50 protein-coding genes and 2 tRNA genes (1 of these 52 running past the window's edge) are annotated in these 57,671 nt (G+C 59.4%); 33 read left to right on the top strand and 19 right to left on the bottom strand.

Annotated features, from left to right (window positions below):
- The 3 genes in view from carB to HX839_RS25525 are tightly spaced (at most 28 nt apart) and all read left to right on the top strand, a layout consistent with a single transcriptional unit that may run on beyond the window.
- A protein-coding gene (gene carB, locus HX839_RS25535; RefSeq protein WP_003212212.1) for a carbamoyl-phosphate synthase large subunit crosses the window boundary here: on the top strand, positions 1–1,839 show its 3' portion. It extends 1,383 nt beyond the left edge of the window; 1,839 of the gene's 3,222 nt are visible here — the last part of the coding sequence; the start codon falls outside the window, past its left edge; it ends in the stop codon at positions 1,837–1,839.
- Complete coding sequence (gene greA / locus HX839_RS25530; protein WP_003212209.1) at positions 1,836–2,312, top strand: transcription elongation factor GreA; 477 nt, start codon at positions 1,836–1,838, stop codon at positions 2,310–2,312. Before carB ends, greA begins: the two co-directional genes overlap by 4 nt.
- 28 nt (positions 2,313–2,340) lie before the next feature.
- The gene (locus tag HX839_RS25525; protein ID WP_003212207.1) at positions 2,341–2,745 is read left to right on the top strand and encodes a hypothetical protein; all 405 of its coding nucleotides are present in this window, start codon (positions 2,341–2,343) and stop codon (positions 2,743–2,745) included.
- A gap of 8 nt (positions 2,746–2,753) precedes the next feature.
- Here HX839_RS25525 and yhbY read toward each other — a convergent pair whose 3' ends face one another.
- The gene (gene yhbY, locus HX839_RS25520) at positions 2,754–3,062 is read right to left on the bottom strand and encodes a ribosome assembly RNA-binding protein YhbY (protein WP_003212205.1); all 309 of its coding nucleotides are present in this window, start codon (positions 3,060–3,062) and stop codon (positions 2,754–2,756) included.
- A gap of 105 nt (positions 3,063–3,167) precedes the next feature.
- Between yhbY and rlmE the strand changes: the two genes are divergently transcribed.
- The 16 genes from rlmE (at position 3,168) to HX839_RS25440 (ending at position 19,438) form a co-directional block, all read left to right on the top strand.
- Entirely contained in the window at positions 3,168–3,818 is a 651-nt protein-coding gene (gene rlmE, locus HX839_RS25515) for a 23S rRNA (uridine(2552)-2'-O)-methyltransferase RlmE (RefSeq protein WP_003212203.1), read from the top strand.
- A gap of 200 nt (positions 3,819–4,018) precedes the next feature.
- Positions 4,019–5,929 carry an ATP-dependent zinc metalloprotease FtsH gene (ftsH, locus tag HX839_RS25510; RefSeq protein WP_008436840.1) on the top strand — a complete coding sequence of 637 codons (1,911 nt, stop codon included), beginning with the start codon at positions 4,019–4,021 and terminating at the stop codon, positions 5,927–5,929.
- 8 nt (positions 5,930–5,937) lie between these two features.
- Positions 5,938–6,789: a dihydropteroate synthase gene (gene folP / locus HX839_RS25505; protein WP_177067881.1), complete on the top strand. Its 852-nt coding sequence runs from the start codon at positions 5,938–5,940 to the stop codon at positions 6,787–6,789.
- Between the two features lie 16 nt (positions 6,790–6,805).
- On the top strand, positions 6,806–8,143 hold the full coding sequence (gene glmM, locus HX839_RS25500) for a phosphoglucosamine mutase (RefSeq protein WP_177019338.1): 1,338 nt from the start codon (positions 6,806–6,808) through the stop codon (positions 8,141–8,143).
- Between the two features lie 66 nt (positions 8,144–8,209).
- On the top strand, positions 8,210–8,965 hold the full coding sequence (gene tpiA / locus HX839_RS25495) for a triose-phosphate isomerase (RefSeq protein WP_008436843.1): 756 nt from the start codon (positions 8,210–8,212) through the stop codon (positions 8,963–8,965).
- Between the two features lie 4 nt (positions 8,966–8,969).
- Positions 8,970–9,353 carry a preprotein translocase subunit SecG gene (secG, locus tag HX839_RS25490; RefSeq protein ID WP_026078118.1) on the top strand — a complete coding sequence of 128 codons (384 nt, stop codon included), beginning with the start codon at positions 8,970–8,972 and terminating at the stop codon, positions 9,351–9,353.
- Between the two features lie 21 nt (positions 9,354–9,374).
- Positions 9,375–9,460: transfer RNA gene (locus HX839_RS25485), tRNA-Leu, on the top strand.
- Positions 9,461–9,556: 96 nt separating this feature from the next.
- A tRNA-Met gene (locus HX839_RS25480) sits at positions 9,557–9,633 on the top strand.
- 140 nt (positions 9,634–9,773) lie between these two features.
- A complete protein-coding gene (gene rimP / locus HX839_RS25475; RefSeq protein WP_003235029.1) occupies positions 9,774–10,232 on the top strand; it encodes a ribosome maturation factor RimP in 459 nt (152 codons plus the stop codon).
- Between the two features lie 47 nt (positions 10,233–10,279).
- On the top strand, positions 10,280–11,761 hold the full coding sequence (gene nusA, locus HX839_RS25470; protein ID WP_003212187.1) for a transcription termination factor NusA: 1,482 nt from the start codon (positions 10,280–10,282) through the stop codon (positions 11,759–11,761).
- Between the two features lie 27 nt (positions 11,762–11,788).
- On the top strand, positions 11,789–14,311 hold the full coding sequence (gene infB / locus HX839_RS25465; RefSeq protein WP_003212186.1) for a translation initiation factor IF-2: 2,523 nt from the start codon (positions 11,789–11,791) through the stop codon (positions 14,309–14,311).
- A gap of 159 nt (positions 14,312–14,470) precedes the next feature.
- The gene (rbfA, locus tag HX839_RS25460; RefSeq protein ID WP_003212184.1) at positions 14,471–14,872 is read left to right on the top strand and encodes a 30S ribosome-binding factor RbfA; all 402 of its coding nucleotides are present in this window, start codon (positions 14,471–14,473) and stop codon (positions 14,870–14,872) included.
- A gap of 3 nt (positions 14,873–14,875) precedes the next feature.
- A complete protein-coding gene (gene truB / locus HX839_RS25455) occupies positions 14,876–15,793 on the top strand; it encodes a tRNA pseudouridine(55) synthase TruB (protein WP_003212182.1) in 918 nt (305 codons plus the stop codon).
- A gap of 159 nt (positions 15,794–15,952) precedes the next feature.
- A complete protein-coding gene (gene rpsO / locus HX839_RS25450; RefSeq protein ID WP_003177875.1) occupies positions 15,953–16,222 on the top strand; it encodes a 30S ribosomal protein S15 in 270 nt (89 codons plus the stop codon).
- 194 nt (positions 16,223–16,416) lie between these two features.
- Positions 16,417–18,522, top strand: a complete 2,106-nt coding sequence (gene pnp / locus HX839_RS25445) for a polyribonucleotide nucleotidyltransferase (RefSeq protein ID WP_003212180.1) — start codon at positions 16,417–16,419, stop codon at positions 18,520–18,522.
- Between the two features lie 295 nt (positions 18,523–18,817).
- Positions 18,818–19,438: a BON domain-containing protein gene (locus HX839_RS25440; RefSeq protein ID WP_003212178.1), complete on the top strand. Its 621-nt coding sequence runs from the start codon at positions 18,818–18,820 to the stop codon at positions 19,436–19,438.
- A gap of 330 nt (positions 19,439–19,768) precedes the next feature.
- On the opposite strand, the gene HX839_RS25435 is transcribed toward HX839_RS25440, so the two are convergent.
- From HX839_RS25435 to dksA, 14 genes are all read right to left on the bottom strand, one after another.
- Positions 19,769–22,708: a DUF748 domain-containing protein gene (locus HX839_RS25435; protein ID WP_177067880.1), complete on the bottom strand. Its 2,940-nt coding sequence runs from the start codon at positions 22,706–22,708 to the stop codon at positions 19,769–19,771.
- A 108-nt stretch (positions 22,709–22,816) separates the two neighbouring features.
- Entirely contained in the window at positions 22,817–23,833 is a 1,017-nt protein-coding gene (locus HX839_RS25430) for a class I SAM-dependent rRNA methyltransferase (RefSeq protein WP_087693397.1), read from the bottom strand.
- A gap of 43 nt (positions 23,834–23,876) precedes the next feature.
- A complete protein-coding gene (locus tag HX839_RS25425; RefSeq protein WP_102604509.1) occupies positions 23,877–24,752 on the bottom strand; it encodes an oxygenase MpaB family protein in 876 nt (291 codons plus the stop codon).
- A gap of 6 nt (positions 24,753–24,758) precedes the next feature.
- A complete protein-coding gene (acs, locus tag HX839_RS25420; protein WP_177067879.1) occupies positions 24,759–26,696 on the bottom strand; it encodes an acetate--CoA ligase in 1,938 nt (645 codons plus the stop codon).
- A gap of 184 nt (positions 26,697–26,880) precedes the next feature.
- Positions 26,881–28,545, bottom strand: a complete 1,665-nt coding sequence (gene pgi, locus HX839_RS25415) for a glucose-6-phosphate isomerase (RefSeq protein ID WP_003212168.1) — start codon at positions 28,543–28,545, stop codon at positions 26,881–26,883.
- A 225-nt stretch (positions 28,546–28,770) separates the two neighbouring features.
- Complete coding sequence (panC, locus tag HX839_RS25410; protein WP_003212166.1) at positions 28,771–29,622, bottom strand: pantoate--beta-alanine ligase; 852 nt, start codon at positions 29,620–29,622, stop codon at positions 28,771–28,773.
- Complete coding sequence (gene panB, locus HX839_RS25405) at positions 29,619–30,419, bottom strand: 3-methyl-2-oxobutanoate hydroxymethyltransferase (RefSeq protein ID WP_008436874.1); 801 nt, start codon at positions 30,417–30,419, stop codon at positions 29,619–29,621. The genes panC and panB overlap by 4 nt, the downstream gene beginning before the upstream one ends.
- Before the next feature lie 350 nt (positions 30,420–30,769).
- Entirely contained in the window at positions 30,770–31,258 is a 489-nt protein-coding gene (folK, locus tag HX839_RS25400) for a 2-amino-4-hydroxy-6-hydroxymethyldihydropteridine diphosphokinase (RefSeq protein ID WP_003212163.1), read from the bottom strand.
- Between the two features lie 4 nt (positions 31,259–31,262).
- Positions 31,263–32,669, bottom strand: a complete 1,407-nt coding sequence (locus tag HX839_RS25395; protein ID WP_003212161.1) for a polynucleotide adenylyltransferase PcnB — start codon at positions 32,667–32,669, stop codon at positions 31,263–31,265.
- Between the two features lie 711 nt (positions 32,670–33,380).
- On the bottom strand, positions 33,381–34,820 hold the full coding sequence (locus HX839_RS25390) for a sigma-54 dependent transcriptional regulator (protein WP_003212159.1): 1,440 nt from the start codon (positions 34,818–34,820) through the stop codon (positions 33,381–33,383).
- 22 nt (positions 34,821–34,842) lie between these two features.
- Positions 34,843–37,797 (bottom strand): sensor histidine kinase, encoded by a 2,955-nt coding sequence (locus tag HX839_RS25385; RefSeq protein ID WP_177067878.1) that lies wholly within the window; start codon positions 37,795–37,797, stop codon positions 34,843–34,845.
- On the bottom strand, positions 37,781–37,957 hold the full coding sequence (locus HX839_RS25380) for a hypothetical protein (protein WP_003176118.1): 177 nt from the start codon (positions 37,955–37,957) through the stop codon (positions 37,781–37,783). The genes HX839_RS25385 and HX839_RS25380 overlap by 17 nt, the downstream gene beginning before the upstream one ends.
- A gap of 62 nt (positions 37,958–38,019) precedes the next feature.
- Positions 38,020–38,907: a tRNA glutamyl-Q(34) synthetase GluQRS gene (gene gluQRS / locus HX839_RS25375; RefSeq protein ID WP_003212155.1), complete on the bottom strand. Its 888-nt coding sequence runs from the start codon at positions 38,905–38,907 to the stop codon at positions 38,020–38,022.
- A gap of 84 nt (positions 38,908–38,991) precedes the next feature.
- Positions 38,992–39,426, bottom strand: a complete 435-nt coding sequence (gene dksA / locus HX839_RS25370; RefSeq protein ID WP_003212154.1) for an RNA polymerase-binding protein DksA — start codon at positions 39,424–39,426, stop codon at positions 38,992–38,994.
- Between the two features lie 321 nt (positions 39,427–39,747).
- Between dksA and HX839_RS25365 the strand changes: the two genes are divergently transcribed.
- Both HX839_RS25365 and sfsA read left to right on the top strand, forming a co-directional pair.
- Positions 39,748–40,920 carry a pyridoxal phosphate-dependent aminotransferase gene (locus HX839_RS25365; RefSeq protein WP_177067877.1) on the top strand — a complete coding sequence of 391 codons (1,173 nt, stop codon included), beginning with the start codon at positions 39,748–39,750 and terminating at the stop codon, positions 40,918–40,920.
- A complete protein-coding gene (gene sfsA, locus HX839_RS25360; RefSeq protein ID WP_003212151.1) occupies positions 40,920–41,633 on the top strand; it encodes a DNA/RNA nuclease SfsA in 714 nt (237 codons plus the stop codon). Before HX839_RS25365 ends, sfsA begins: the two co-directional genes overlap by 1 nt.
- Here the strand turns inward: sfsA and HX839_RS25355 are convergent.
- Positions 41,630–41,947, bottom strand: a complete 318-nt coding sequence (locus HX839_RS25355; protein ID WP_003212149.1) for a Rieske (2Fe-2S) protein — start codon at positions 41,945–41,947, stop codon at positions 41,630–41,632. The two genes, sfsA and HX839_RS25355, sit on opposite strands and share 4 nt — an antisense overlap.
- Before the next feature lie 207 nt (positions 41,948–42,154).
- On the opposite strand from HX839_RS25355, the gene HX839_RS25350 reads away from it, so the two are divergent.
- From HX839_RS25350 to HX839_RS25340, 3 genes are read left to right on the top strand one after another with little or no spacing between them, the layout of a single operon-like run.
- Positions 42,155–43,033, top strand: a complete 879-nt coding sequence (locus HX839_RS25350) for a hemin ABC transporter substrate-binding protein (protein ID WP_087693394.1) — start codon at positions 42,155–42,157, stop codon at positions 43,031–43,033.
- Positions 43,030–44,067, top strand: a complete 1,038-nt coding sequence (locus HX839_RS25345) for an iron ABC transporter permease (protein ID WP_003212144.1) — start codon at positions 43,030–43,032, stop codon at positions 44,065–44,067. The genes HX839_RS25350 and HX839_RS25345 overlap by 4 nt, the downstream gene beginning before the upstream one ends.
- Positions 44,067–44,834: a heme ABC transporter ATP-binding protein gene (locus HX839_RS25340; RefSeq protein WP_087693392.1), complete on the top strand. Its 768-nt coding sequence runs from the start codon at positions 44,067–44,069 to the stop codon at positions 44,832–44,834. The genes HX839_RS25345 and HX839_RS25340 overlap by 1 nt, the downstream gene beginning before the upstream one ends.
- Positions 44,835–45,083: 249 nt before the next feature.
- On the opposite strand, the gene HX839_RS25335 is transcribed toward HX839_RS25340, so the two are convergent.
- From HX839_RS25335 to HX839_RS25325, 3 genes are all read right to left on the bottom strand, one after another.
- The gene (locus HX839_RS25335; RefSeq protein WP_003212140.1) at positions 45,084–45,356 is read right to left on the bottom strand and encodes a TfoX/Sxy family protein; all 273 of its coding nucleotides are present in this window, start codon (positions 45,354–45,356) and stop codon (positions 45,084–45,086) included.
- Between the two features lie 200 nt (positions 45,357–45,556).
- On the bottom strand, positions 45,557–45,901 hold the full coding sequence (locus HX839_RS25330) for a pentapeptide repeat-containing protein (protein WP_008436884.1): 345 nt from the start codon (positions 45,899–45,901) through the stop codon (positions 45,557–45,559).
- Positions 45,902–45,995: 94 nt separating this feature from the next.
- Positions 45,996–47,552: a bifunctional aminoglycoside phosphotransferase/ATP-binding protein gene (locus HX839_RS25325; RefSeq protein WP_003212136.1), complete on the bottom strand. Its 1,557-nt coding sequence runs from the start codon at positions 47,550–47,552 to the stop codon at positions 45,996–45,998.
- Positions 47,553–47,670: 118 nt separating this feature from the next.
- Here HX839_RS25325 and mrcB point away from each other — a divergent pair, with 118 nt between their 5' ends.
- The 9 genes from mrcB (at position 47,671) to msrQ (ending at position 57,497) form a co-directional block, all read left to right on the top strand.
- Positions 47,671–49,995 carry a penicillin-binding protein 1B gene (gene mrcB / locus HX839_RS25320; RefSeq protein WP_102604517.1) on the top strand — a complete coding sequence of 775 codons (2,325 nt, stop codon included), beginning with the start codon at positions 47,671–47,673 and terminating at the stop codon, positions 49,993–49,995.
- Between the two features lie 16 nt (positions 49,996–50,011).
- Positions 50,012–50,752, top strand: a complete 741-nt coding sequence (locus HX839_RS25315) for a M48 family metallopeptidase (protein ID WP_008436887.1) — start codon at positions 50,012–50,014, stop codon at positions 50,750–50,752.
- Positions 50,752–51,081: a YqcC family protein gene (locus tag HX839_RS25310; RefSeq protein WP_003212129.1), complete on the top strand. Its 330-nt coding sequence runs from the start codon at positions 50,752–50,754 to the stop codon at positions 51,079–51,081. The genes HX839_RS25315 and HX839_RS25310 overlap by 1 nt, the downstream gene beginning before the upstream one ends.
- A gap of 431 nt (positions 51,082–51,512) precedes the next feature.
- On the top strand, positions 51,513–53,237 hold the full coding sequence (locus HX839_RS25305) for an acetolactate synthase 3 large subunit (protein WP_008436892.1): 1,725 nt from the start codon (positions 51,513–51,515) through the stop codon (positions 53,235–53,237).
- Between the two features lie 2 nt (positions 53,238–53,239).
- Positions 53,240–53,731 (top strand): acetolactate synthase small subunit, encoded by a 492-nt coding sequence (gene ilvN, locus HX839_RS25300; protein ID WP_003176102.1) that lies wholly within the window; start codon positions 53,240–53,242, stop codon positions 53,729–53,731.
- Between the two features lie 50 nt (positions 53,732–53,781).
- Positions 53,782–54,798 (top strand): ketol-acid reductoisomerase, encoded by a 1,017-nt coding sequence (gene ilvC / locus HX839_RS25295; RefSeq protein WP_003212125.1) that lies wholly within the window; start codon positions 53,782–53,784, stop codon positions 54,796–54,798.
- 144 nt (positions 54,799–54,942) lie between these two features.
- Positions 54,943–55,800 (top strand): CDP-diacylglycerol--serine O-phosphatidyltransferase, encoded by an 858-nt coding sequence (gene pssA, locus HX839_RS25290; protein WP_003212123.1) that lies wholly within the window; start codon positions 54,943–54,945, stop codon positions 55,798–55,800.
- 63 nt (positions 55,801–55,863) lie between these two features.
- Positions 55,864–56,877 (top strand): protein-methionine-sulfoxide reductase catalytic subunit MsrP, encoded by a 1,014-nt coding sequence (msrP, locus tag HX839_RS25285; RefSeq protein ID WP_177067876.1) that lies wholly within the window; start codon positions 55,864–55,866, stop codon positions 56,875–56,877.
- Positions 56,877–57,497 (top strand): protein-methionine-sulfoxide reductase heme-binding subunit MsrQ, encoded by a 621-nt coding sequence (gene msrQ / locus HX839_RS25280; protein ID WP_177067875.1) that lies wholly within the window; start codon positions 56,877–56,879, stop codon positions 57,495–57,497. Before msrP ends, msrQ begins: the two co-directional genes overlap by 1 nt.
- Positions 57,498–57,671: the final 174 nt, after the last annotated feature.

Genomic DNA, 57,671 nt, shown 5'->3' with positions numbered 1-57,671 from the left:
TTCCTGGTGCAGATCGAAGATCTGATCAAGGAAGAAGAGAAGGTCAAGACCCTCGGTCTGTCCTCCATCGACCGCGACCTGATGTTCCGCCTCAAGCGCAAAGGTTTCTCCGACATGCGTCTGGCCAAGCTGCTGGGCGTGACCGAGAAGAACCTGCGCACCCATCGCCACAAGCTGGACATCTTCCCGGTCTACAAGCGCGTTGATACCTGTGCGGCCGAGTTCGCCACCGACACTGCATACATGTACTCCACCTACGAGGAAGAGTGCGAAGCCGCGCCGTCGGGCCGCGACAAGATCATGATCCTGGGCGGCGGTCCAAACCGTATCGGCCAAGGCATCGAGTTCGATTATTGCTGCGTACACGCCGCTCTCGCCCTGCGCGAAGACGGGTACGAGACCATCATGGTCAACTGCAACCCGGAAACTGTTTCTACTGACTACGACACTTCCGACCGTCTGTACTTCGAGCCGGTAACGCTGGAAGACGTACTGGAAATCTGCCGTGTCGAGAAGCCAAAAGGCGTGATCGTCCAGTACGGCGGCCAAACCCCGTTGAAACTGGCGCGCGCACTTGAAGCTGCTGGCGTGCCGATCATCGGTACCAGCCCTGACGCTATCGACCGCGCCGAAGACCGTGAGCGCTTCCAGCAGATGGTTGAGCGCCTGAACCTGCGTCAGCCGCCAAACGCCACTGTGCGCAGCGAAGACGAAGCGATCCGCGCGGCCAGCAAGATTGGTTACCCGCTGGTGGTGCGTCCGTCCTACGTACTGGGCGGCCGGGCGATGGAAATCGTCTACGAAGAAGACGAACTCAAGCGTTACCTGCGTGATGCGGTGAAAGTGTCCAACGACAGCCCGGTGCTGCTGGACCACTTCCTCAACTGCGCCATCGAGATGGACGTGGATGCGGTCTGCGACGGCACCGACGTGGTGATCGGCGCGATCATGCAGCACATCGAACAGGCTGGCGTTCACTCCGGTGACTCCGCTTGCTCGCTGCCGCCATACTCGCTGCCTGCACACATCCAGGACGAGATGCGCGAACAGGTCAAGAAAATGGCCCTGGAGCTGGGCGTGGTCGGCCTGATGAACGTACAGTTGGCGCTGCAAGGCGAAGACATCTACGTCATCGAAGTCAACCCGCGCGCCTCGCGTACCGTGCCGTTTGTTTCCAAGTGCATCGGTGTTTCCCTGGCAATGATTGCTGCCCGTGTGATGGCCGGTAAGACCTTGAAGGAAATCGGCTTCACCAAGGAAATCATTCCGAACTTCTACAGTGTGAAAGAGGCGGTGTTCCCATTCGCCAAATTCCCTGGTGTGGACCCGATCCTGGGCCCGGAGATGAAGTCCACCGGTGAAGTGATGGGCGTGGGCGATACCTTCGGTGAAGCATTCGCCAAAGCCCAGATGGGCGCCAGCGAAGTGCTGCCTACCGGCGGTACTGCGTTCATCAGCGTGCGCGATGATGACAAGCCGCTGGTTGCAGGTGTGGCCCGTGATCTGATCAACTTGGGCTTCGAAGTCGTGGCCACTGCCGGGACCGCCAAGCTAATCGAGGCTGCCGGCCTGAAAGTGCGTCGCGTGAACAAGGTGACGGAAGGCCGTCCACACGTGGTCGACATGATCAAGAATGACGAAGTCACCCTGATCATCAACACCACCGAAGGTCGCCAGTCGATCGCGGACTCCTACTCCATTCGTCGTAACGCCTTGCAGCACAAGATCTACTGCACCACCACCATTGCTGCTGGCGAAGCTATCTGCGAAGCGCTGAAGTTCGGTCCTGAAAAAACCGTGCGTCGCTTGCAGGATCTACACGCAGGATTGAAGGCATGATCAAATACCCAATGACCGTCCAGGGCGCAAAAGCCCTGGAAGAAGAGCACGCCCACCTGACCAAGGTCGTCCGTCCAAAGCTGAGCCAGGACATCGGTACGGCCCGGGAATTGGGTGACCTGAAGGAAAACGCTGAATACCATGCTGCCCGCGAGCAGCAAGGTATGGTCGAGGCGCGGATCCGTGACATCGAAGGCCGCCTGCAGAATTCGGTGGTTATCGACGTCACGACCATCCCGCATACCGGCAAGGTGATTTTCGGCACCACCGTGGAAATCGCCAACGTCGAGACTGACGAAAGCGTGGTTTACCACATCGTGGGTGAAGACGAGGCCGACTTCAAACTCGGCAAGATCTCCGTCGGTTCGCCGCTGGCCCGCGCCTTGATTGCCAAGGAAGAGGGTGACGTGGTGGCCGTCAAGACGCCAGGTGGCGTGATCGAGTACGAGATTGTCGAAGTTCGTCACATCTGAAAGACGGCGCCCGCTTCGTGCGGGCGCCATGCTTTGGCAGTTTGCCCAGATGCTTTGGGTTGGCGGCCTATGGCTGTTACATATTGGTGTGCTGCCGGCGCTGGGCCTGATTGGCCTGGCACCGTTGCTGATCGATGAGGTCAGCGGATTATTAAGCGCGTTGCTGGTAGGTTTTGCAGCGGCGTGCGTGACGCTTCAGGCGCTGGTGCTGATCAAGGCCGAAGGCTTGGGGAGTCTGTGGCGGGATATTCGCGGGCAACTGCTGTTGATGGCGCTGTATGCGTGCGCAATGTTTTGCGTGGTGCGCATCTTTCTGCCGGAGGCGTTGCGCTGGCAGCTGTTCAGCTATCTTGTGCTAGGGTTTTCCGGGTTGGTGCTGGTTGTACAGCCGGCGCCAGGATGGAGTGGCAGGGCGTGCGAAGCACGCCCGTGACCCTTGTTTCACTTGAAGCGGTGTACGTTCGACAGTTGCTTGTTGGCGCTGAAGTTCTTGCGATACAGCAGCGCCATCTTGCCGATGACCTGAACCAGGTCCGCTTTGCCAGCCTTGCACAGTTCTGCAATAGCTGCCAGGCGCGCCTCGCGATCAAGGATGCTGACCTTGATCTTGATTAGCTCGTGATCGCCCAATGCGCGTTCAAGTTCGGCTAACACACCTTCAGTCAAACCGTTGTCAGCCACAATCAAAACTGGTTTCAGATGGTGGCCAATGGATTTGTACTGTTTCTTCTGCTCTTGAGTGAGCGGCATAATCTGACCCCTGCGTCTGATCTTGTAAAAAGCGGCGGCCAGTTTACCCGAGCGAGTCCGGGACCGCCCAGTTAATCACGACCCGTTTTATTTTCGAGGTGGCCCGTGGCCCGTTCCAAAACTAGCCTTAAGTGGCTGCAAGAGCATTTCAACGACCCTTACGTCAAAATGGCGCAAAAGGATGGCTACCGTTCCCGGGCCAGCTACAAACTGCTGGAGATCCAGGAAAAGGACAAGTTGATCCGTCCTGGCATGAGCGTTATCGACCTGGGTGCCGCCCCGGGTGGCTGGTCCCAGGTGACCAGTCGTCTGATTGGTGGACAAGGTCGTTTGATCGCTTCCGACATCCTGGAAATGGACAGCATCCCTGACGTGACCTTTGTTCACGGCGATTTTACCCAGGATGAAGTGCTGGCACAGATCCTTGAGGCCGTCGGAAATTCGCAGGTAGACCTTGTGATTTCCGATATGGCCCCCAATATGAGTGGATTACCGGCTGTTGATATGCCGCGAGCCATGTTCCTGTGCGAATTGGCACTGGACCTGGCAGGACGGGTACTGCGTCCGGGTGGTGACTTCCTGGTCAAGGTCTTCCAGGGTGAAGGCTTCGACGAGTATCACAAGAACATCCGCAAACTGTTCGACAAGGTACAGACACGCAAGCCTGACTCTTCCCGGGACAGGTCTCGCGAGCAGTATTTGCTGGGTCGCGGCTTCCGTGGCATTGAAGGCGCTGCCAGTGAAGAGCGTTTTTGAGAAATTTGACGGAGGCGATAGGTTTTTTTATATCGCTTTCGTCATGAAGCTTTACGAATATTGTGTAGTCAAAGTTTCACAAAGGGTTACAGACGGCGCCTGCCAGAGTTGTAGGTAATGTAGTAAGTTAGGCCGGTGAATATCATGCGAAGCACGCGCCAGTAGCGGAGCTTGCTTCAGAGGGTAGTTAATTGAACGATATGGCAAAGAATCTGATCCTGTGGTTGATCATCGCGGCTGTCCTCGTGACGGTGATGAACAACTTCTCCAGCCCTAACGAGCCGCAGACCCTCAACTATTCCGACTTCATCCAGCAAGTTAAGGATGGCAAGGTCGAGCGCGTAGCGGTTGATGGCTACGTGATTACCGGCAAGCGCAACGATGGCGACAGCTTCAAGACCATCCGTCCGGCAATCCAGGACAATGGCCTGATCGGCGACCTGGTGGATAACCACGTGGTTGTTGAAGGCAAGCAGCCTGAGCAGCAGAGCATCTGGACCCAGCTCCTGGTGGCCAGCTTCCCGATACTGGTGATTATCGCCGTGTTCATGTTCTTCATGCGCCAGATGCAAGGTGGTGCGGGAGGCAAGGGCGGGCCGATGAGCTTCGGCAAGAGCAAGGCGCGCCTGCTTTCCGAAGATCAGGTGAAAACCACCCTGGCTGACGTTGCGGGCTGCGACGAAGCCAAGGAAGAAGTGGGCGAACTGGTTGAATTCCTGCGCGATCCGGGCAAGTTCCAGCGCCTGGGTGGCCGTATTCCTCGCGGTGTGCTGATGGTTGGCCCGCCAGGTACCGGTAAAACCCTGTTGGCCAAGGCCATTGCCGGCGAAGCCAAAGTACCTTTCTTCACCATTTCCGGTTCCGACTTCGTCGAAATGTTCGTCGGTGTAGGTGCCAGCCGTGTTCGCGATATGTTCGAACAGGCCAAGAAGCACGCTCCGTGCATCATCTTCATCGATGAAATCGACGCCGTTGGTCGCCATCGTGGCGCCGGCATGGGCGGCGGTCATGATGAGCGTGAGCAGACGCTTAACCAGTTGCTGGTTGAGATGGACGGCTTTGAAATGAACGACGGCATCATCGTGATCGCCGCAACCAACCGTCCAGACGTACTCGACCCCGCGTTGCTGCGTCCGGGCCGTTTTGACCGTCAGGTCGTTGTCGGGTTGCCAGACATCCGTGGTCGTGAGCAGATCCTGAAAGTGCACATGCGCAAAGTGCCAATGGGCGACGACGTGGCTCCGGCCGTGATTGCCCGTGGTACTCCAGGCTTCTCCGGTGCCGACCTTGCCAACCTGGTGAATGAGGCGTCGCTGTTTGCCGCCCGTACCGGCAAGCGCATCGTTGAAATGAAGGAGTTCGAGCTGGCGAAAGACAAGATCATGATGGGCGCCGAGCGCAAATCCATGGTCATGTCCGAGAAAGAGAAGCAGAACACCGCTTATCATGAAGCCGGTCACGCCATTGTTGGTCGCGTTGTGCCTGAGCATGACCCGGTCTACAAGGTATCGATCATTCCTCGTGGCCGGGCGCTGGGCGTCACCATGTTCCTGCCGGAAGAGGATCGCTACAGCCTCTCCAAACGTGCCTTGATCAGCCAGATCTGCTCGCTGTATGGCGGCCGGATCGCCGAAGAGATGACCCTGGGCTTCGACGGTGTTACCACCGGTGCCTCCAACGACATCATGCGTGCCAGCCAGATTGCACGGAACATGGTGACCAAGTGGGGTCTGTCGGAGAAACTCGGTCCTTTGATGTATGCCGAGGAAGAAGGCGAAGTATTCCTGGGTCGCGGTGGTGGTGGTCAAGCTGCCAGCTTCTCCGGCGAGACAGCCAAGCTGATCGACTCCGAGGTGCGCAGCATCATTGACCAGTGCTACGGCACGGCCAAGCAGATCCTCACCGACAACCGCGACAAGCTCGACGCCATGGCTGATGCCCTGATGAAGTACGAGACCATTGATGCCGAGCAGATTGACGACATCATGGCTGGTCGTACGCCTCGCGAGCCTCGCGATTGGGAAGGTGGTTCGGGTACTTCGGGCACGCCGCCAGTGGTACAGAACGAACGCCCTGAAGCCCCGATCGGCGGCCCGGCTGCTGACCATTAAGGTTTGAAATGACTTCTGCGTTGTCCTCGACCCGGTTGCCTTGCGGCAGCCGGGTTCTTGATTTGGCCCATACACACGTTATGGGCATTCTTAATGTAACCCCTGATTCCTTTTCCGATGGTGGTCGCTTCAGTCAGCTTGATGCTGCGTTGCGCCATGCGGAAGCGATGGTGGCTGCCGGTGCGACTCTGATTGACGTCGGTGGCGAATCAACCCGGCCCGGCGCGCGCGCAGTTTCTCCCCTGGAGGAGCTGGAGCGGGTTGCTCCGATTGTCGAGCGCATCCATCAAGAGCTGGACGTCATCATCTCTGTCGACACCTCGACCCCAGCCATCATGCGCGAAACTGCGCGGCTGGGTGCAGGGTTGATCAACGATGTGCGCTCTTTGCAGCGCGATGGCGCTCTGGATGCGGCCGCCGCGACGGGGCTGCCGGTTTGTCTGATGCATATGCTTGGCGAGCCGGGCACGATGCAGGACGACCCTCATTACGACAATCTGGTCGGTGAAGTGAAAGGCTTCCTTGCTGAGCGCATGGCTCAATGCGCGGCGGCGGGGATTGCTCCCGAGCGGATAATCCTCGACCCGGGATTTGGCTTTGCCAAGACCTTGCAGCACAATTTAAGCCTGTTCAAGCATATGGAATCCCTGCATGCCCTTGGTCGCCCCTTGTTGGTCGGGGTTTCGCGCAAGAGCATGATAGGTCTGGCGTTGAATCGTCCGGTGGGTGAGCGGCTGCATGGCGGCCTGGCACTTGCGGCACTTGCCGTGGTCAAGGGTGCGCGCATCTTGCGCGTGCATGACGTGGCCGAGACGATAGATGTAGTGCGGATGATCGCAGCGGTTGAATCAGCCGAATAAGAATGATGGAGCACTTATGACTAAAAAGTATTTTGGCACCGATGGCATTCGCGGTCGGGTCGGCGAATTCCCGATTACTCCCGATTTCATGCTCAAGCTGGGCTGGGCCGCCGGCATGGCGTTCCGCAGCATGGGGGCCTGCCGTATCCTGGTGGGTAAGGACACGCGTATCTCGGGTTATATGTTTGAGTCTGCGCTGGAGGCAGGTCTGTCTGCTGCCGGCGCTGATGTGATGCTGCTGGGGCCGATGCCTACGCCGGCGATCGCTTACCTGACGCGTACCTTTCATGCTCAAGCCGGTATCGTGATCAGCGCTTCGCACAATCCCCACGATGACAACGGCATCAAGTTCTTCTCGGGCCAGGGCACCAAGCTGCCGGATGAGATCGAGCACATGATCGAAGAGTTGCTGGATGCGCCGATGACCGTCGTCGAATCGAGCAAGCTGGGCAAGGTGTCGCGGATTAACGACGCTTCCGGCCGTTACATCGAGTTTTGCAAAAGCAGCGTGCCAAGCAGCACCAATTTTGCCGGGTTGAAGGTCGTCATCGACTGCGCCCACGGCGCGACGTACAAAGTCGCACCGAGTGTGTTCAAGGAGCTTGGCGCAGACGTTACTGTACTGTCGGCGCAGCCGAACGGCCTGAACATCAACGACAACTGCGGCTCAACCCACATGGGGCAGTTGCAGGCGGCTGTCCTGGCTGAGCATGCCGACTTGGGCATCGCGTTCGATGGTGATGGCGACCGCGTATTGATGGTCGATCACACTGGCGCGATCGTCGATGGCGACGACCTGTTGTTCATCATCGCCCGTGACCTGCATGAGCGTAACAAGCTGCAAGGCGGCGTCGTCGGTACCTTGATGAGCAATCTTGGCCTGGAGCTGGCCCTGGCAGATCTGGGGATCCCGTTTGTGCGCGCCAATGTCGGTGACCGCTACGTGATTGCCGACCTGCTGGAGCGTAATTGGCAGGTGGGCGGCGAAAATTCCGGTCATATCGTCTGCTTCCAACACACGACTACCGGGGATGCGATCATTGCGGCGCTGCAGGTGCTGCTGGCGCTGCGTCGCCGTGAAGAAAGCCTGGCCCAGGCGCGGCAGGCGTTGCGCAAGTGCCCGCAAGTGCTGCTCAACGTGCGCTTTGCAGGCGGTGACAACCCTATCGAGCATCCGGCTGTCAAAGAGGCCAGTGAGCGCGTGACTGCCGCCATGGCGGGGCGTGGCCGGGTCTTGCTGCGCAAGTCGGGTACCGAGCCTTTGGTGCGTGTAATGGTCGAGGGCGAGGACGAAACACAGGTTCGCGGCTATGCCGAAGAGCTGGCAAAACTGGTAACTGAAGTTTGCGCCTGAATTCGGCTTGCCAGTGATGATGTGGTTGGGTAACATCTGCGCCCACTTTGACCGACGAGGTACAGCATGCGTCGCACTATGGTAGCTGGTAACTGGAAGATGCACGGTACCCGCGCCAGTGTCGCTGAGCTGATCAATGGCCTTCGTCATTTGGCCTTGCCTGGCGGTGTTGATGTCGCGGTATTCCCGCCTTGCTTGTATATCAATCAAGTGATTGATGGCTTGAAAGGCAAGTCGATCCAGGTCGGCGCGCAGAACTCTGCGGTGGAATCCATGCAAGGTGCGTTGACCGGTGAGATTGCACCGAGTCAGCTGGTTGATGCGGGTTGCTCCCTGGTGCTTGTTGGGCACTCCGAGCGCCGCCAGATCATGGGCGAGCGTGATGGGACACTCAATCGCAAATTCGCGGCGGCACAGGCTTGCGGCTTGGTTCCGGTGTTGTGCATAGGGGAGACCCTTGAGCAGCGTGAGTCCGGTAAAACTCTTGAGGTTGTCGGGCGTCAGCTGGGCAGCATCATCGAGGAGCTGGGAGTCGGTGCCTTTGCAAATGCAGTAATTGCTTACGAGCCGGTCTGGGCCATTGGCACCGGGCTGACTGCTTCGCCGCAACAGGCGCAGGATGTGCACGCAGCCATCCGCGCGCAGTTGGCGGCAGAGAATTCTGAGGTCGCACGAGGTGTGCGGCTTCTATACGGCGGCAGCGTGAAGGCGGCCAATGCGGTCGAACTGTTCGGCATGCCGGATATCGATGGGGGGCTCATTGGTGGAGCTTCCCTGAATGCAGATGAGTTCGGTGCGATTTGTCGCGCCGCGGGAAACTGAAAAAATGCTGGAAACAGTCATCGTTGTTTTTCATCTGCTGGGTGCACTGGGCGTAGTTGCTCTGGTTTTGCTGCAGCAGGGTAAAGGTGCGGACGCTGGTGCGTCTTTCGGGGCAGGTGCTTCAAATACTGTGTTCGGAAGCCAAGGTTCCTCTACCTTTCTTAGTAAGTTTACTGCTATACTTGCCGCCGGTTTCTTCATAACCAGCTTGGGGTTAGGTTACTTTGCTAAAGAGAAAGCTCATGTGCTGACTCAAGTAGGTCTCCCAAACCCAGCAGTGTTGGAAGTACCAAAAGCAAAACCGGCTTCTGATGATGTCCCGGTGCTTCAAGAGCAAAAGTCGGCTACTCCAGCGACTGACGTACCTCCAGCTCAAGAGCAGAAGTAAGAAGGTTGTAAACGCTGTATTGCCGAGGTGGTGGAATTGGTAGACACGCAACCTTGAGGTGGTTGTGCCCATAGGGTGTAGGGGTTCGAGTCCCCTTCTCGGTACCAATTATCAGGAGAGCCCGCTGTTGCGGGCTTTCTTGTAGGTGGAAGGTTACATTGACCCTGTAAGGGATCGGTCGTATACTTCCGCCCCAGCTTTGTCGCGGGGTGGAGCAGTCTGGTAGCTCGTCGGGCTCATAACCCGAAGGTCGTCGGTTCAAATCCGGCCCCCGCAACCAGTTTTAGCGGAGCCCCTTTTAAGGGGCTTTTTGTTAGCTGGACACTTTCAACGCCGCTGTTCGACGGCGTTTCAAGGATGGGCGTTTCGCCCATTTTTTTATTTTGCACAGCATGCACATACATGCACGAGGGGGTTCAGGTGTCGAGCAAGCTAGAAGAGTTGCAGGCCTTGTTGGCCCCGGTGGTCGTGGCCCTAGGCTATGAATGCTGGGGTATTGAGTTTTCGGCTCAAGGTCGCCACTCAATGTTGCGCGTTTATATCGATAAAGAGGGCGGCGTGCTGGTGGACGATTGTGCCATTGTCAGCCGTCAGATCAGCGGTGTCCTGGATGTTGAAGATCCGATCTCCGTTGAATACACCCTCGAAGTTTCCTCGCCTGGCATGGAACGCCCACTGTTCACTATTGATCAGTTTGCAAAATTTGCCGGTGAACAAGTGAAGATCAAGCTGCGCTCTCCCTTTGAAGGGCGACGCAACTTTCAGGGCCTTCTGCGCGGTGTAGAAGAGCAGGACGTCGTGGTGCAGGTAGAAGACCATGAGTTCCTGTTGCCGATCGATATGATCGACAAGGCCAACATTATTCCCAGTTTTGACTGAGACGCGGATCCCGCGGATCCAATGGCTTGCGAAAGGCGAGGCGTACGATGAGCAAAGAAGTACTGCTGGTTGTTGAGTCGGTATCCAATGAAAAGGGCGTACCGGCAAACGTGATTTTTGAAGCGCTGGAGCTGGCCCTGGCCACTGCTACCAAAAAGCGTTTTGAAGACGAAGTTGATCTGCGTGTGGAAATCAACCGCCACACCGGTGCCTACGAGACTTTCCGTCGCTGGACGGTCGTCGAAGAAGCCGATCTTGATGATCCGGCCATCGAAACCTGGCCGAGCAAGGTTGCTGAAACGCATCCGGGCGCCCAGGTCGGTGATGTCGTCGAAGAAAAGATCGAATCCATCGAGTTCGGCCGCATCGCTGCACAGACTGCCAAGCAAGTCATCGTGCAGAAGGTCCGCGAAGCCGAGCGCGCTCAAGTCGTTGACGCTTATCGCGAGCGCCTGGGGGAAATCATCTCCGGCACCGTGAAAAAAGTCACCCGCGACAACGTGATCGTCGACCTGGGTAACAACGCTGAAGCGTTGCTGGCCCGCGAAGACATCATTTCCCGCGAAACTTTCCGGGTTGGCGTGCGCTTGCGTGCGCTGCTCAAGGAAATCCGCACCGAGAACCGCGGCCCTCAGTTGATCCTGTCGCGTACCGCGCCGGAAATGCTGATCGAGCTGTTCCGCATCGAAGTGCCGGAAATTGCCGAAGGCCTGATCGAAGTCATGGCTGCGTCCCGCGATCCGGGTTCACGCGCCAAGATCGCGGTCCGCTCCAAGGACAAACGCATCGACCCGCAAGGTGCTTGCATTGGTATGCGCGGTTCGCGCGTCCAGGCAGTGTCGGGCGAATTGGGTGGTGAGCGTGTGGACATCGTCCTGTGGGACGATAACCCGGCGCAGTTTGTGATCAACGCAATGTCGCCTGCTGAAGTGGCGGCAATTATCGTTGACGAGGATGCCCATGCAATGGACATCGCCGTTGGCGCAGACAATCTGGCTCAGGCCATCGGTCGCGGTGGTCAGAACGTACGTTTGGCCAGCCAGTTGACCGGCTGGACCCTGAACGTGATGACCGAATCGGACATCCAGGCTAAGCAGCAAGCAGAAACCGGTGACATCCTGCGCAACTTCATCGACGAGCTGGAAGTCGACGAAGACCTGGCACAGGTGCTGGTAGATGAAGGCTTCACCAGCCTGGAAGAGATTGCCTACGTACCGTTGGAAGAAATGCTCAACATCGACGGCTTTGACGAAGACACCGTCAACGAGCTTCGCGCTCGGGCCAAGGATCGTTTGTTGACTAAAGCCATCGCTACTGAGGAAAAGCTGGCAGACGCCCATCCGGCCGAAGACCTGCTCTCGCTTGAGGGTATGGACAAGGATTTGGCGATGGAACTGGCGGTGCGCGGCGTAATTACCCGCGAAGACCTGGCCGAGCAGTCTATTGACGACCTGCTCGACATCGACGGCATTGACGATGATCGTGCCGGCAAGTTGATCATGGCCGCCCGAGCCCATTGGTTCGAGTAATTAGGCGCGGCCTGAGGAGAGAAGTGCATGACGCAAGTCACGGTGAAACAACTGGCCGATGAGGTCAAAACACCGGTAGAGCGCCTGTTGCAGCAGATGCGTGAGGCAGGTCTGCCGCACACCGCCGCCGATGAAGGTGTGAGCGATAGTGAGAAGCAGTCTTTGCTGACTCACTTGAAGAGCAGCCACAAGGCGAAAGTGGAAGAACCGCGCAAGATTACATTGCAGCGCAAAACCACCAGCACCCTGCGTGTTGCTGGCAGCAAGAGCATCAGCGTTGAAGTACGCAAGAAGAAAGTCTTCGTACAGCGCAGCCCGGAAGAAATCGAAGCCGAGCGCAAACGCGAACTGGAAGAACGTCGCGCAGTAGAAAATGCTGCTCGTCAGAAGGCTGAAGAAGAAGCCAAGCGTCGCGCCGAAGAAGAAGCGCGTCGCCAGCCTGCTGCTGCGCAACCTGCTAACACTGAGGCCGTTGCTGCGCCTAGCGCGCCTGTTGAAGCTGTTCGTGAGGCCGCTCCGGTTGCCGCCGCGCCAGCTCCTGCAGCCGACGCTCGCAAACGCGAAGAACCTCGCCGCCCGGACAAACCACGTGCCGACGATAACAATCGTCGTGGCAGTGGCGATGGTGAGCGCAAAAACGCTCCACATCGTGCTTCGGTCAAAGAGAAGGCGCCAGCGCCACGCGTTGCCCCACGTACTACCGACGAAGAAAGCGACAGCTTCCGTCGCGGTGGTCGCGGCAAGGCCAAGCTGAAGAAGCGCAATGCCCACGGTTTCCAGAGCCCAACCGGCCCTGTCGTGCGTGACGTGCAGATCGGCGAGACCATCACTGTTGGCGACCTCGCCAATCAGATGTCGGTCAAGGCTGCTGAAATCATCAAGTTCATGTTCAAACTGGGTACCCCAGCGACCATCAACCAGGTACTGGACCAGGAAACTGCCCAACTGGTTGCTGAAGAGCTGGGCCACAAAGTGACCCTGGTCAGCGACACCGCCCTGGAAGATTCCCTGGCCGAGTCCCTGAAGTTTGAAGGCGAGACTTTCTCCCGTGCGCCAGTCGTGACCGTAATGGGCCACGTTGACCATGGTAAGACCTCGCTGCTCGACTATATCCGTCGTGCCAAGGTAGCTGCAGGCGAAGCCGGCGGCATCACCCAGCACATCGGTGCATACCACGTTGAAACCGAACGCGGCATGGTCACCTTCCTCGACACCCCTGGTCACGCCGCGTTTACCGCCATGCGTGCCCGTGGTGCCAAGGCGACTGACATCGTGATCCTGGTAGTTGCAGCGGACGACGGCGTAATGCCGCAGACCATTGAAGCTGTCCAGCACGCTAAAGCCGCTGGTGTTCCTCTGGTTGTTGCAGTGAACAAAATCGACAAGCCGGGCGCCGATCTCGATCGCATCCGTAGCGAGCTGTCGGTTCACGGCGTGACTTCGGAAGAGTGGGGCGGTGATACGCCATTCGTTTCGGTTTCGGCGAAAGTCGGTACCGGTGTAGACGAACTGCTTGAAGCTGTTCTGCTGCAAGCCGAAGTTCTCGAACTGAAAGCAACTCCATCGGCCCCGGGTCGTGGCGTTGTGGTTGAATCGCGTCTCGACAAGGGTCGTGGCCCGGTTGCAACCGTTCTGGTTCAAGACGGTACCCTGCGCCAAGGCGACATGGTCCTGGTCGGTTCGAACTATGGCCGTGTACGTGCCATGCTCGACGAGAACGGCAAGCCAATCAAGGAAGCCGGTCCTTCCATCCCTGTCGAGATCCTCGGCCTGGACGGTACCCCGGACGCTGGCGACGAGATGAGCGTGCTGTCGGACGAGAAGAAAGCCCGTGAAGTGGCTCTGTTCCGTCAAGGCAAGTTCCGCGAAGTCAAGCTGGCCCGTGCTCACGCCGGCAAGCTGGAAAACATCTTCGAGAACATGGGCCAGGCAGAGAAGAAGACGCTTAACATCGTCCTCAAATCTGACGTTCGTGGTTCCCTCGAAGCGTTGAACGGCGCCTTGAATGGCCTGGGTAACGACGAAGTGCAAGTGCGTGTGGTCGGCGGCGGTGTCGGTGGTATCACCGAATCCGATGCCAACCTGGCGCTGGCCTCCAACGCTGTACTGTTCGGCTTCAACGTGCGTGCCGATGCTGGCGCACGGAAGATCGTCGAGCAGGAAGGCCTGGACATGCGTTACTACAACGTCATCTACGACATCATCGAAGACGTCAAGAAAGCCCTCACCGGCATGCTTGGCAGCGACGTCCGGGAGAACATCCTGGGTGTGGCCGAGGTGCGTGACGTGTTCCGCTCGCCGAAATTCGGCGCGATCGCCGGTTGCATGGTTATCGAAGGTGTTGTGCACCGTAACCGTCCAATCCGTGTACTGCGTGAAGACATCGTTATCTTCGAAGGCGAGCTGGAATCCCTGCGCCGCTTCAAGGATGACGCTTCCGAAGTACGTGCCGGCATGGAATGCGGTATTGGCGTCAAGAGCTACAACGACGTCAAGGCGGGTGACAAGATCGAAGTCTACGAGAAGGTCCAGGTTGCTCGCAGCCTCTAACTCGCGTACTTCAAGGGCCACGCAGCGCCCGGGCATGCAAATGCCTGGCGTTGTGTCCGGACTCTAAACGCAACGCCCGGTCTGGCTTTTGTCAGGCCGGGCGTTTGCCGCTTTCAGACCCCACGGGTTTCACCGTGTGGCAGCAACAGGTAACAAGACATGGCAAAAGAATACAGCCGTACCCAACGTATCGGCGATCAGATGCAGCGTGAGCTGGCACAGCTGATCCGTCGTGAAGTAAAAGACCCACGTGTTGGCCTGGTCACCATCACCGCCGTTGAAGTCAGCCGTGACGTTGGTCACGCCAAGATCTTCATCACCGTGATGGGCCAGGACAACAGCGAAGAAATCGCGCAAAGCATCAAGGTGCTCAACTCCGCCGCAGGTTTCCTGCGTATGCAGTTGGCCCGTGAAATGAAGCTGCGCAGCGTTCCTCAGTTGCACTTCCACTACGACGAAAGTGTCGTGCGTGGCGCGCACCTGTCGGCACTGATCGAGCGGGCCGTGGCTGAAGACAATCAGCACCCGGAATCCGCCACGCCTGAAGACGCCAAGGAGTAATCGGTGGCTCAGGTCAAACGCATCCGTCGTAATGTCAGCGGCATCATTCTGCTCGACAAACCCATTGGTTTTACCTCCAATGCGGCGTTGCAGAAGGTTCGCTGGCTGCTCAATGCCGAGAAGGCAGGGCACACCGGCAGCCTCGACCCCTTGGCCACCGGCGTGTTGCCGTTGTGCTTCGGCGAGGCCACCAAGTTTTCGCAATACCTGCTCGATTCCGACAAGGGCTACGAAACCCTGATGCAACTGGGCAAGACCACCACCACGGCAGACGCCGAAGGTGATGTTTTGCAGGTTCGCGAGGTGACCGTTGGTCGTGCTGATATCGAAGCTGCCTTACCTGCTTTTCGTGGGCAAATCAGTCAGATACCGCCGATGTACTCGGCTCTCAAGCGTGATGGCCAGCCTCTTTACAAGCTGGCACGTGCAGGGGAAGTGGTGGAGCGCGAACCGCGTTCTGTTACTATTGCGCGCTTGGAATTGCTCGCCGCTGAAGGCGACACTGCCCGGTTGGCGGTGGACTGCAGCAAAGGCACCTATATCCGTACCCTCGTGGAAGATATCGGTGAGCAACTAGGCTGTGGCGCATACGTTGCAGAACTGCGACGCACCCAGGCAGGCCCTTTCACCCTGGCCCAGACGGTCACGCTGGAAGAGCTGGAAGCAGTGCATGCCGAAGGCGGCAACGAAGCGGTTGATCGCTTCCTGATGCCATCGGACAGCGGTTTACTGGATTGGCCATTGCTGCACTTCTCGGAGCACAGCGCGTTCTACTGGCTTAACGGCCAGCCGGTACGTGCACCGGATGCCCCGAAGTTCGGCATGGTGCGGGTACAAGATCACAACGGTCGCTTTATCGGTATCGGTGAAGTGAGCGAAGACGGGCGCATCGCGCCGCGTCGACTGATTCGGTCAGAATGACCGAAACCAGTTTGTGGTAAAAGCGCAGTAGCTTTTACTCAAACTGGAACGAGGGTGGCTGTTAGCAGGCATGGTCACTACTCATTTTTAGATACAGGGATTTGTCCCTGGCCTGTTGAAACTGCCCTTTGGGTGGTTTCCTGAAAAAAGGATTGCCTCATGGCTCTCGACGTTCAAGAAAAAGCACAAATCGTTGCTGACTATCAGCAAGCTGTTGGTGACACTGGTTCGCCAGAAGTGCAAGTTGCACTGCTGACCCACAACATCAACAAGCTGCAAGGTCACTTCAAGGCCAACGGTAAAGATCACCACTCCCGTCGTGGTCTGATCCGCATGGTAAACCAGCGCCGTAAGCTGCTGGACTACCTGAAAGGCAAGGATCTGGGTCGTTATCAGACTCTGATCGGTCGCCTGGGTCTGCGTCGCTAATAAGCGATTGCGCTAGAGGTTGGTTGGCTGTCGTGTGTCAGTGGGTTTCCCGCTGGCCCATGGCAGGCTTCCAGCCTCAAGTTTTATCTGGATACACGTTTTACCCTGGACAGGCGTTGGGCCGATTCCCGACATTGCCCAAGAATTTCGCAAGAAGACAAGTTCCCCAAGAGCCACAAAGAAGGTAGGACACCGTGAACCCGGTTATCAAAAAATTCCAGTTCGGTCAGTCGACCGTTACCCTCGAGACAGGCCGTATCGCCCGTCAAGCCTCCGGCGCAGTACTGGTTACCGTTGACGACGACGTCACCGTATTGGTGACCGTTGTAGGCGCCAAGACCGCTGACCCAAGCAAAGGCTTCTTCCCTCTTTCCGTTCACTACCAGGAAAAGACTTACGCTGCCGGTAAGATCCCTGGTGGTTTCTTCAAGCGTGAAGGCCGTCCTTCCGAGAAAGAAACCCTGACTTCCCGACTGATCGACCGTCCGATCCGTCCGCTGTTCCCAGAAGGCTTCATGAACGAAGTGCAGGTTGTCTGCACCGTCGTTTCCACCAGCAAGAAGACCGATCCGGACATCGCTGCGATGATCGGTACCTCGGCGGCCCTGGCCATCTCCGGTATTCCTTTCGATGGCCCGATCGGCGCTGCCCGTGTTGCATTCCACGAAAGCACCGGCTACCTGCTGAACCCGACTTACGAACAACAGAAAGCTTCGAGCCTGGACATGGTCGTTGCCGGTACTTCGGAAGCCGTGTTGATGGTTGAATCGGAAGCCAAAGAGCTGACCGAAGACCAGATGCTGGGCGCTGTACTGTTTGCTCACGACGAGTTCCAGGTTGTGATCAACGCTGTCAAGGAACTGGCCGCTGAAGCTGCCAAGCCAACCTGGACCTGGGCTCCTCAGCCAGAAGCTACCGCACTGCTGGGCGCTATCCGCTCCGAGTTCGGCACCGCGATCTCCGACGCCTACACCATCACCATCAAGGCCGACCGTTACGCTCGCCTGGGTGAGCTGAAGGACCAGGTTGTTGCCAAGCTGTCCGGTGAAGAAGGCCAGCCTTCTTCCAGCGAAGTCAAAGCAGCCTTCGGCGAAATCGAATACCGCACCGTTCGCGAAAACATCGTTAACGGCAAGCCACGTATCGACGGTCGCGACACTCGCACCGTACGTCCGCTGAACATCGAAGTCGGCGTTCTGCCAAAAACCCACGGTTCGGCCCTGTTCACCCGTGGCGAAACCCAGGCCCTGGTTGTTGCAACACTGGGTACTGCCCGTGACGCACAGCTGCTGGACACCCTGGAAGGCGAGAAAAAAGACCCGTTCATGCTGCACTACAACTTCCCTCCGTTCTCGGTAGGTGAGTGTGGTCGCATGGGTGGCGCTGGTCGTCGCGAAATCGGTCACGGCCGTCTGGCCCGTCGTTCGATTGCAGCCATGTTGCCTGCCGCCGACGTGTTCCCGTACACCATTCGCGTTGTGTCGGAAATCACCGAGTCCAACGGTTCCAGCTCCATGGCTTCGGTCTGCGGCGCTTCCCTGGCTCTGATGGATGCCGGCGTTCCGATGAAGGCACCGGTTGCCGGTATCGCCATGGGCCTGGTTAAAGAAGGCGAGAAGTTCGCCATCCTGACAGACATCCTGGGCGACGAAGACCACCTGGGCGACATGGACTTCAAAGTAGCCGGTACCGCCAAAGGTGTTACCGCGCTGCAGATGGACATCAAGATCAAGGGCATCACCGAAGAAATCATGGAAATCGCTCTGGGCCAAGCCCTGGAAGCGCGCCTGAACATCCTCGGTCAGATGAACCAGATCATTGGCCAGTCCCGTACCGAACTGTCGGAAAATGCTCCGACCATGATCGCGATGAAAATCGACACCGACAAAATCCGTGATGTTATCGGTAAAGGCGGCGCGACCATTCGTGCGATCTGTGAAGAGACCAAGGCTTCGATCGACATCGAAGACGACGGCTCGATCAAGATCTTCGGCGAAACCAAGGAAGCGGCTGAAGCGGCACGTCAGCGCGTCCTGGGTATCACTGCTGAAGCCGAGATCGGCAAGATCTACGTCGGTAAGGTTGAGCGCATCGTCGACTTCGGCGCATTCGTCAACATCCTGCCGGGCAAGGACGGTCTGGTTCACATCTCCATGCTGAGCGATGCTCGCGTTGAGAAAGTGACCGACATCCTGAAAGAAGGCCAGGAAGTGGAAGTGCTGGTACTGGACGTGGACAACCGCGGCCGTATCAAGCTGTCCATCAAGGACGTAGCAGCAGCCAAGGCTTCGGGCGTTTAATCACCCCGTCGCTGCAAGCTGAAAAAGGACTCTTCGGAGTCCTTTTTTTATGCCTGCGGGAAAGTGTCGCGAAATCAGGCGTTTAGCCATACCCCAAAAGCCGCAACTTGCATGCAGGCACGTTCGTCTTCATGCAAGTTGCACGATTCCGAAAATCACCTGTTTTCATAACGTATTGTTTTATAAGGATTTAATTGGTCGCATCGAGTTGGCACACTGTCTGCAATATCCCTGTTAACGCTGCAGCATCAAGGTTTACGTACTGCAGACTTTTAATAAAACAGGAGTTACTCGTATGAAGAAGTTCGCTCTCGCTACTGCTACCGCTCTGACCCTGGCCATGGGTGCTAACGTAGCCTTTGCTCAGACTTCCCAAGCCCCTATGACGCTGGCGGCCGGTGAAGTCACCAAGGCTAAAGAGTCCACTTCGGATACCTGGATCACCACCAAAGTCAAAGCTGACCTGCTGACCGAGAAAGGTATTCCTGGTTCGGACATTAAGGTTGAGACCAACAAAGGTGTGGTTTCCCTGTCCTCGACAGTTGCTATCTCCGACGCTCAGAAAGCTACTGCTGTAGCGATCACCAAGAAAATCAAAGGCGTAACCGCAGTTTCGGCTGACGGCCTGATGGCTGGCGGCGCTACCAAGGCTGATAACGTCGACAAAACCAAAAGCGCAGCTGCTGGTGCCAAAGAGTCCACCTCGGACACTTGGATCACCACCAAAGTGAAAGCTGACCTGGTAACCGAGAAAGGTATTCCTGGCACCGACATCAAAGTCGAAACCAACAAAGGTGTAGTTTCCCTGTCGTCGACCGTCGCAGTGACTGAAGCGCAGAAAACTACCGCGGTGAACATCACCAAGAAAATCAAAGGCGTTAAAGCTGTATCGGCCGACGGCCTGAAAGCAGAGTAACGCTTAACGAATCGCCTGAGCTAGGCGGAGGCGGCCACGAGCGAGTTAGATATCCGCTCAATGCACCTCACAGGTTCATGCGACCGACCACACGGATGTGGTCATTACAGGCCCCGGCACTTGTGTCGGGGCCTGTTCTATTGTGGGTAGAAAAGTGGGGAGGTCAGCGCGGCTCTTGTGGCGAGGGGGCTTGCCCCCGTTGGGCTGCGTAGCGGCCCCTTGGTATGACGACGGTGATCCGCCTGAATGACCGCGACGCCCTCATTGGGGCCGCTACGCAGCCCAACGGGGGACAAGCCCCCTCGCCACAGGTGCTCAGCGGGTGCCGGTTTATTCGGCATCCAGATGCATCGGTGTTACCACCCGACCATCTTTCTCCGCTTCCCCAAGGTTTGCATCGATAAAGTAAACCCGCTCATCTTCCAGCTGCGCCTTGTCTACCAGGTAGTCCTTGATCGCGCTGGCGCGGTCCTGGCCCAGTTGGCGCAGCAACACGTCACTGCCACTCCAGAACTTGATCACACCGTCCCGCAGCTTGGCGGTGCGCTCGTCATTGCTCAGGTCTTTCCATTCGGCCGGAGGCTGTTGCTTCAGGCGGGTGCGGTAGATGCCTTCCAGCAGCGGCGCCTTTTCCTTTTCCGGTACTTCAAGCAGCGACGCCTGGGCCGGTACCTTGTCGCCACGGCGCTGGAGGATCTTGTAGTAGTTGTACTGGTATTCGCGTTCCAGCCGTTGTGCGGCCAAAAGCGGGCCGTCGCTGCTGGCAGCGGCGGTGCCTTCGATCTCCAGGCGCAGCGCAGGGCGCTCCTTGAGGGCTTTGGCCAGGCTGTCGAGGGCCGACTGGGAATCCTTGCTCAGCTCGCTGGAGCCTGCCGCAAACGACACGTTGCCAAGGTCTTGGGCACCACCACCGCTGATCAGGCCGCCAATGAACTTGAATGGCGCCGTGGCCGCACGCACTACCAGGTTGCGCAGGGTCTGCCAGACAATCGGCATGACGCTGAACTGCGGGTTGTTCAAGTCGCCGGTCACCGGCAGTTCGATCGAGATCTTGCCGTCGGAGTCCTTGAGCAGGGCTATCGCCAGGCGAATCGGCAGGTCCACGGCGTCGGCGCTGTCGACCTTCTCACCCAGTTGCAGTTGCTCGACTACCACCTTGTTTTCGGCCTTCAACTGGCCCTTGGTGATGACGTAATGCAGGTCCAGGTTGAGCCGACCCTTGCGGATGCGGAACCCGGCAAACTTGCCCGAGTATGGCGTCAGGGTGGTCAGTTCGACGCGTTTGAAGCTGGTGGCGATATCCAGTGCGGCCATCGGGTCAAACGGATTCACGCTGCCCTTGATGGTGACCGGTGCATAACGGTCAACCTTGCCCTTGACGTCGACGCTCGCCGGTTTGGCCTGGCGACTGTCAATGGTGCCGATCTGGCCGTTGAGCTGCTGGATGGCCGTGGCGAAGTTCGGGGTCAGGCTGAAGTCGGCGAAGTTGGCCGAGCCGTCGTTGATCGCAATTTGACCAATATGAATGCCCAGGGGCTTCTCTTTGCTGGCCGCAGGTTTCGCCGCGGACTTGCCGGGGCTGTTGGCCGGCTGCGGGATCAGCAGGTCATCGATGTTGGTGGTGCGGTCATCGTTGATCATGAAGCGCGCATAGGGCTGCAACAGGTTGACCTTGTCGATCGACAGGCTGTCGCCATGTTGATAATTCACGCCTTCCAGCACCAGGCGCTGCCACTTGAGGAAGTCGCGGGTCTTCATGGTGTCCAGGGTGTGCAACTGGTCGACCTGGGCCCGGCCGGTCACCTGGAATGCCAGGGGGTCGGTGCTTTTCAGGTTCACGTCGAGGTTGCTGCCGAGCATGCCGCTACGCAGTTCCAGGCGGATAAATGGGCTGATATAGGACTGGGCGACGCGCAGGTCGATGTCTTTGGTGTCCACTTTCAGCTTGGCGCTGACCGGGCTCAGGTTGACCTGGCCGGTCGCCTCGAGCTTGCCTTGTTTGCCTACGCCGGTATCGAGCTTGAGGGTAAAAGGGCTCTGGTTAAGGCTGTCGAAACCCTGCACGTCAAGGTTCAGCGGCCCGACTTCCAGGGCGACTGCCGGTTTGGCCGAGCGGTCAGCCAGATGCACTTGATAGTCGCGCAGTTGCACGTCCTTGAGCAGCACTTGCCAAGGCTTGCTCGGCGCTGCCGGTGCAGGTTTTGGCGAGTCGGCGGTAGCGGGTGCGGTGGCTGGCTCGGCTGCGGGTGCAGTTGCAGGTTTGCTCGGTTGGCTGGCAAACAGCTTCTGCCAGTCCAGCTGGCCGTCGGCTTCAAGGGCGGCCCAGGTTTCGAGTTTATTACTGCGGATCTTGCCGACGATCACTTGCTGTTTGGCCAGGTCCACGGTGGTTTCGCTGACGTCCAGCTTCTGCAGGCGCGCGAGCGGCCGGCCATCCGGTGCCTTGATCGCAAACGGCGCGACACTCAGGGCGACGTTGGTCAGGTTCAGCTCGGTTTCCTTGGCCAGGCTCAGCTTGTAGTCGGTGCTGAAGTTGAGGATGCCGTCTTCCAGAACCAGCGGCACCGCGTCACGTACATACGGCCACCAGACTTTCATCTTGCCGTCGGTAACCTTGAGTTTGCCCTCGGAGGCGATCGGGATCAGGCTGAAGTTGCCGGTCCAGTCGATCTGGCCGCCTTCAGGGCCGGCTGCCACCAGGGTCATGTCGGCGTTGTCATCGGGCAGCGTGCTGAGGTTTTTCAGCTCGAAATCGAGTTTGTCGTAGAGAAACTCGATCGGCTCGCTCGGGCGCAAATCCTGGAAGTGCACATAGCCGCCTGCCAGCTTGATGTTATCGATGCGCAGCGGGAATGGCTTGGCGTTTGGATCGGTTGGTGTCGGTTCGCTGGCCGGGAGTTTGAACAGCTGCGCCAGGTTGAGCTGGCCGGATTTGTCGAACAGCAGCTCGGTCTTGGGCTTGTCGAGTTGTACGTCGGCCAGGTGCAGGGCGCGGGTCCACAGGCTGTCGATCTGCAGGTTGGCATAGAGGCGTTCAAAGGCCACTTGCTCCTTGCCCGGCTCACCGATATTCAGGCCCCACACGGTCAGTTCGAGGCTGAACGGGTTGAGCTCGATACGCTCGACACGCGCCGGCACCGTGGCGTAGTTGGCCAACTGTTGGTTGGCCACGCGAAGGGCAATGCCGGGGAGAATCAGGAAGCCCAGCAAGCTGTACAGGGCAAGGGCGGTCAGCAAGGCGCCAGCGGCGCGAATCAATCCTTTGGGCATATGTGACGCCATCTATGTCAATCAAGAGTGCCTTGGAGTATGGCACGGGTTTACGGTTCCGAAGAGCCGGGCCTTTATTACTGCGCCCTGACCCTTTTGGGACAAGTCCTACAGTTGCAGGATCAGGGTCTTCAGCGGTGGTTGCTGGTCGTGGGACGGGAAGTCTGCGCCGGGTGTCATGACCTGCCAGTCGCGCACCGGGCGCCCGGCCTTTTCCGCACAGCGCAGGACCTGGTCACGCCAGTCGTCCATGCCGACTTTCGCCAGGTTGTTGCAGCAGATCAGCACGCCGTTGTCGGCCGTGGCCAGCAGCGCCGGCTTGAGCAGGCTCTGGTAGTCGCGCAGCAGGTCGACGGTGCCGAAGGCGCTCTTGGCCCAGGCGGGTGGGTCGAGCAGTACCAGATCGTATTGACGCTGCTCCAGGCGCGGGTAACTCGGCAGCTTCTGCCCCCGACGCTGGCTGATGGGCAGGCCGGCCAGCTGGCGGATTGCCGGGAAGTAGTCGGACTGGATGAATTCCATCGTCGGCAATTGCGGGTTGAGTTGACCGTTTTCGCGACCGACCGCCAGGTTGCCCTCGGCAAAGTCCAGGTTGCACACCTCACGAGCGCCACCGGCAGCAGCACTCAGGCCTACGCCGCAGGTGTAGGCAAACAGGTTCAGCACGCTTTTGCCGGCGCTGTTTGCCTTGACCCAGCCGCGGGTGTTGCGCAGGTCCAGGAACAACAGCGGGTCTTGCCCGGCATGGCGGCCGCGCACGCGGTAATTGAGGCCCCATTCGTGGCCGACCAGGTCTTCCAGGGCTGCGGGCTCGGCGCGGTACACCGTGTCTTCACGGTCGATGCGCGAGTTGCCCCGGGAGCGGTCGTTGTAGACCAGCAGCAGTTCAAGCCCCAGGTGCTGGTTGATTGCTTGATGCAGGTGCAACAGGTCGTCGCTTTCCAGCGACTGGTGAAAACTCTGCACCAGCAGTTGCGGGCCGTAGCGGTCGATCGTCAGGCCACCGGCGCCTTCCTGGCTGCCGTGGAACAGGCGATAGCAATCGGTACCTTGTGCATGCAGCTCGGCGAGCAGGTCCTGGCGATGATCGAGGGCGGCGCGCAGCGCCTGATTCAAGGAAGACATAGTGCGCGCCTTGCAGAGTAATTGGGGCGCGGGAGTTTAACAGTTATGGCTCCAGCAGGCCCATTCGCCTGTGGGCCCGCTGCACCGAACCATTGCGCATGGCCCAGCGCAACAACGGCGCGCTGCGCCTGACCCCGGCACGAATCATCTGGCGCTGGATCGGGCTTTGCTTCTGCCCGAGCATGTCGCTGGCCCAGTCCGGCAGCAGGTCGATACCGGCCTGCATCATCAGCGAGCCAAACGGCTTGGCCAGGGTGCTCGGAGACGGCGCATTGAGCAGCAGGCGCAGGACTTCGTGGCTGCGCTGGTCACACAGCAGTTGCGGACGAATACGCTCAAGGTAATCGGAAATTTCCTGGCGCGAACGCGGCACATGGCGCGCGCCCAATTGCTCGGCCACCAGGGCGATTTCGCTGTAGTACCGGTCTTGATCCCTCGCAGATAAATCCGGGTTGCGATAACGCAGGTGGGCCGCGAGAAAGTTGCTGACCTCCGCCACATGCACCCAGGTCAGCAACTCGGGATCACTGGCGGCATACGGTCGGCCGTCCGGTGCATGGCCGACCACTTGCAGGTGAATGGTGCGCACTTTCTCGATCAGCCATTCGGCGTCACGCCGCGAACCAAACGTGGTGCCGGAAATGAACTGCGAGGTGCGTCGTAACCGCCCCAGCATGTCCTGCCGAAAGTTCGAGTGGTCCCACACGCCGGCCAACGCCAGCGGGTGCAATGCCTGCAACATCAACGCGCTGATGCCGCCGATCAACATGCTGCTGAAGTCGCCATGGACCTTCCAGCTCACCGAGTTCGGCCCAAAGAGACCCGGATCGCCCTTGGGGTTCTCCAGGTCGAGTTGGCCCAGCGACAAGCCGGTCAGGCTCATCAGCTGGTTTTCGATGCGGCTGCGAATGAATTCCATGGGTTCCTAGCGGTTGAGGCGCTTGTCGATCAGGCCGTCCACCACGCTCGGGTCGGCCAGTGTGGATGTATCTCCCAGGCTGTCCAGTTCGTTGCAGGCAATCTTGCGCAGGATCCGCCGCATGATCTTGCCTGAGCGGGTTTTCGGCAAGGCCGGCGCCCATTGAATCAGTTCGGGCTTGGCGAAGCTGCCGATTTCCTTGCTGACCAGGTCCAGCAGGTGTTTTTTCAGCGCGTCGTCGGGCTCGACGCCATTCATGGGCGTGACGAAGGCATAGATGCCCTGGCCTTTTACGTCGTGTGGATAACCGACCACCGCGGCTTCTGCGACCTGATCATGCAGCACCAGGGCGCTTTCGACTTCGGCGGTGCCGATGCGGTGCCCGGAAACGTTGATCACGTCGTCGATGCGGCCGGTGATCCAGTAGTCACCGTCCTCGTCGCGCCGCGCGCCGTCGCCGGTAAAGTAGTAGCCGGGGTAGGGTTTGAAATAGGTGTCGATCATCCGCTGAGGGTCGCCGTACACGCTGCGGATTTGCCCTGGCCAGCTGGATTTGATCGCCAGCACGCCGCTGCCGGCGCCACTGATTTCCTTGCCTTGCTCATCAAGCAGCACCGGCACCACGCCAAACATCGGCTGGGTGGCGCAGCCGGGCTTGATCCGTTGGACGCTGACCAGCGGGCTGAGCATGATGCCGCCGGTTTCGGTCTGCCACCAGGTGTCGACAATCGGGCAACGTTGTTCGCCCACGGCATTGAAGTACCAGTCCCACGCTTCCGGGTTGATTGGCTCGCCGACACTGCCCAGCAGGCGCAGGCTGGCGCGGGAAGTGTTTTCCAGTGGCCCGTGGCCTTCCCGCATCAGCGCGCGTAACGCGGTCGGCGCGGTGTAGAAGATGTTGACCTTGTGTTTGTCGATCACCTGCCAGAACCGCGAGCTGTCCGGGTAGCTCGGCACGCCTTCAAACATCAGCGAGGTCGCACCATTGGCCAGTGGCCCGTACACGATATAGCTGTGGCCGGTGACCCAACCGACATCGGCGGTGCACCAGAACACTTCGCCGTCACGGTAATCGAGCACGTACTTGAAGGTCATCGCAGCCTGCAGCAGGTAACCGCCGGTGGTGTGCAACACACCTTTGGGTTTGCCGGTGCTGCCGGAGGTGTAGAGGATAAACAGCGGATCTTCCGCATCCATCGGCTCGGGCGGGCAGTCGTCGCTGGCTGCATCCAGGGCCTGTTGATACTTGAGGTCGCGCCCTTCAGTCCAATTGACTGCCGCGCCAGTGCGCTGCACCACCAGTACCGTGCTGACACCCGGGCAACTGGCCAGGGCCTTGTCGACATTCTGTTTCAGCGCCACCGGCTTGCCGCCGCGCACGCCTTCATCGGCGGTGATCACCGTGTGGCAATCGGCGTCGAGAATGCGGTCGCGCAGGGCGTCCGGCGAGAATCCGCCAAACACCACCGAATGCACCGCACCGATCCGCGTACAGGCCAGCATCGCGTAGGCCGCCTCGGGAATCATCGGCATGTAGATGCACACCCGGTCGCCTTTCTTCACGCCACGGCTTTTCAGCACGTTGGCCAGGCGGCTGACGTTTTGGTGGAGCTGGCGGTAGGTAATTTTGGAAGACGTCGCAGGATCATCGCCCTCCCAGATGAAGGCCGGCTGATCAGCGCGTTGCGCGAGGTGACGGTCGATGCAGTTGTAACTGACGTTCAGTTGGCCTCCGGCAAACCATTGGGCGGCGCCGGTCTTGATGTCGGATTTCTGGACGGTCTGCCAAGGCGTGCTCCAGTCGAGAAAACGCTTGGCCTGTTCGGCCCAGAACGTGTCGGGTTGCTCGACGGATTGGCGGTAGAGGCGCTGGTAGTCCTCTTGACTGAGTTGCGCAGCCCGGCGGACGGCATCGGCGGCGGGGAACGTGCTGATATCGAACATGAGGGATCCTTATTCTTGTTTTTTGCGACAAGAGGGGAGCTTTGCGACCCTCGTAGGAGCTGGCTTGCCAGCGATTGCATCACCTCGGTACTGAGTTTCACCGAGGTGTTTGCATCGCTGGCAAGCCAGCTCCTACAAGGGTCCGCTCCCGCAGGTTCAGACCCTCATTGTAGTGCTGATACCATCAACCGCGGTGACGGCCGCGGAAGTAGTTGATCAACCCCTGGGTGGACGCATCGTCCGCAGGCTGTTCTTCGGTGCCGGTCAGGCGGTTGTAGACGCCTTTGCCCAGCTCCTTGCCCAGCTCCACGCCCCACTGGTCGAACGCGTTGATGCCCCAGATGACGCTTTGCACGAACACTTTGTGTTCATACATCGCCACCAGTGCGCCAAGACGGCGAGGGCTGATGCGTTCAACCACGATGGTGTTGCTCGGACGGTTGCCCGGGATCACCTTGTGCGGTGCCAGCTTCTGCACTTCGGCTTCGTCCATGCCCTTGTCGCGCAGCTCGGCTTCAGCCTCGGCGCGGGTCTTGCCGAGCATCAGGGCCTGGCTCTGGGACAGGCAGTTGGCGTACAGCCACTGATGGTGGTCGGAAACCGGGTTGAAGCTGACGATCGGCACGATGAAGTCGGCCGGGATCAGTTGGGTGCCCTGGTGCAGCAGCTGGTGGTAAGCATGCTGGCCGTTGCAGCCTACGCCGCCCCAGATAACCGGGCCGGTGTCGGTGGAAACCGGCGTACCGTCCTGGCGCACGCTCTTGCCGTTGGATTCCATGTCCAGCTGTTGCAGGTGCTTGGTGATGTTACGCAGGTAGTGATCGTACGGCAGGATTGCGTGGCTCTGCGCGCCCCAGAAGTTGCCGTACCACACGCCCAGCAGGCCGAGCAGCACCGGCATGTTCGCCTCGAATGGAGCGGTCTGGAAATGCTGGTCCATGGTGTAGGCGCCGGACAGCAGTTCCTTGAAGTTGGACATGCCGATGGCCAGCGCGATGGGCAGGCCGATAGCCGACCACAGCGAGTAACGACCGCCCACCCAGTCCCACATCGGGAAAATGTTCTCTTCGCGGATACCGAAGGCCACGGCCGCCGCGTTGTTGCTCGATACGGCGATGAAGTGGCGATACAGCTCGGCCTCCGAGCCACCCTGGGCCAGGTACCAGGCGCGGGCGGCCTGGGCGTTTTTCAGGGTTTCGAGGGTGTTGAAGGATTTTGACGAGACGATGAACAGCGTGGTCTCGGCGCGCAGCTTCATGGTCAGCTCGTGGAACTCGCTGCCGTCGATGTTCGCCAGGTAATGGCAGCGCACGCCTTTGTGGGCGTAGGACAACAGCGCTTCAGACACCAGCTCCGGGCCGAGGAACGAGCCACCGATACCGATGTTCACCACGTCGGTGATCGGCTTCTCGGTGTAGCCACGCCACAGGCCGTCGTGGATGCGGCCGACCAGGTCAGTGATCTGGTTCAGCACCTTGTGCACGTCCGGCATGATGTTCACGCCGTTGACCGACAGCTTGTCACCCACCGGGCGACGCAGTGCGGTGTGCAGCGCCGGGCGGCCTTCGGAGGAGTTGACCGGCTCGCCGTTGAACAGCGACTTGATCGCGCCCTGAAGGTCGACTTCCTTGGCCAGGCCTACCAGCAGGTCGCGGGTTTCGCTGGTGATCAGGTTTTTCGAGTAATCGAGGAAAAGTCCGCAGCTGCTCAAGGTGAACTGGGTAAAGCGCTGGGGATCGGCATTAAAGGCTTCGCGCATGCTGAAATCCTGCATGGCTTGGCGATGTTGATTGAGCGCTTGCCAGGCGGGCAGAGCGGTAACGTCATGAGGAGTGCGGTAGTACGCCATCGCTGCGGGTTTCCTTTTTATTGCTGGGACTGCTTTTAGGACACTTGAAAGCCGGGAATGTCCTGTCTTTGTGAAGATGACAGGCTCCGGTCAACGCCAACGAAGAGCGTAGGGCGAATACATTAAACCTAGCGTGTCGATCTGTCTTGGCTTTGTCTGCGCTGTGGCCGGTACTTTTTTATACCGGCCGATCAGGCAGTGCAACAGGCGGGGTGTGCGGCGGGGTCAGTTCAGATGCAGATGCAGGTTGTCGATCAGCCGGGTGGCGCCCAGGTAGGCGGCGACCAGGATCACCAGGTCCTTGTCTTCGGCGGTGGCCGGACGCAGGTGCAGGCCCTGGCGAACCTCCAGGTAGTCCATGCGAAAACCTGCCGCTTCGATTTGCTGGACCTGTGCGGCGCGCAGTTTGGCGAAGTCGCGGTCGCCCGCTTCAATGGCGGCGGCGATCTGGCTGAGGCTGCGGTACAGCACCGGTGCGATCGCGCGCTGCTCGTCGGTGAGGTAACCATTGCGCGACGACAGCGCGAGGCCGTCGTCGGCGCGCACGGTCGGCTCGCCGATAATCTGGATCGGCATGTTCAGGTCATGGACCATGGCGCGAATCACCGCCAGTTGCTGGTAGTCCTTCTGGCCAAAGATCGCCAGGTCCGGCTGGACCATGTTGAACAGCTTGCTGACCACCGTGGCCACGCCTTCAAAATGCCCGGGCCGGCTGGCGCCGCATAGGCCTTCGGACAGTTGCGGCACGCTGACGCGAGTCTGGCCGGCCATGCCGTCGGGGTACATCTCCTCGACGGTCGGGGCGAACAGCAGGTTGCAACCGGCTTGCAAGAGCTTCTCCTGGTCGGCCGCCAGGGTGCGCGGGTATTTGTCCAGGTCTTCGCCGGCGCCAAATTGCAGCGGGTTGACGAAAATGCTCGCCACCACGAAGTCGGCTTGTTGCGCAGCCTTGGTGACCAGCGTGGCATGGCCGCTGTGCAGGTTGCCCATGGTGGGCACGAAGCCGATGCGTTTGCCCGCGCTGCGGGCATGGGTGACGGCGGCGCGCAGTTCGCGCACGGTCTTGACGGTGTTCATGCGGAGAATCCGTGTTCGGCGCCCGGGAAGGTGACGGCTTTGACTTCGCTGACGTAGGCGGCGAGGGCTGATTGGATACTGTCCTGGCCCGCCATGAAGTTCTTCACGAACTTGGGTACGCGGCCGGTAAGGGACAGGCCCAGCATGTCATGCAGTACCAATACCTGGCCGTCTGTGGCAGAACCGGCGCCGATACCGATCACCGGAACTTTAACGGCCTGGGTTATTTCCGCTGCCAACTCGCTTGGCACGCATTCGAGCAGAATCATGCACGCACCGGCCTGTTCAAGGGCGATGGCATCGGCCCGCATCTGGCGCGCCTGGGCTTCGCCGCGGCCTTGTACCTTGTAGCCGCCGAGGATATTCACCGACTGTGGCGTCAGGCCCATGTGCGCGCAAACCGGCACGCCGCGTTCAGCCAGCAAACGAATCGACTCGGCGAGCCAGGCGGCACCTTCAACCTTGATCATGTGTGCACCGGCACGCATCAGTTGAGCACTGTTGGTCAGGGTCTGTTCGATGGTGGCATCGGCCATGAAGGGCAGGTCGGCAATGATGAAGGCGCCTTCGTTGCCGCGCTTGACGCAGGCCGTGTGGTAAGCGATTTCATCATTGGTGACGGGCAGGGTGCTGTCATTCCCTTGTAGAACCATGCCCAGGGAGTCCCCCACCAGCAACACTTCAACTCCTGCCTGGCTGCTGGCCTGGGCAAAAGTGGCGTCGTAGCAGGTCAGCATGGTGATCTTTTCACCTTTGAGCTTGAGGCTCTGCAAGGTGCTCAGGGTAACGTTTGGCATGAAAAGGGTCCTCATTCAGGCGCTTGGAAACAGCGAGTAACGCGCGTGAGTCTTCGTTTATACAGGCGCACTTTCTTAAGGATCAGTGCTTATAAGGCCTGGATTGCGCCCTTTAGCGCCGGGTAGGCGGCAGCGGGACGCCTATAGTCGTGAGGAGGACTCTGGAAGTCAATTGGATGTGTTACCGCATTGTTACGGCGGTGGTGTTACCGCTGTTACTGATGCGATTCAGCAGTAAATGATGCGTAGTAAATGCAGGAGCGAGCTTGCTCGCGAAGGTCGTCAATGATGACGCGGGAAGCCTGGCGCCCAGAGCGGTGTTCTCAGGTTTTTCGCGAGCAAGCTCGCTCCTACAGGTTTGAAGGCAGGCGTTCCAGGCCGACAAACGGGCAGGCATCCAGCAGGTCGCCGAGCAGGCGGCCATCGGCCAGTTGCAGGCTGGCCGGGGCCAGTTCTGCCAGCGGGTAAAGCACGAACGCCCGCAGGTGCATTTGATAGTGCGGCACCTTCAGGCGTGGCTCGTCGATCAGCCGGTCGCCAAACACCAGGATATCCAGGTCCAGGGTGCGCGGGCCCCAACGCTCAAGACGCTCGCGGCCCTGGTCATTCTCGATGGCTTGCAGCGCATCGAGCAGTTCCAGTGGTGCAAGCGCGCTGTCCAGGGCCGCGACCGCATTGGTATAGCGCGGCTGGCCCGGGAGCAGGGAATCACTTTGATAGAAGGCGGAGACGCCCGCCAGCGTGGTGTCCGGCAATTGCGCGAGGGCCTCGATGGCGTCGCGCAATTGTTGTTCAGGGGCAGCCAGGTTGCTGCCCATGCCGACGTAGATACGTTCCACGTGCTTACTCGCCCGACGCGCTCGATGAATCGCCAGCGCTGCGTTTGCGCTTGCTGCCACTGCTGCGGCGACGTTTTTTCGGGCCATCGCCGGTGGCTTCGCCTTTGCTGCTGAGCTCTTTGATCATCTCGCGGCGCTGGCTGTCGTTGGCGTCCTGGTAGTCGGTCCACCATTCGCCCAGGCCGTCGGTCTGTTCGCCGGCGCTTTCGCGCAGCAGCAGGAAGTCATAGCCGGCACGGAAGCGCGGGTTGTCCAGCAGTAGATCGGCGCGTTTGCCGCTGCGGCGTGGCAGGCGCTCCTGCATGTCCCAGATCTCGCGGATCGGCATGGTGAAGCGTTTCGGGATGGCGATGCGCTGGCATTGCTCGGCGATCAGCTCGTGAGCGGCTTCCTGCATGGCCGGAATTGCCGGCATGCCACGGTCTTGCAAGCGCATGACGCGTTTTGGAAGCGCTGGCCACAACAGGGCGGCAAACAGGAACGCCGGGGTTACCGGTTTGTTCTGCTTGATGCGCAGGTCGGTGTTGATCAAGGCTTCGCTGATCAGCGTGTGGGTGTAGGTCGGGTTGTACTCCAGTGCTTCGGCGCTGGCCGGGAACAGTGGGTCGAACAACTGCAGGTCTACCAGCATTTCGAAGGTGTCGGCAGCATAGCCGGAGAGGAACAGCTTGAGCACCTCTTCGAACAACCGGGCCGAGGGAATTTCCCGCAGCATCGGCGCCAGGTCGCGAATCGGCGCGGCCGTGTGCTTCTCGATGCCGAAGTTCAGCTTGGCGGCGAAACGCACGGCCCGCAGCATGCGCACCGGGTCTTCCTGGTAGCGTTGCGTCGGGTCGCCGATCAGGCGCAGCAAGTTGTTGCGGATGTCGTGTACGCCATTGGCGTAATCGAGGATGCGCTCGCTGACCGGGTCGTAATACAAGGCGTTGATGGTGAAGTCGCGGCGTTGCGCGTCTTCTTCCAGGGTGCCATAGACGTTGTCCCGCAGGATGCGCCCGCTTTCATTGCGGGAAGACTGGTTAGTGTCTTCTTCTTCATCGTTTTGCGGATGGTTGGCGCGGAAGGTCGCGACCTCGATGATCTCGCGACCAAAGTGGATGTGCACCAACTTGAAGCGCCGGCCGATGATCCGCGCATTGCGGAATTCGGCACGCACTTGTTCCGGCGTGGCGCTGGTGGCGACGTCGAAATCCTTGGGAGTGATATTGAGCAACATGTCGCGCACGCAACCGCCAACCAGGTAGGCCTGGTAGCCGGCGTTCTGCAAACGTTCGACGATGTTCACCGCATAACGGCTGAACTGGGCGCGTTGCAGCGAATGCTGGCTGCTATTGAGCACTTCAGGCGTGCTGCGTTTGTGTTGCGTACGACGCAAGGGAGAACGGAATGACTGGAACAACTTCTTCAGCATGGGATGCACTGTTTGAAGGAATGTTCGGCCATAACGAAGAATGACCGCATGATGGGCCGGGATTCTAGCATTTAGTCAGGGGATGGTGTAGGAACTAGCTGCAAGGCTTGAGCCAGAAGCTTAAAAGAAGGGTGGCAGGTGCCAAATCGCGGAAACTACAAGGGGAGCCGAAGCTCCCCCAGAAGTAGTTGCGTGCTCTATTTTTATTATTGGTTTCGGGCTTCTTGTTTTTGTTGATCGCCCTCGCCATGAAGCTTCACCTTCATGACACTCCCAATCGGGAGCCAAGAGCAAACGGATTGCTTTGGTCGCTGTGTTGCTGATCTACGATCCAACCAGTTCAGGCTCTGCCTTAGGGCAGTTTTTGTTGTTCTCGGCCTGGTTGCGGGGCAAGCCCCAAATGCAACGCCTCTCCAAAAGAATCAGTTAGCTGCGCCTCCGCCGTGTTGTTTTTGTTATGCGTGAGTCGATTCGTCTTATTTTTATTGTCTTGTACATTTGCTTGTTATTGTTTTTGTACTAAGCATATAGCAGGGTGCGTGCCAACTTTTGCGAGGCCCAGCAAAATAAGGGGTTCGGGGCGTTTTCGGGTTTGTTGAAGGCGAAAAAAAGCCGGGGCTTCGTTACCGTAAGCCCCGGCTTTTGTTACGTGAAAAATCAGCGGTAACAGTTTTTTCACATCTGAGGGTGTTACCTGTGGGGGCAGCCCACTCAGCTTTCGCTGGCAACCCCGGTCTTGCGCCGCGGGATACCCAGGCGCTGGCGCCGTTCCCACAGGCATTTACGGCTGACGCCCAGTTTGCGCGCCAGTTCGGTCTCGGTCATGTGGTCCTGGTGCTCCAGCACGAAATGCTGGAAGTAATCTTCCAGTGACAAATCTTCCGTCGGCTCGTGGCTGTTGTTACTGCCGCCACCTTGCTGCGGTGGCAAACCGATGAAGTCATCATCATCCAGGTCGCTGAGCTCGATATCGATCCCCAGCAGCTCGGCGGAAATTTCCGGGCTCTCCGACAGAATCACCGCACGCTCTACCGCGTTTTCCAGCTCCCGCACGTTACCCGGCCAGGAGTAGTGACGAATCGCCTGCTCGGCATCGGCAGCAAACTTCAGGTCGGTACGGTTGATGCGCGCACTCTGGCGCGCCAGGAAGGCCGTGGCGATTTCGTTGACGTCGGCGCCGCGCTCACGCAGGGCCGGCAGTTTGAGTGCGATCACGTGCAGGCGGTAATAAAGGTCTTCACGGAACTGGCCAATCTTGGCCAGGCTCTTCAGGTCACGGTGAGTGGCCGCAATCAGTCGTACGTCGACCTTTTGCGACTGTACCGAACCGACGCGGCGTATTTCGCCTTCCTGGAGTACCCGCAGCAAGCGTGCCTGGGCTTCCAGCGGCAGCTCGCCAATCTCGTCGAGGAACAGCGTGCCGCCGTCGGCGGCTTCAACCAAACCCGCACGGCCAGCACTGGCGCCGGTAAAGGCGCCTTTTTCATGGCCGAACAATTCGGATTCGATCAGGGATTCGGGGATCGCCGCGCAGTTCACCGAGATCATCGGTGCCTTGGCGCGCTTGGACAGGTTGTGCAGGGCACGGGCCACCAGTTCTTTACCGGTACCGGACTCGCCCTGGATCAGTACATTGGAGTCGGTTGGCGCTACTTTGCGGATCTTGCTGTAAAGGTCCTGCATGGGTGGGCAGGAGCCGATGATGCCGATTTCGCCGTTACTGTTATCAATACCGGGTTTTTCAGAACCATTGGCGGCCTTGCCCGCTGCCGGGCGTTCAGCCGGTGCGCTGCTGGCCGATTGACGGTCACGCAGGATTCGCGCTACGGCCTGGAGCATTTCGTCGTGGTCGAAGGGCTTGGCGATGTAGTCCACCGCGCCCATCTTCATGGAGTCCACGGCCGAGCGCAGGCTGGCGTAGCTGGTCATGATCAGCACCGGAGTGCCTTGGCCGAGCTTGATCAGCTCGGTGCCGGGGGCGCCTGGCAAACGCAGGTCACTGACGATCAGGTCGAACGTGGGAATGCTGAAACGCTCTTGGGCTTCCTGCACCGAGCCGGCTTCGCTGACCTGGTACTGATTACGTTCAAGCAGGCGACGCAAGGCAGAGCGGATAATGGTTTCGTCTTCGACGATCAAAATGTGCGGCATTGATTCAACTCTCTCGACGGTCTCAGTTCACAGCGGACGTCGCTTCGACATGACGCGGCAAGGTCACCCGAATACGGGTGCCGCGTTGGCTTTCGGTGTCAGCCGGGCTGTCGATGGTGATTTGTCCATAATGCTCTTCAACGATGGAATAGACCAGTGCAAGGCCCAGACCGGTACCTTCACCCGGATCCTTGGTGGTGAAGAAGGGTTCGAACAATCGATCCATGATGTTCTGTGGAATGCCGCTGCCTTCGTCCTCGACGATCAGATCGACCGTGTGCTCGAAAGCCTCGCTCTTGACCCGTACTGCGCTGCCGGCCGGCGATGCGTCGCGGGCGTTGGACAGCAGGTTGATCAGCACTTGGGCCAGACGTTGTGAATCACCGTCGACCCAGTGTTCCGGGTCGCACAGGTTGAAGAACTGTACTTCGAAATTGCGCCGGTTCAAGGCCAGCAGCCCAATGGCATCCTGGGCCACTTCGGCCAGGCACACCGCTTCGTCGTGATTCTGATGGGCGCCCGCGTGGGCAAAGCTCATCAGCGACTGCACGATGCGCGAAACACGCTTGGTCTGCTCGAGAATCTGCCCGCTGATTTCGATGATTTCGCCGTCTTCTTCGCGCTCTTCCCGCAGGTTTTGCGCGAGGCAGGCGATACCGGTGATCGGATTGCCGATTTCATGGGCCACACCCGCGGCCAGGCGCCCGATGCTGGCCAGGCGCTCGGAGTGCACCAGCTTGTCTTCGAGCATTTGGGTTTCGGTCAGGTCTTCCACCAGCAGCACCAGGCCGCTGTTGCCGGGCGCCAGTGGCTCGTCGATGGCGGCCTTGTGCAGGTTGAGCCAGCGGGTCTGGCCATCCAGCGCCAGGTGCTGTTTGTGCAAGTGTTCGTCGGGCAGGTTGATGAAGCCCTGGAGCAATTCTTTCCACGGGTCGCCAATGGTGTTCAGGCGCGAACCCACCACGCGCTGGGCGGCGATCCCGGTGAGTTCTTCCATGGCCTTGTTCCACATCAGGATCTCTTGATCCTTGGCCAGGGAGCAGACGCCCATTGGCAACTCCTGCAGCGTCTGGCGGTGATAGCGGCGCAAGGCATCGAGTTCGGCGGCAAGGCCGGTGAGGCGTGAGTGGTAATCCTCCAGCCGGCTCTCGATGAAGTGGATGTCTTCGGTCACGTAGTTTTCGCCGCCGGCCTTGTAGGGCAGGAAGGTCTCGACCATGTCCTGGGACACACTCGGGCCCATCAAGCCGGAAAGGTTGGCCTCGATACGGTCACGCAGGCGGCGCAACGCGTAAGGCCGGCGTTCGTCGAATGGCAGGTAAAGGTCGCGCAGGGCCTGCTCGACTTCCTTTTGCGCAGCCTTGGCGCCCAGCGGCTTGGCCAGTTGCGTGGCGAATTCCTGGGGTGAGGCGGCGTGCAGTTCGCGGCGTTGCGGGCGACGGACGTTGTCCACTGCGCAGGCTTCGGCGGCGCTGGTTTCTTCGGAGCTGGCGTTGGTGAACAGCGAGATCAGGGTGAACATCAGCACGTTGGCCGCCAGCGAGGCAATTGCCGCCATGTGCCAACTGGTGTCATCCAGCACGTAGATCATGTTCAGCAGCGGGATGTAGAAGCCCTGCAGGTTGCCCACCAGCGGCAGCAGCATGGTCACGGTCCATACCAGGATCCCGGCGAGCAAACCGGCGATAAAGCCTCGGCGGTTGGCGGTCGGCCAGTACAGCACCGACAGCACGCCCGGCAGGAACTGCAAGGTGGCGACGAAGGCGACAATCCCCAGGTTGGCCAGGTCCTGTTCTGCACCCAGCAACAGGTAGAAGCCATAGCCGGCCATGATGATCGCGACGATCAGGGCCCGGCGGGTCCATTTCAGCCAGCGGTAGATATTGCCTTCGGCCGGCGGCTGGTAGAGCGGCAGCACCAGGTGATTCAGCGCCATCCCCGACAGCGCCAGGGTACTGACGATGATCAGCCCGCTGGAGGCCGATAATCCGCCGACATAGGCCAGCAATGCGAGGGATTTGCTGTTGGCGGCAATACCCACGCCCAGCGTGAAGTATTCGGGATTGGTGGTGGCGCCAAGTTTCAGGCCGGCCCACAGGATCAGCGGCACCGCCAGGCTCATCAGCAGCAGGAACAGCGGCAAGCCCCAGCTGGCGCTGACCAGCGAGCGCGGGTTGAGGTTTTCGGTGAAGGTCATGTGGTACATGTGCGGCATCACAATCGCCGAGGCGAAGAACACCAAAAGCAGCGTGCGCCATGGGCCTTCCTGCAACGGCGTGTGCAGTGCGGCCAGGGCGGTCTGGTTTTGCAGCAGCCACAGTTCCAGCTGTTGCGGGCCGTCGAATACGCCATACAACGCGTACAGACCGACGCCGCCGATGGCGATCAGCTTGATCACCGATTCAAACGCGATCGCAAACACCAGTCCTTCATGTTTTTCACGGGTGGCGATATGCCGTGAGCCGAAGAAAATCGTGAACAGAGTGATCAGTGCGCAGAAGCTCAATGCCACGCGGTGTTGCACCGGTTCGCGGGTGAGGATGCTGATGGAGTCGGCCACGGCCTGGATCTGCAATGCCAGCAACGGCAGCACGCCGATCAGCATGAAAATCGTGGTCAGCGCACCGGCCCAGGTACTGCGAAAACGGAACGCAAACAGGTCGGCCAGGGACGACAACTGATAGGTGCGGGTGATTTTCAGGATCGGATACAACAGCACCGGCGCCAGCAAGAACGCGCCGGACACCCCGAGATAACTCGAAAGAAAGCCGTAACCGTACTGATAGGCCAGGCCCACGGTGCCATAAAACGCCCAGGCACTCGCGTACACGCCCAACGACAAGGTGTAGGTCAACGGATGGCGAATGATCGCCCGCGGAATCATCCCGCGTTCACTGATCCAGGCTACCCCGAACAACGCGGCCAGGTAGGCGGCGCTGATCAGCAGCATCTCGGTCAGGCTAAAGCTCATCGGCATCTTTTTGGCTCTGCAGGATGAAAGTCACGACGATCAGAATCAGCCAAAGCAGATAGGGGCGGTACCAGGCGCCTGTGGCGTCGATCCACCAATCCATGATGGCGGGAGAAAACAGGTAGATCCCGACGACCAGCAGCAGGACCAATCGATAGATGTACATGTTGGCCTCTGATTGAAAAACTGCGGCGATGGTAACGGATGGCTCGCAAGCTGCAAGCGCCTTCAGCGCAATTGCGCTTCGGCCAGCGTGAGTGTGCGCGGGATCTGTGTGGCATCCCAGTGTTGAATGCCCCAATCCAGCAGTTCCCGTGGGCTGGCGTGGTGCAGTTCGTCGCCCGCCGGCTGGCCCAGGGCGCGCAGTGCTCTTAACAGCAAAGGCGTGGCCTGGTCAGTGGTCAAGGGCGGTGAGCGGTAGGATTTGCCCAGCTTGTTACCGTCCGGCTGGATGATCAACGGCACATGCAGGTAACGCGGTTGGCGCAGGCCCAGCAATTCTTGCAGATACAGTTGGCGCGGCGTGGAGTCGAGCAGGTCGGCGCCACGCACAATGTCGGTCACACCTTGCCAGGCATCATCGAGGACTACCGCCAGTTGGTAGGCATACAGGCCGTCGCGACGGCGGATGATGAAGTCGCCTACGTCGCGACCCAGATGCTGTCGGAATTCGCCTTGTACGCGGTCGGTAAAGTGGTACTCCAACTCCGGCACTCGCAGACGGATGGCGGCATCTTGCTGGTCATGCCCGGCATTGCGGCACAGTCCCGGATAAATCCCGTTATAGGGCTCCAGTTGCTTGCGCGAGCAGGTGCAGGCGTAGGCCAGGCCATGATTGAACAGGCGGTTGAGCACTTCGGCGTAGGCATCGTGCCGCTCGCTTTGTCGGACCAACTCCCCGTCCCATTCGAAGCCGTAGCGTTCAAGGGCATTCAGGATTGCGGCCTGGGCGCCGGGTTCTTCCCGTGGCGGATCGAGGTCTTCCATGCGCATCAGCCAGCGGCCTTGATTGGCACGGGCGTCGAGGTAGGAGGCGAGGGCGGCGACCAGGGAACCGAAGTGCAGGTGTCCGCTGGGCGTGGGGGCGAAACGCCCGATATAGGAGGAGGCTGTCATGGGCCGGATATTACTGGAAAACCAGCAAACGCCAGAAACAAAAATGGGGCGTTCGCACGCCCCATTTGTCCAGCCCGGCAGTGATTACTTGCCGACCTGTTTTTCCTTGATTTCAGCCAAGGTCTTGCAGTCCACGCACAGGTCGGCGGTAGGACGCGCTTCCAGGCGGCGAATACCGATCTCGACGCCGCAGGACTCGCACCAGCCGTACTCTTCGTCTTCGATGAGTTGCAGGGTCTTGTCGATCTTCTTGATCAGCTTACGCTCGCGATCACGGGCGCGCAGTTCAAGGGCGAACTCTTCTTCCTGGCTGGCACGGTCTGCCGGGTCCGGGAAGTTGGCCGCTTCGTCCTTCATATGGTCAACGGTACGGTCAACCTCTTGCATCAAGTCCTGTTTCCACTGCTTCAGGATCTTGGAGAAGTGTTCGCGCATGGGCTTGCCCATGTATTCCTCACCCTTCGCCTCGACGTAGGGTTGGAAGCCGCTGATGCTCTGTTGCTTTGCTTGGGTGGGCATGAATGGACCGCCTCTCACTCTTCTAATCCATTGCGCAGGATTGCAACATCACCGACACCTGCCGGCCCTGCGGCTGCAAGCGGGCGAACTTACCAGATAGATTCGGGGTGCGCCACTCCCGGTTGTCGAGGCACCGTCTCCTGAGGCTTGCAAACCGCCGCAGGCCCCAGCAGGGCGGGCTTGTACGGTCTCGAATGTTGATTTTAGCTGTTTTGCAGGTAGTTGCTTGCCGTGCTTGCTACATGTCTTGGGGCAATAGAGCAGGTTTTGCGCGGCGGGTTGGGTAGAATCGGGGTTTGTCCTCAGAGTTAAGGAAGGCTAATGGCTCAGCCCTACAGTGCGCGCAGCCGCGCTATCGAACCTTTCCATGTCATGGCGTTGCTGGCGCGGGCCAATGAATTGCAGGCCGCCGGTCACGACGTGATTCACCTGGAAATCGGCGAGCCGGACTTCACCACCGCCGAGCCCATCATCAAGGCCGGGCAGGCGGCGCTGGCCAATGGCAAGACCCGCTATACCGCGGCCCGCGGGCTGCCGGAGTTGCGGCAAGCCATCAGCGGTTTCTACCAGCAGCGCTACGGGTTGAGCATCGATCCCGAGCGAATCCTGATTACACCCGGCGGCTCGGGAGCCTTGTTGCTGGCGAGCAGCCTGCTGGTGGATCCCGGCAAGCACTGGCTGCTGGCAGACCCAGGCTACCCCTGCAACCGCCACTTCCTGCGGCTGGTGGAGGGCGCGGCCCAACTGGTCCCGGTCGGCCCCGAGGTGCGTTATCAACTGACCGCCGACCTGGTGGCGCGCCATTGGAATCAGGAAAGCGTGGGCGCGTTGGTCGCGTCGCCTGCCAACCCTACCGGCACCATCCTGACGCGGGACGAGTTGGCGGGGTTGTCGAGCGCCATCAAGGCGCGCAATGGGCATTTGGTGGTGGATGAGATCTACCACGGCCTGACCTACGGCACCGATGCCGCCAGCGTGCTGGAAGTTGACGATGAAGCCTTCGTTCTAAATAGTTTTTCGAAGTATTTCGGAATGACCGGCTGGCGCCTGGGCTGGCTGGTGGCGCCGCCTGCTGCGGTGGGTGAGTTGGAGAAGCTGGCGCAGAATCTCTACATCAGCGCGCCGAGCATGGCCCAGCATGCGGCCCTGGCCTGCTTTACCCCGCAAACATTGAACATTCTTGAAGACCGCCGGGCCGAGTTTGGCCGGCGTCGCGACTTCCTGCTGCCAGCGTTGCGCGAGTTGGGTTTCGGTATTGCCGTGGAGCCGGAAGGCGCGTTCTACCTGTATGCCGATATCAGCGCATTCGGCGGCGATGCCTTCGCGTTCTGCCGGCACTTCCTCGAAACCGAGCACGTTGCGTTCACGCCGGGCCTGGATTTCGGCCGTTATCAAGCCGGTCACCATGTGCGTTTTGCCTATACGCAAAACCTTGATCGCCTACAGCAAGCCGTTGAACGGATAGCTCGCGGCCTGCGGAGTTGGCAAGGCTGATGCGCTTTAATCCTCCCCTCGAAGAAGGCCGGCTGATCCGCCGCTACAAGCGTTTTCTCGCCGATATCGAAACCGTTACCGGCGAGTTGTTGACCATTCACTGCCCGAACACCGGCTCGATGTTCAACTGCATGGTGGAAGGTGGCCAGGTCTGGTTCAGCCGCTCCAATGACCCCAAGCGCAAGCTGCCAGGCACCTGGGAAATCAGCGAAACCCCACAAGGGCGCCTGGCGTGTGTGAACACGGCGCGGGCCAATCAGTTGGTTGAAGAAGCGCTGCGCGCGGGGGTTATCACCGAGCTCAATGGCTTTACTGCCTTGAAACGCGAAGTCGCCTACGGCCAGGAAAACAGCCGGATCGATTTTCGCCTGGATTACCCGGCGGGCGCGGCATATGTCGAAGTCAAAAGCGTCACCCTCGGGTTTGACGGGACCTCGACGGCGGCGTTTCCCGATGCCGTGACCCAGCGCGGTGCCAAGCATCTGCGTGAGCTTGCGCATCTGGCGCGTGAGGGTGTACGGGCAGTGCAGTTGTACTGCGTCAACCTCTCGGGGATCGATGCGGTGCGTCCTGCCGAAGAAATTGATGCCGGTTACGCGGCAGCGTTGCGTGAGGCCAAGGCGGCGGGCGTCGAGGTGCTGGCCTATGGCGTACGAGTGACGTCAGAGGAAATCTGCGTCGATCGCCGGCTGGAAGTATTGCTCGGCGACTAGAGTTGTACCCACAGGCCTTGTTCGTCCTCGCGGCCGGGCAGGGCTGTCAGGCTCTGGCCGGCGCAAGGGCCGGCGACGCACTCACCGCTTTCGATCAGGAACAGCGCGCCATGGGTGGCGCACTGGATCAGGCTGGCGCTGGGGTCGAGAAACTGGTGCGGCTGCCATTCCAGCGGCACCCCGCGATGTGGGCAGCGGTTGATATAGAAGTAGGCAATGCCTTCGCGGCGCACGGCAAACAGCTTGCGGCCGTCGATATCGAAACCGAGGCTGGCGTTGGGTGCGAGTTCGCTGGAGGCGCAGAGAAACTTCATATCGATCCTTAAGTGCCGCCGTTTGCGGGCTGCAAGGCTATCCTGGTTTTTGCCGCAGAGCCCGGTGCTTGACGTGCAAATGCAAACAATTATCAAATGCCGGCTTCGCCCGTAAGCTGACTGGGCGCTCTGTACGATGTCGGGCAGCCTTGATCTGTCACATTGCGAGTGTTTCAGCGGGCTCACCCCTTGGAAGGAAACCCTTTTATGCGCCTGAGTGCCAGTGCTATCGCGCTCGTTGTCGGACTGCTGGTCAACGCTGGGGCCCAGGCCTCTGAACTGCCACAACGCTGGGTCAGCGCCGGTGGTGCGTTGTCGGAATGGGTGACGGCCCTGGGCGGTGAGTCAAAGCTGGTGGGCGTGGATACCACCAGCCAGCATCCGGAATCCCTCAAGGCGTTGCCGAGCATTGGTTACCAGCGTCAGTTGTCGGCGGAAGGCATTCTGAGCTTGCGCCCGCAAATCCTGGTGGGCACCGAGGAAATGGGGCCGCCACCGGTGTTGGCGCAAATCCGCAATGCCGGTGTGAAAGTGGAGCTGTTTTCAGCCGAGCCGGATCTGCCGACGCTGCAGGGCAACCTTCAGCATTTGGGCAAGCTGCTGGGTAACGAAGCGAAGGCTGCAGAACTGTTCAGTGACTATCAGCAACAACTTGACCAACAAAAGAACTGGGTGGCCAAGGCCCAGGCCACTCAAAAGGCGCCTGGAGTGCTGTTGCTGCTGGGACATGCCGGCGGCAAACCGCTGATTGCGGGCAAAGACACGGCGGCTGACTGGATGTTGCAGCAGGCCGGCGGCCACAACCTGGCGACCCACGATGGTTACAAGCCGTTTTCCGTAGAGTCGCTGGCGGGGCTCAATCCTGAGGTGCTGGTGTTTGCCGATCGCGCTTTGACCGGGGATGCGGCCCGCGCCGCGTTGTTCAAGGAAAACCCGATCCTGGCTTCGACGCCAGCGGCCAAGAATGGACGCGTCTATGAACTGGACCCGACGCTGCTGGTGGGTGGGCTTGGGCCACGCTTGCCGCAAAGCCTGGTGAAGCTGTCTGCCGGGTTCTATCCGTCTCAGGCTAATACCGCCCCATGACCACTCTGGTTAAACCGCGAACCCTGTTTATCGGCTTGAGTCTGCTGTGTGTACTGGCGATCTGGTTGTCATTGGCCCTGGGGCCGGTGAGTCTGCCGTTAATGGACACACTGCGGGCAGCCTTACGCTTGATGGGTGTGCCAATCGAGGCCCAAGGCCTGGAGCAGGCGGAGCTGATCCTCGGGCAGATTCGCCTGCCGCGTACGTTGCTGGGATTGGCCGTCGGTGGGGTTCTGGCGCTTTCCGGCGTTGCAATGCAGGGGCTGTTTCGCAACCCCTTGGCTGATCCCGGGTTGGTCGGGGTTTCCAGCGGTGCGGCGTTGGGCGCGGCGATTGCGATTGTCGGTGGTTCGTTTTTTGGCGGTTTGCCGGATGCGCTCGGGCCTTATCTGCTGTCGTTGTGTGCCTTCCTCGGCGGTTTGGGGGTAACAGCGCTGGTCTATCGCCTGGGGCGGCGCAACGGCCAAACCAACGTCGCGACCATGTTGCTGGCGGGTATCGCCCTGACGGCGCTCGCCAGTTCGGCGGTGGGCCTGTTCACCTACCTGGCAGATGACGCTACCTTGCGCACCCTGACGTTCTGGAACCTGGGCAGCCTGAATGGCGCCAGCTACTCGCGCTTATGGCCGCTGCTGCTGGTCAGCGCCGGCGTAGCACTGTGGCTGCCGCGCCGGGCCAAGGCGCTGAATGCACTCCTGCTGGGTGAGTCGGAAGCCAGTCACTTGGGCATTGATGTTGAAGGCCTCAAGCGCGAACTGGTGTTCTGCACCGCGCTGGGCGTGGGCGCGGCCGTGGCGGCTGCGGGGATGATCGGCTTTGTCGGGCTGGTGGTGCCGCATCTGGTACGCCTGCTGGCGGGGCCGGATCATCGGGTGCTGCTGCCAGCCTCGGTGCTGGCGGGGGCGAGTTTGCTGTTGTTTGCCGATCTGGTGGCGCGCCTGGCCTTGGCGCCGGCGGAATTACCGATCGGCATTGTTACCGCGTTTATCGGTGCGCCGTTTTTCCTCTACCTGTTGTTACGAGGGCGCGCCTGATGCTGCGAGTAGAAGACCTGCAGATCTGCCGTGGGCGCAAAACTGTGCTGGCGGACATCACCCTGGACCTGTTGCCAGGAGAAGTGCTCGGCGTATTGGGCCCCAACGGTGCGGGAAAAAGTACATTGCTCGGTGCGTTATGCGGCGAGTTGCAGCCCGACCAAGGCCTTGTGTGGCTGGATCAGCGTGAGTTGAAAGACTGGGGCGGAGCGCAGCGTGCCCAGCGGCTGGCGGTGTTGCCGCAGACCTCGACCCTGGACTTTGCCTTTCGCGTCGAAGAGGTGGTGGGCATGGGGCGCTTGCCTCATCAGACGGGCCGGGTGCGTGACGATGAAATCATCAATGCTGCCTTGCAGGCTGCCGACGTCGGCCATTTGAGCGGGCGCAGCTATCTGGCGTTGTCGGGCGGCGAGCGGCAGCGTGTGCACCTCGCACGGGTGCTGGCGCAGCTATGGCCGGGTGAAGCGGGGCAGACCTTGTTGCTGGATGAGCCGACGTCAATGCTTGACCCGCTGCACCAGCACACCACCTTGCAGGCGATCCGCCGCTTTGCCGACCGTGGCGCGGCGGTGCTGGTGATCCTTCACGACCTGAACCTGGCGGCGCGCTACTGTGATCGCATCCTGTTGCTGGAGGATGGCCGGCCCCATGCGTTGGACACACCGGCACAGGTGTTGCGGCCTGAGCCGCTGAAGGCGGTATTCGGGCTGGATGTGTTGGTGCAGCCGCATCCGGAGCGCGGCCATCCGTTGATCATTGCCCGCTGAAAATCGCCGCAGTTTTTTATGGGCAAAAAAAGACCCGGCAAGAGCCGGGTCAAATAACCGTGATTAGCCTGATGAGGAGATAATCTGAGAGTCCGAACCAATGGTCTTTCAGTTATCGGCTGATCTCGCGACCAGTTGTGATAATCATAACGATTCTCATTTGAGAGTCAACATTTGTTTTTGCGGCCTCTTCGAATTTCCTCAAACTTCTGCTTGGAATCCCCGTAAACGCGGGTGCAAGTTGGCGTCTCAATTCTTTTGGCGTGCGGTCAGAGCGTCCAATTGACGATTTAAAGCTTCCTTGCGTTCAACGGGAATGTCATTCCAGTGCACATCCATCAGCGCGCCTTCAATGGCATACAACAACACTTTGGATGCCCTGAAACCGCGGGTGCGTACGGCACGGTACGCGTCGACTGCCCCCAGGCGGCGTAGGTCGGACGCACTGTGGATGCCCACCGCATGCAGCCATTGCGCCGACGTCTTGCCAAGGTTTTTCAGGTGTTGCAGCTCATCATTCATCAAGCCTCCTTGCGACGGCCGAATGGTTCGGTGGGTATCGTGACCAGGCAAGCCTGAAAGGAGTGTAGCGCTCAGTAGGAAAAGCGTAGTTCTTTGGTCGGCAACGACCTAAAAGCTTCTAAGGCAGGCGGGGGTTTTAGCGTAGGAAAGGGTGAAGCCCCCGGTACGCCCTGTGCGTAGCCGGGAGCCGATGCAGCGGTTTAGCGAGTGCGGTAGCGCAGGCGTGTGCCGAAATTGACGGACATCAGGATCTCATCGGCGCTTAACTCAGGGGGGAAATAAGTGCCGGAGATCTGGGCATGCGCCAGGCTCGCGCCTTCCAGGGGGCAGTCGCGCAAATCCAGGCCGCGCAAGTCGGCGGAGCGGAAATAAGCGTCGGTGAAATCCACGCCCTCGGCATTCAGGTCGCGCAGGTCCAGGCCGCGAAAGTCGCCACCGCGCATATCGATGGTGCCGTCTTTCGGACGCTCCTGGTTGAAGCCGCGGATATCATCTTTATGCAGAAGCGCGTACAGCGGGGTATCAAGTAGCTTCGGCTGGCTCACAATGGCGACTCCCGTGTTGGAATTATGGCGCCATTATAGTGCCACTATTTCTCGGCCGTGAGCCCCGGAAGGCTGCACGACCAAGAAATATTTCTTACAGCCCCGGCAGGCGCTGGCGTATATGTGCCACCAATGCGTCCAGGGTCCCGCTTTCATTGGTCTCCACGCGCTTGCTGAGCAGCAACTCCTCGGCGCTGAGCGGGTCACGGGTGGCCTGCTGTTCTTCGATGATGGCCAGGGTGGCGTCGGAAGGGTCGTTCTTGTCCGCCTGACGTTGTGCCAGCCAAGCGGCGATTACCGCCTGTGGCGCATTGCAGTCAAGGATCAGGAATGGCGCGCCGGTGGCCTCGGCGATCTTGGCCGCCGCGTCGCGTTGTTCTCGCTTGAGGAAGGTCGCGTCCAATACCACCGGGAAACCGGCGCGCAGTACGGTGTCGGCGATTTCGTTCAGGCGCGCGTAGGTCGCGGCGCTGGCGTCTGCGGCGTAGATCCCGGCCTGCGGCGTGTTCTCGACCTTCTGCTCGCCGAACAGGCGCTTGCGCTCTACGTCCGAACGCAGGCGAATCGCCCCCAATGCTTCTACGAGGCGCATGGATACATGGCTTTTGCCAACGGCCGATACGCCATGGGTGATGGCCAGGAAGCGCGATGGGATGGTGCTGTAGCTTTCTGCCAGGTTGGCGTAGTTGCGGTACTGGCGCAGGGTGGTAGCGCGCTGCACCGCATCCGCCTCGGAAGGCATGCTGAACAGCGCGATCTTCGCGCGTACCAGGGCGCGGTAGGCTTTATAGAAGTTCAGTACTTCCAGGCCTTGATAGTCGCCGGTCAGCTCCAGGTACTGGCTGATGAAGCGTCGTGCCAGGCTCTTGAGGCCGCGGTCTTCCAGGTCCATCGCCAAAAAGCCGGTGTCGGCATACACGTCGGTGAAGCGGAACGGCTCGTTGAACTCGATGCAGTCGAAGATGACCACGTGGCCATCAATCATCGTGGCGTTGCCCAGGTGGATATCACCGTGGCATTCGCGGGTGAAGCCGTTGAGCTTGCGTTGTTCGAACAGTGGCTTGAGGCGCTCGAAACTGCTTTCGGCCCAGGCCTGCAAGGCGTCCAGTTGTGCCAGGTCGGCCTTGTCGCTAAGGAACGGACGGATCTGCTCGAAGTTCTGCAGCACCGGTGCCATGACATCGTGCGGCGTGCCTGCAGAGTTAGTGGCCGGGACTTTCGGGGCATTCAGGTGAAAATGCGCGATCTGCCTGGCCATTTCGTCGATGTGCGCGCTGGTCAGTTCGCCGTTGGCCTGCAGAGTGCTGAGCAGTTGGCTTTGCGGGAACTGGCGCATTTTCAGCATGTAGTCGACCACCGGACCGTCGCCGCCCAACTGCGGTGCCTCGGCGCTGCCGGTGATCGGCAACACTTCAAGATACAAATCATCGGTCAGGCGCTGGTTGAGGCGCAGCTCTTCATTGCAGAAGTGGCCGCGGGCTTGCAGGGTGGTGAAATCGAGGAAACCGAAATTCACCGGCTTCTTCATCTTGTAAGCATAAGGCCCAGTGAGCAGGACCCAGGAAATATGGGTCTCGATGACTTGGAACTGATCCACCGGATGGGGAAACAGGGCCGGGTTTTGCAGGGCAGCAATCAGGGACTGGCTCACGGGCGATCCTTCAGAGTCTGGGAAAATTCATGGCGGGCATTATGGCTCCTACAGGCGGTCGTGCAAACCGCTGTCCGGCTCATGTTGGTCATCAATAAAGTGCGTATAATCCGCCGCCATGACTCGTACCCGATCTCCCCGTTCCCGTAAAAAACCTCCTTCCCGCGGCCTGCGCCCTTGGCTGGGCTGGGCGCTTAAGCTCAGCCTGGTAGGGCTTGTCGTGATCGCCGGCTTCGCGGTTTATCTCGATGCCGTGGTCCAGGAGAAGTTCTCCGGCAAGCGCTGGACCATTCCGGCCAAGGTCTACGCGCGCCCGCTGGAACTGTTCAGCGGCCAGAAGCTGAGCAAGGATGACTTCCTCACCGAGCTCGATGCCCTGGGCTATCGCCGCGAACCCGTGAGCAATGGCCCCGGCGCCGCTGCCGTCAGCGGCAACACGGTTGACCTGAACACCCGCGGCTTCCAGTTCTATGAAGGCCTGGAAAAACCCCAGCCGGTGCGCGTGCGTTTCTCTGGCGACTACGTAGCCGAACTGTCCTCGCTCAACGGCTCGAAGTTGCCGGTGGTGCGCCTGGAACCCTTAATGATCGGTGGGATTTATCCGAAAAACCTGGAAGACCGCATCCTGATCAAGATCGATCAGGTGCCGCCTTACCTGCTGGATACCCTGATCGCCGTCGAAGACCGGGATTTCTACAGCCACTGGGGCGTATCACCGAAGTCCATCGCGCGCGCCATCTGGGTCAACACCTCCGGCGGCAAGATGACCCAGGGCGGCAGTACGCTGACGCAGCAATTGGTCAAGAACTTCTACCTGACCAACGAGCGCAGCCTGACCCGCAAGCTGACCGAAGCCATGATGGCGATGCTGCTGGAGCTGCACTACAGCAAGCAGGAAATTCTTGAGGCGTACCTCAATGAAGTATTCGTTGGCCAGGATGGTCAGCGTGCCGTCCACGGTTTTGGTCTGGCCAGCCAGTTCTTCTTCGGCCAGCCGTTGTCCGAGCTGAAGTTGCACCAGGTGGCGCTGCTGGTGGGCATGGTCAAGGGGCCGTCCTACTACAACCCGCGTCGCAACCCGGAGCGGGCGCTGGAGCGCCGTAACCTGGTGCTGGATGTACTTGAGCAGCAAGGTGTCGCCACCCCTGAACAAGTGGCCGCCGCGAAGAAAATGCCACTGGGTGTAACCACCCGCGGCAAGCTCGCCGACAGCTCCTTCCCGGGCTTTATCGACCTGGTCAAACGCCAACTGCGTGAAGACTACCGCGACGAAGACTTGACCGAAGAAGGCCTGCGGATCTTCACCAGTTTCGACCCGATCCTGCAGATGAAGGCCGAAGCGTCGGTCAATGACACCTTCAAACGCCTGACAGGTCGTAAAGGCTCTGACGACGTCGAGGCTGCGATGGTGGTGACCAACCCGGAAACCGGCGAAGTCCAGGCCATGATCGGCAGTCGCCAGGCCAGCTTTGCCGGGTTCAACCGGGCGCTGGACGCGGTGCGGCCGATTGGCTCGCTGGTCAAGCCGGCGGTGTACCTGACCGCGCTGGAAAAACCGAGCAAGTACACGCTGACCAGTTGGCTGTCCGATGACCCGCTGTCGGTCAAAGGAGCTGATGGCCAGATGTGGACGCCGCATAACTTTGATCGTCGCTCCCACGGTACGATTTTCCTGTACCAGGGCTTGGCGCATTCCTACAACATCTCGACTTCCCGCCTCGGCCTTGAGCTGGGCGTGCCGAACGTGCTCAAGACGCTCGGCCGGTTGGGCATCACTCGTGAGTTCCCGGCGTTCCCATCGATGCTGTTGGGTGCGGGTGCGATGAGCCCGATGGAAGTGGCGACCATGTACCAGACCCTGGCCAACGGTGGCTTCAATACGCCGATGCGTGGGATCCGGAGCGTGTTGACGGCCGAAGGCGAACCCCTCAAGCGTTATCCGTTCCAGATTCAGCAACGCTTTGACCCGGCCTCGATCTACCTGATCCAGAACGCCATGCAGCGCGTGATGCGCGAAGGTACCGGGCGCTCGGCCTACAACGTGCTGCCGGCCAACCTGACACTGGCTGGCAAGAGCGGTACCAGTAACGATTCGCGGGACAGCTGGTTCGCAGGGTTCAGCCAGGACCTGCTGGCAGTGGTTTGGCTGGGGCGTGATGACAACGGCAAGACGCCGTTTACCGGTGCCACCGGCGCGTTGCAGGTATGGACCAGTTTCATGAAAAAGGCCGATCCACTGCCGCTGAACATGCCGCAGCCGGACAATATCGTCCAGGCCTGGATCGATCCGCACACCGGCCAGGGTTCCGATGCCAACTGTCCGGGCGCGGTGCAGATGCCGTATATTCGCGGCAGCGAGCCACCACCCGGTGCAGCGTGCGGTGCCAGTGCGCCCGCCAGTGCTGAATCGGTGATGGATTGGGTCAAGGGCTGGATGAATTAAGCAAAGAGGGTTTCACGTGAACAAGTTGTTGATTCCAGCTATTACAGTTTTGGCATTGCTCGGTGGTTGCGCCAGCGTGGAGCGGGGCTCTATTCCGGTGGTGGACTCCAGTACAACGGTGTCCAACAACGACCGGATCTCGGCCAACGGCGGCTTCCGCCAAACCGTTACCAACCGTCCTGCCCAGGCCCGGCCCCAGGCGCAAGCCGTGCCTCAGGACTCTGGTGTAGTGGTGATGATCCCGGGTGGCGGTGCTGCCACCTCGGCTCCGATCAGTACTCAGCCGTGGACCCCAGGCCCAAGTACATCGGGCCCGATCGACGCCACGCCGATTCAAACGGCACCGATCAACCAGGGCACCTACAACATGCCGTCGACGCCGAGTGGAATTCCTTCCGCCAGCAGTGCCGGCGGTCTGTCAGCCGATGAGCAGTTGGATGGCCCGGTGCTGGCGTTGCTCACCACTGCCCAACAGCAGCAGTCGGGTGGCGATTTGAACGGCGCATCGTCGAGCCTCGAGCGCGCCCAGCGCGTGGCACCGCGTGAACCGCAAGTGCTATACCGCCTGGCTCAGGTTCGCATGGCCCAGGGCGATGCCCCGCAAGCAGAACAATTTGCCCGCCGCGGCCTGACCCTGGCCAATGGCCGTCCAGACCTGCAGGCCAGCCTGTGGAGCTTGATCGGTGATGCCCGCGAGAAGCAAGGCGATGCTGCCGGCGCCGCCCAGGCTCGGCAAAAAGCCAAGGTAAGCCTCTGATGGATGCACGCTTTCCGGCGATTGCCGAACAGTTGTTGTTGATCGAGCGCGAACTGCGCTTGCAGGGCTGGTGGGACGAAGTGTCCCCCAGTGCTGAAGCCTTGAGCAGTGTTGAGCCGTTTTCCGTCGACACACTGGACTTTCACCAGTGGCTGCAATGGATTTTCCTGACACGGATGAAGCAAATCCTCGAACAGGACCTGCCATTGCCCAATGCGTCTGGAATTCTGGAGATGGCCGAGATGGTTTACGCCGATCGGCCACTTGAGAGCCTTGGCCTGCGGACTGCGCTGAAAAAGTTCGATCAACTGATCGTCGACGCTCGTTAATTGCCTGGCTGCCGGTTTTTCCGGCAGTCTTGCGCATATTTCTACCGCTTTGCGCCATTCAGGCGAGTTTTATCCCTCCTCAAGCCCCTTTCTTCTACGTTCTCATGCGCTTAGTTGGAAAAAAGCGCAATTATTGCTTGACTTGGAGGGGCTGAAACAGAAGAATCCAAAGTCCGCTGTAGAGGGACTGCCAGAAGCAGACCCACTCAGCAGATCATGAGGCGCATACCCGCGCCGACCTGTTACACCCGCAACGCGTTACCTCGCGCTGGGTGGGAAAATCCCGCAACACTTGGGACGCTCCCAATACTTGCTCAGTCAGTGCTGACGTAGTCGGCGACCACCGTCGCTCATGCTCTGCTGAGAAGTAAACCTATTAAGACCCGTCGGTTTTTAACGGACGGTATTCTGGCGTTTTAGAGGTGAACAACGTGGAGCTTTTATCTGGCGGTGAGATGCTCGTCCGCTTTTTGCGTGACGAAGGCGTCGACTATATCTACGGGTACCCAGGTGGTGCTCTGCTGCATGTCTACGACGCACTGTTCAAGGAACCGGCTGTTACCCACATCCTGGTTCGCCACGAACAAGCTGCTACCCATATGGCTGACGGTTACGCCCGTGCCACCGGTAAAGCCGGTGTGGTACTGGTGACTTCCGGCCCTGGCGCGACCAATGCCATTACCGGCATCGCGACGGCCTATATGGACTCCATCCCGATGGTGATCATTTCCGGCCAGGTGGCGAGCACCATGGTCGGTACCGATGCATTCCAGGAAACCGACATGATCGGTATTTCCCGGCCGATCGTGAAACACAGCTTCATGATCAAGCATGCCTCGGAAATCCCGGAAGTCATGAAGAAGGCGTTCTACCTCGCACAGTCCGGTCGCCCGGGTCCTGTGGTGGTCGATATCCCGAAAGACATGACCAACCCTGCGGAAAAATTCGAATACATCTTCCCGAAGAAAGCCAAGCTGCGTTCCTACAGCCCGGCCGTTCGCGGGCACTCGGGGCAAATCCGCAAGGCGGCAGAAATGCTGTTGGCGGCCAAGCGTCCAGTGCTCTACTCGGGTGGTGGGGTGATTCTGGGCGGCGGTTCTGCACCGCTGACCGAACTGGCCAAGCTGCTCAACCTGCCAGTCACCAACACCTTGATGGGCCTTGGCGCGTTCCCGGGTTCGGACCGTCAGTTCGTCGGCATGCTCGGCATGCACGGCAGCTACACCGCCAACCTGGCCATGCACCATGCTGACGTGATCCTCGCCGTCGGTGCGCGGTTCGATGACCGGGTGATCAATGGCGCGAGCAAGTTCTGCCCGAATGCCAAGATCATCCACATCGATATCGACCCGGCATCCATCTCCAAGACCATCAAGGCCGACGTGCCTATCGTAGGTCCTGTGGAAAGTGTGCTGACCGAAATGGTCGCTGCGCTGAAGGAAATCGGCGAAGCCCCGAACAAGGATTCCGTTGCCAGCTGGTGGAAGCAGATCGACGAGTGGCGCGGTGATCGTGGCCTGTTCCCTTACGACAAGGGTGATGGCAGCGTCATCAAGCCACAGACCGTGATCGAAACCCTGTGCGAAGTGACCAAGGGCGATGCCTTTGTGACCTCCGACGTGGGCCAGCACCAGATGTTCGCGGCGCAGTACTACAAGTTCGACAAGCCTAACCGCTGGATCAACTCCGGTGGCCTGGGCACGATGGGCTTTGGTTTCCCTGCGGCCATGGGTGTGAAGCTGAGCTTTCCGGATACTGACGTTGCGTGCGTCACCGGCGAAGGCAGTATCCAGATGAACATCCAGGAACTGTCGACCTGCCTGCAATATGGCTTGCCGGTGAAGATCGTCTGCCTGAACAACGGTGTACTGGGCATGGTTCGCCAGTGGCAGGACATGAGCTACGGCAGCCGTCACTCCCACTCCTACATGGAGTCTCTGCCTGACTTCGTCAAATTGGTTGAAGCCTATGGCCATGTCGGCATGCGCATCACCGATCTGAAGGATTTGAAGCCGATGATGGAAGAGGCGTTCGCCATGAAGGACCGCCTGGTGTTCCTCGATATTCAGGTCGACACCAGCGAGCACGTCTACCCGATGCAGATCAAAGACGGCTCCATGCGCGATATGTGGCTGAACAAGACGGAGCGTACCTAATCATGCGGCACATTATCTCCCTGCTTCTGGAGAACGAACCGGGCGCTCTGTCACGTGTGGTCGGACTGTTTTCGCAACGCAACTACAACATCGAAAGCCTGACCGTGGCGCCGACCGAAGACCCGACCTTGTCGCGTCTGACGCTGACCACCGTTGGCCATGATGAGGTGATCGAGCAGATCACCAAGAACCTCAACAAGCTGATCGAAGTGGTCAAGCTGGTCGACTTGTCGGAAAGTGCCCACATCGAGCGTGAGCTGATGCTGGTCAAGGTCAAGGCTACGGGTGCACAACGGGCCGAGATCAAGCGCACTACCGACATTTATCGCGGGCAGATCGTCGATGTGAGCGCCAGCGTTTATACCGTTCAACTGACCGGTACAAGCGACAAGCTGGATAGCTTCATCCAGTCGATCGGGACGGCCTCGATTCTGGAAACTGTACGCAGTGGCGTCACCGGGATTGCTCGTGGCGACAAAGTACTCAGCATCTAACTCAAATTTAGCGAATGGCCTTAAACGGCCTGGATATATAGAGGAACCTCATGAAAGTTTATTACGATAAAGATTGTGACCTGTCGATCATCCAGGGCAAAAAAGTCGCCATCATCGGCTACGGTTCCCAGGGCCACGCCCAAGCGTGCAACCTGAAAGATTCCGGCGTTGACGTGACCGTTGGCCTGCGCAAAGGCTCGGCCACTGTTGCCAAGGCTGAAGCCCACGGCCTGAAAGTGACTGACGTTGCTTCTGCTGTTGCTGCTGCCGACCTGGTCATGATCCTGACCCCGGACGAGTTCCAGTCCGCGCTGTACAAGAACGAGATCGAGCCGAACATCAAGAAGGGCGCCACCCTGGCCTTCTCCCACGGCTTCGCGATCCACTACAACCAGGTTGTGCCGCGCGCCGACCTCGACGTGATCATGATCGCGCCGAAAGCACCGGGCCACACCGTGCGCTCCGAGTTTGTCAAAGGCGGCGGTATCCCTGACCTGATCGCGATCTACCAGGACGCCTCGGGCAACGCCAAGAACGTCGCACTGTCCTACGCTGCTGGCGTGGGTGGCGGTCGTACCGGCATCATCGAAACCACCTTCAAGGACGAGACTGAAACCGACCTGTTCGGCGAACAAGCCGTTCTGTGTGGCGGTACCGTTGAACTGGTCAAAGCCGGTTTCGAAACCCTGGTTGAAGCTGGCTACGCGCCAGAAATGGCCTACTTCGAATGCCTGCACGAACTGAAGCTGATCGTTGACCTCATGTACGAAGGCGGTATCGCCAACATGAACTACTCGATCTCCAACAACGCCGAATACGGCGAGTACGTGACTGGCCCGGAAGTGATCAACGCCGAGTCGCGCCAGGCCATGCGCAACGCCCTGAAACGTATTCAGGACGGCGAATACGCCAAAATGTTCATCAGCGAAGGTGCAACCGGCTACCCTTCGATGACCGCCAAGCGTCGTAACAACGCCGCTCACGGTATCGAGATCATCGGCGAGCAACTGCGCTCCATGATGCCGTGGATCGGTGCCAACAAGATCGTCGACAAAGCCAAAAACTAAGTCGTACGGATCAAGGGAAAACGCGGCTTAGGCCGCGTTTTTTCGTTTGCGGGGCAGGTTCTGGTATAAAGCTGCATCGTTTGCGGGCGAACACTCGCCGCAAGTTTCTGTCGAAATTTTTCACACCGTTGCAAGGTAAAGTCCATGAGCGAACGTCCCGAAGAGCCAAACCAGGCCTCTGACGCCGAAAGCCTGCTACCGATCGATGAACATGTCGAAGAAGGGCACGATGCTGAAGGCCGTAAAGTCCGGCATCGTGGCATCTATCTTCTGCCCAATCTGTTCACCACTGCGAACCTGTTCGCGGGGTTCTACTCCATCATCAATTCCATGAGTGCCCAGAGTGCGTTGGCGGCCGGCGATGCGGCCGGGGCCAGCAAGTACTTTGGTTTTGCTGCGATTGCGATCTTCGTCGCCATGGTCCTTGATGGCCTGGATGGCCGGGTTGCGCGGATGACCAACACCCAGAGTGCCTTCGGCGCCGAGTATGACTCGCTGTCGGACATGGTTGCCTTTGGTGTGGCGCCGGCGCTGCTGGCATTTGCCTGGGCGCTGGGTGATATGGGCAAGGTTGGCTGGATGGTTGCCTTCATCTATGTGGCGGGCGCGGCATTGCGTCTGGCGCGCTTTAATACCCAGGTGGGGACTGCCGACAAGCGCTACTTCATTGGCCTGGCCAGTCCGGCTGCGGCGGGTGTGGTAGCCGGTATTGTCTGGGCATTCAGCGACTACGGTATCCAGGGTTCCAAGATGTCGTTCCTGGTGGCCTTGATGGTTGCGGCGGCCGGCATGCTGATGGTCAGCAACATCAAGTACAACAGCTTCAAGGAGCTGGATCTCAAGGGGCGTGTGCCGTTTGTGGCTATCCTGGCAGTGGTGCTGGTGTTTGCCGTGGTCTTCAGTGATCCGCCGCGAATCCTGCTGTTGGCTTTCCTCGTCTATGCCGCGTCCGGCCCGGTGCAGTACTTGCTGCATCTTCGTCAGCGCAAAACGTTGCCTTAATGTAATTTCCCCCATACTCCGCAGTCTATTGGTGCATCTGTCCTCCAAAGCTGCGGAGTTGCCATGTTAATCAAGTTTCCCAAAGCGTCTGATTGCCAAGAATCGGATGTCACGCCTGAATCCCTCTATTTCTCTCGCCGCAGATTGCTCGGTGGTGCGCTTGCCGGCCTGGCTGCCAGCAGCCTGCCGCGTTGGGCCAGTGCGGATGATGCGGCACGTTATGCCGATGTCGAGCCGGGCAATGCACCTGGCTGGTTTGCCGAAAAGCTCCCGGGTACCAAATGGCAGGCGATTACCGTCAAGGACGAGGCCATCACCCCTTTCAAGGACGCAACCCACTACAACAACTTCTATGAGTTCGGTACGGACAAGGGCGACCCTGCAGCCAATGCCGGGTCTCTGAAGACTGAGCCGTGGAGTGTGGTGATAGATGGTGAGGTCGCCAAACCTGGGCGCTATGCGCTTGAAGACTTCATGAAGCCCTATCAGTTGGAAGAGCGAATCTATCGACTGCGCTGTGTAGAGGCCTGGTCGATGGTCATTCCGTGGATAGGGTTCCCTATATCGGAACTGCTCAAGCACGTCGAGCCGACCTCGAACGCCAAGTACATCCGTTTTGAAACCCTGCAGGATCCCAAGAGCATGCCGGGGCAGCGTTCCAACTTCGCTTTGATCGACTGGCCTTATGTAGAAGGGCTGCGATTGGATGAGGCGATGAATCCCCTGGCGATCCTTGCGGTGGGCATGTATGGGCGGGAGCTGCCGAACCAGAACGGCGCGCCGTTGCGGTTGGTGGTGCCGTGGAAGTACGGATTCAAGAGCGTCAAGTCGATCGTGCGCATCAGCCTGGTCAGCGAGCAGCCGAAAACCACCTGGCAAAGTATTGCCGCGAGTGAGTATGGGTTTTACGCAAATGTGAATCCTACCGTCGACCATCCGCGTTGGACCCAGGCGCGGGAGCGGCGGTTGCCCAGCGGGCTGTTCAGTCCCAATGTGCGTGAGACACAAATGTTCAACGGCTACGCCGATCAAGTCGCTTCTCTTTATACGGGCCTCGATCTGCGGAAGAACTATTGATGCGCTATCCGATCTGGCGCATCGGCGTCTTTATAGCAGCGGCGGTGTGGCCGCTGTTCTGGCTGTACGAGGCCTGGAGCTTTGCGCTGGGACCTGACCCGGGCAAGGTGCTGATGGATCGGCTCGGGCTTGGCACCTTGATTCTGTTGTTAATAACCCTGGGTATGACACCGTTGCAGAAGCTCAGTGGTTGGGCGGGGTGGATCGCCGTGCGACGGCAACTGGGATTGTGGTGCTTTGCCTATGTGGTTTTGCATCTCGCTGCTTACTGCGTGTTTATCCTTGGGTTGGATTGGTCGCAGTTGGGGGTTGAGCTACGGAAGCGGCCTTACATTATTGTGGGTACGTTGGGATTCCTTTCTCTATTGGTGCTGGCAGTCACCTCCAACCGATACAGCCAGCGTCGCCTTGGTGTGCGCTGGAAGAAACTGCATCGTTTGGTTTACGTGATTCTCGGGCTTGGTTTGCTGCATATGCTGTGGATCGTGCGGGCAGATCTCAAGGAGTGGGCTATCTATGCATCTATAGGGGCGCTGCTTCTGGTCCTGCGTATACCGTCGGTGATGCGGCGAATTCCCCGTCTTATTGCTAAAAAACCATCTTCTGCAACAAAAGCGTAATTAACCCTTGACGGCAGATTCTGGAAGTCTATAATTCGCCCCACTTCCGGCGCAGTCGAAACGGAAAACTCCTTGGTAAACAAAGAGTTATGTAGGTTTCGGCAGCGAGTTGCTTCAGATCATCGAAGCCCAGAAGGAGTTAGTAAGGCAGTGTTGTTTGGCCCTATTAACGTT

The sequence above is a fragment of the Pseudomonas sp. I8001 genome (genome assembly GCF_013385345.1).
Taxonomy (GTDB): domain Bacteria; phylum Pseudomonadota; class Gammaproteobacteria; order Pseudomonadales; family Pseudomonadaceae; genus Aquipseudomonas.
This window is presented reverse-complemented; position numbering and strand designations above follow the sequence as displayed.

What these genes read in the sequence shown, in the direction of transcription:
- greA (WP_003212209.1), top strand. Translation starts at nt 1,836, where the DNA reads ATGATCAAATACCCAATGACCGTCCAGGGCGCAAAAGCCCTGGAAGAA.
- HX839_RS25525 (WP_003212207.1), top strand. Translation starts at nt 2,341, where the DNA reads ATGCTTTGGCAGTTTGCCCAGATGCTTTGGGTTGGCGGCCTATGGCTG.
- yhbY (WP_003212205.1), bottom strand. Translation starts at nt 3,062, where the DNA reads ATGCCGCTCACTCAAGAGCAGAAGAAACAGTACAAATCCATTGGCCAC.
- ftsH (WP_008436840.1), top strand. Translation starts at nt 4,019, where the DNA reads ATGGCAAAGAATCTGATCCTGTGGTTGATCATCGCGGCTGTCCTCGTG.
- folP (WP_177067881.1), top strand. Translation starts at nt 5,938, where the DNA reads ATGACTTCTGCGTTGTCCTCGACCCGGTTGCCTTGCGGCAGCCGGGTT.
- glmM (WP_177019338.1), top strand. Translation starts at nt 6,806, where the DNA reads ATGACTAAAAAGTATTTTGGCACCGATGGCATTCGCGGTCGGGTCGGC.
- tpiA (WP_008436843.1), top strand. Translation starts at nt 8,210, where the DNA reads ATGCGTCGCACTATGGTAGCTGGTAACTGGAAGATGCACGGTACCCGC.
- secG (WP_026078118.1), top strand. Translation starts at nt 8,970, where the DNA reads ATGCTGGAAACAGTCATCGTTGTTTTTCATCTGCTGGGTGCACTGGGC.
- nusA (WP_003212187.1), top strand. Translation starts at nt 10,280, where the DNA reads ATGAGCAAAGAAGTACTGCTGGTTGTTGAGTCGGTATCCAATGAAAAG.
- infB (WP_003212186.1), top strand. Translation starts at nt 11,789, where the DNA reads ATGACGCAAGTCACGGTGAAACAACTGGCCGATGAGGTCAAAACACCG.
- rbfA (WP_003212184.1), top strand. Translation starts at nt 14,471, where the DNA reads ATGGCAAAAGAATACAGCCGTACCCAACGTATCGGCGATCAGATGCAG.
- rpsO (WP_003177875.1), top strand. Translation starts at nt 15,953, where the DNA reads ATGGCTCTCGACGTTCAAGAAAAAGCACAAATCGTTGCTGACTATCAG.
- HX839_RS25440 (WP_003212178.1), top strand. Translation starts at nt 18,818, where the DNA reads ATGAAGAAGTTCGCTCTCGCTACTGCTACCGCTCTGACCCTGGCCATG.
- HX839_RS25435 (WP_177067880.1), bottom strand. Translation starts at nt 22,708, where the DNA reads ATGCCCAAAGGATTGATTCGCGCCGCTGGCGCCTTGCTGACCGCCCTT.
- HX839_RS25430 (WP_087693397.1), bottom strand. Translation starts at nt 23,833, where the DNA reads ATGTCTTCCTTGAATCAGGCGCTGCGCGCCGCCCTCGATCATCGCCAG.
- HX839_RS25425 (WP_102604509.1), bottom strand. Translation starts at nt 24,752, where the DNA reads ATGGAATTCATTCGCAGCCGCATCGAAAACCAGCTGATGAGCCTGACC.
- acs (WP_177067879.1), bottom strand. Translation starts at nt 26,696, where the DNA reads ATGTTCGATATCAGCACGTTCCCCGCCGCCGATGCCGTCCGCCGGGCT.
- pgi (WP_003212168.1), bottom strand. Translation starts at nt 28,545, where the DNA reads ATGGCGTACTACCGCACTCCTCATGACGTTACCGCTCTGCCCGCCTGG.
- panC (WP_003212166.1), bottom strand. Translation starts at nt 29,622, where the DNA reads ATGAACACCGTCAAGACCGTGCGCGAACTGCGCGCCGCCGTCACCCAT.
- panB (WP_008436874.1), bottom strand. Translation starts at nt 30,419, where the DNA reads ATGCCAAACGTTACCCTGAGCACCTTGCAGAGCCTCAAGCTCAAAGGT.
- HX839_RS25395 (WP_003212161.1), bottom strand. Translation starts at nt 32,669, where the DNA reads ATGCTGAAGAAGTTGTTCCAGTCATTCCGTTCTCCCTTGCGTCGTACG.
- HX839_RS25390 (WP_003212159.1), bottom strand. Translation starts at nt 34,820, where the DNA reads ATGCCGCACATTTTGATCGTCGAAGACGAAACCATTATCCGCTCTGCC.
- HX839_RS25385 (WP_177067878.1), bottom strand. Translation starts at nt 37,797, where the DNA reads ATGCCGATGAGCTTTAGCCTGACCGAGATGCTGCTGATCAGCGCCGCC.
- HX839_RS25380 (WP_003176118.1), bottom strand. Translation starts at nt 37,957, where the DNA reads ATGTACATCTATCGATTGGTCCTGCTGCTGGTCGTCGGGATCTACCTG.
- gluQRS (WP_003212155.1), bottom strand. Translation starts at nt 38,907, where the DNA reads ATGACAGCCTCCTCCTATATCGGGCGTTTCGCCCCCACGCCCAGCGGA.
- dksA (WP_003212154.1), bottom strand. Translation starts at nt 39,426, where the DNA reads ATGCCCACCCAAGCAAAGCAACAGAGCATCAGCGGCTTCCAACCCTAC.
- HX839_RS25365 (WP_177067877.1), top strand. Translation starts at nt 39,748, where the DNA reads ATGGCTCAGCCCTACAGTGCGCGCAGCCGCGCTATCGAACCTTTCCAT.
- sfsA (WP_003212151.1), top strand. Translation starts at nt 40,920, where the DNA reads ATGCGCTTTAATCCTCCCCTCGAAGAAGGCCGGCTGATCCGCCGCTAC.
- HX839_RS25355 (WP_003212149.1), bottom strand. Translation starts at nt 41,947, where the DNA reads ATGAAGTTTCTCTGCGCCTCCAGCGAACTCGCACCCAACGCCAGCCTC.
- HX839_RS25350 (WP_087693394.1), top strand. Translation starts at nt 42,155, where the DNA reads ATGCGCCTGAGTGCCAGTGCTATCGCGCTCGTTGTCGGACTGCTGGTC.
- HX839_RS25345 (WP_003212144.1), top strand. Translation starts at nt 43,030, where the DNA reads ATGACCACTCTGGTTAAACCGCGAACCCTGTTTATCGGCTTGAGTCTG.
- HX839_RS25340 (WP_087693392.1), top strand. Translation starts at nt 44,067, where the DNA reads ATGCTGCGAGTAGAAGACCTGCAGATCTGCCGTGGGCGCAAAACTGTG.
- HX839_RS25335 (WP_003212140.1), bottom strand. Translation starts at nt 45,356, where the DNA reads ATGAATGATGAGCTGCAACACCTGAAAAACCTTGGCAAGACGTCGGCG.
- mrcB (WP_102604517.1), top strand. Translation starts at nt 47,671, where the DNA reads ATGACTCGTACCCGATCTCCCCGTTCCCGTAAAAAACCTCCTTCCCGC.
- HX839_RS25310 (WP_003212129.1), top strand. Translation starts at nt 50,752, where the DNA reads ATGGATGCACGCTTTCCGGCGATTGCCGAACAGTTGTTGTTGATCGAG.
- ilvN (WP_003176102.1), top strand. Translation starts at nt 53,240, where the DNA reads ATGCGGCACATTATCTCCCTGCTTCTGGAGAACGAACCGGGCGCTCTG.
- ilvC (WP_003212125.1), top strand. Translation starts at nt 53,782, where the DNA reads ATGAAAGTTTATTACGATAAAGATTGTGACCTGTCGATCATCCAGGGC.
- pssA (WP_003212123.1), top strand. Translation starts at nt 54,943, where the DNA reads ATGAGCGAACGTCCCGAAGAGCCAAACCAGGCCTCTGACGCCGAAAGC.
- msrP (WP_177067876.1), top strand. Translation starts at nt 55,864, where the DNA reads ATGTTAATCAAGTTTCCCAAAGCGTCTGATTGCCAAGAATCGGATGTC.
- msrQ (WP_177067875.1), top strand. Translation starts at nt 56,877, where the DNA reads ATGCGCTATCCGATCTGGCGCATCGGCGTCTTTATAGCAGCGGCGGTG.